This is a genomic window from Pantoea sp. Nvir (assembly GCF_009829915.1).
GTDB lineage: Bacteria > Pseudomonadota > Gammaproteobacteria > Enterobacterales > Enterobacteriaceae > Pantoea.
The window spans coordinates 1-57671 of sequence record NZ_SZZW01000001.1; the positions used below are offsets into that span (position 1 = coordinate 1).

44 protein-coding genes, 1 tRNA gene and 2 pseudogenes (1 of these 47 running past the window's edge) are annotated in these 57671 nt (G+C 41.1%); 24 read left to right on the top strand and 23 right to left on the bottom strand.

The genetic code is table 11. The features are described 5' to 3' along the window. Window positions 1–1977 (top strand): aconitate hydratase AcnA (gene acnA / locus FD729_RS00005; protein ID WP_159931265.1); only part of this gene is annotated, 1977 nt, incomplete at its 5' end. Between the two features lie 131 nt (window positions 1978–2108). On the opposite strand, the gene ribA is transcribed toward acnA, so the two are convergent. Beyond that, complete coding sequence (gene ribA / locus FD729_RS00010; RefSeq protein ID WP_159931266.1) at window positions 2109–2705, bottom strand: GTP cyclohydrolase II; 597 nt, start codon at window positions 2703–2705, stop codon at window positions 2109–2111. A gap of 228 nt (window positions 2706–2933) precedes the next feature. Between ribA and pgpB the strand changes: the two genes are divergently transcribed. The 4 genes and pseudogenes from pgpB (at window position 2934) to pyrF (ending at window position 6089) form a co-directional block, all read left to right on the top strand. Continuing rightward, window positions 2934–3698 carry a phosphatidylglycerophosphatase B gene (pgpB, locus tag FD729_RS00015; RefSeq protein WP_159931267.1) on the top strand — a complete coding sequence of 255 codons (765 nt, stop codon included), beginning with the start codon at window positions 2934–2936 and terminating at the stop codon, window positions 3696–3698. Window positions 3699–3827: 129 nt separating this feature from the next. Next, window positions 3828–4141 (top strand): annotated as a pseudogene (locus FD729_RS00020) (LapA family protein). Next, a complete protein-coding gene (gene lapB, locus FD729_RS00025) occupies window positions 4134–5303 on the top strand; it encodes a lipopolysaccharide assembly protein LapB (RefSeq protein ID WP_159931268.1) in 1170 nt (389 codons plus the stop codon). The pseudogene FD729_RS00020 and the gene lapB overlap by 8 nt, the downstream one beginning before the upstream one ends. 75 nt (window positions 5304–5378) lie before the next feature. Then, on the top strand, window positions 5379–6089 hold the full coding sequence (gene pyrF / locus FD729_RS00030; protein WP_159931269.1) for an orotidine-5'-phosphate decarboxylase: 711 nt from the start codon (window positions 5379–5381) through the stop codon (window positions 6087–6089). Between the two features lie 546 nt (window positions 6090–6635). Here the strand turns inward: pyrF and fabI are convergent. Continuing rightward, window positions 6636–7424, bottom strand: a complete 789-nt coding sequence (gene fabI / locus FD729_RS00035) for an enoyl-ACP reductase FabI (RefSeq protein WP_159931270.1) — start codon at window positions 7422–7424, stop codon at window positions 6636–6638. Between the two features lie 2158 nt (window positions 7425–9582). On the opposite strand from fabI, the gene pntA reads away from it, so the two are divergent. The 10 genes and pseudogenes from pntA (at window position 9583) to nth (ending at window position 21702) form a co-directional block, all read left to right on the top strand. Next, window positions 9583–11124 (top strand): Re/Si-specific NAD(P)(+) transhydrogenase subunit alpha, encoded by a 1542-nt coding sequence (gene pntA / locus FD729_RS00040; RefSeq protein WP_159931271.1) that lies wholly within the window; start codon window positions 9583–9585, stop codon window positions 11122–11124. Between the two features lie 3 nt (window positions 11125–11127). After that, complete coding sequence (gene pntB, locus FD729_RS00045; RefSeq protein ID WP_159931272.1) at window positions 11128–12513, top strand: Re/Si-specific NAD(P)(+) transhydrogenase subunit beta; 1386 nt, start codon at window positions 11128–11130, stop codon at window positions 12511–12513. Window positions 12514–13187: 674 nt separating this feature from the next. Further along, the gene (locus FD729_RS00050; protein ID WP_159931273.1) at window positions 13188–14732 is read left to right on the top strand and encodes a UbiD family decarboxylase; all 1545 of its coding nucleotides are present in this window, start codon (window positions 13188–13190) and stop codon (window positions 14730–14732) included. A 1086-nt stretch (window positions 14733–15818) separates the two neighbouring features. Further along, window positions 15819–16400 (top strand): electron transport complex subunit RsxA, encoded by a 582-nt coding sequence (gene rsxA / locus FD729_RS00055; RefSeq protein ID WP_159931274.1) that lies wholly within the window; start codon window positions 15819–15821, stop codon window positions 16398–16400. Next, on the top strand, window positions 16400–16963 hold the full coding sequence (rsxB, locus tag FD729_RS00060) for an electron transport complex subunit RsxB (RefSeq protein WP_370461846.1): 564 nt from the start codon (window positions 16400–16402) through the stop codon (window positions 16961–16963). Before rsxA ends, rsxB begins: the two co-directional genes overlap by 1 nt. Before the next feature lie 15 nt (window positions 16964–16978). Beyond that, a pseudogene (gene rsxC / locus FD729_RS00065) lies at window positions 16979–18559 on the top strand (electron transport complex subunit RsxC); the annotation flags it as partial. A gap of 127 nt (window positions 18560–18686) precedes the next feature. After that, window positions 18687–19736 carry an electron transport complex subunit RsxD gene (gene rsxD / locus FD729_RS00070; protein ID WP_159931276.1) on the top strand — a complete coding sequence of 350 codons (1050 nt, stop codon included), beginning with the start codon at window positions 18687–18689 and terminating at the stop codon, window positions 19734–19736. A gap of 7 nt (window positions 19737–19743) precedes the next feature. Continuing rightward, on the top strand, window positions 19744–20376 hold the full coding sequence (rsxG, locus tag FD729_RS00075; protein ID WP_159931277.1) for an electron transport complex subunit RsxG: 633 nt from the start codon (window positions 19744–19746) through the stop codon (window positions 20374–20376). Beyond that, the gene (locus tag FD729_RS00080; RefSeq protein WP_159931278.1) at window positions 20369–21070 is read left to right on the top strand and encodes an electron transport complex subunit E; all 702 of its coding nucleotides are present in this window, start codon (window positions 20369–20371) and stop codon (window positions 21068–21070) included. The genes rsxG and FD729_RS00080 overlap by 8 nt, the downstream gene beginning before the upstream one ends. Then, complete coding sequence (nth, locus tag FD729_RS00085) at window positions 21067–21702, top strand: endonuclease III (RefSeq protein ID WP_159931279.1); 636 nt, start codon at window positions 21067–21069, stop codon at window positions 21700–21702. The genes FD729_RS00080 and nth overlap by 4 nt, the downstream gene beginning before the upstream one ends. A 571-nt stretch (window positions 21703–22273) precedes the next feature. Here the strand turns inward: nth and tyrS are convergent. Both tyrS and pdxH read right to left on the bottom strand, forming a co-directional pair. Further along, window positions 22274–23551, bottom strand: coding sequence for a tyrosine--tRNA ligase (gene tyrS, locus FD729_RS00090; RefSeq protein WP_159931280.1), 1278 nt, complete (start codon window positions 23549–23551; stop codon window positions 22274–22276). Window positions 23552–23686: 135 nt separating this feature from the next. Further along, the gene (gene pdxH / locus FD729_RS00095; protein WP_159931281.1) at window positions 23687–24340 is read right to left on the bottom strand and encodes a pyridoxamine 5'-phosphate oxidase; all 654 of its coding nucleotides are present in this window, start codon (window positions 24338–24340) and stop codon (window positions 23687–23689) included. Between the two features lie 298 nt (window positions 24341–24638). Here pdxH and FD729_RS00100 point away from each other — a divergent pair, with 298 nt between their 5' ends. After that, entirely contained in the window at window positions 24639–25106 is a 468-nt protein-coding gene (locus tag FD729_RS00100; protein WP_159931282.1) for a glycine zipper 2TM domain-containing protein, read from the top strand. A gap of 1076 nt (window positions 25107–26182) precedes the next feature. After that, entirely contained in the window at window positions 26183–26848 is a 666-nt protein-coding gene (gene rnt / locus FD729_RS00105) for a ribonuclease T (RefSeq protein WP_159931283.1), read from the top strand. A 27-nt stretch (window positions 26849–26875) separates the two neighbouring features. Here rnt and FD729_RS00110 read toward each other — a convergent pair whose 3' ends face one another. After that, on the bottom strand, window positions 26876–27208 hold the full coding sequence (locus FD729_RS00110) for a Grx4 family monothiol glutaredoxin (RefSeq protein ID WP_159931284.1): 333 nt from the start codon (window positions 27206–27208) through the stop codon (window positions 26876–26878). A gap of 721 nt (window positions 27209–27929) precedes the next feature. Between FD729_RS00110 and cfa the strand changes: the two genes are divergently transcribed. Then, window positions 27930–29078, top strand: coding sequence for a cyclopropane fatty acyl phospholipid synthase (gene cfa / locus FD729_RS00115; RefSeq protein ID WP_159931285.1), 1149 nt, complete (start codon window positions 27930–27932; stop codon window positions 29076–29078). 35 nt (window positions 29079–29113) lie between these two features. Here the strand turns inward: cfa and FD729_RS00120 are convergent, their stop codons facing one another. Beyond that, complete coding sequence (locus FD729_RS00120; protein WP_159931594.1) at window positions 29114–29761, bottom strand: riboflavin synthase subunit alpha; 648 nt, start codon at window positions 29759–29761, stop codon at window positions 29114–29116. 193 nt (window positions 29762–29954) lie between these two features. Between FD729_RS00120 and FD729_RS00125 the strand changes: the two genes are divergently transcribed. From FD729_RS00125 to FD729_RS00135, 3 genes are all read left to right on the top strand, one after another. After that, window positions 29955–31331, top strand: a complete 1377-nt coding sequence (locus FD729_RS00125) for an MATE family efflux transporter (RefSeq protein ID WP_159931286.1) — start codon at window positions 29955–29957, stop codon at window positions 31329–31331. A gap of 138 nt (window positions 31332–31469) precedes the next feature. After that, window positions 31470–31546 (top strand) — tRNA-Val (locus FD729_RS00130). A gap of 978 nt (window positions 31547–32524) precedes the next feature. After that, complete coding sequence (locus FD729_RS00135; RefSeq protein ID WP_159931287.1) at window positions 32525–32761, top strand: major outer membrane lipoprotein; 237 nt, start codon at window positions 32525–32527, stop codon at window positions 32759–32761. A 533-nt stretch (window positions 32762–33294) separates the two neighbouring features. Here FD729_RS00135 and sufE read toward each other — a convergent pair. The 7 genes from sufE to FD729_RS00170 form a co-directional block, all read right to left on the bottom strand. Further along, on the bottom strand, window positions 33295–33711 hold the full coding sequence (sufE, locus tag FD729_RS00140; RefSeq protein WP_159931288.1) for a cysteine desulfuration protein SufE: 417 nt from the start codon (window positions 33709–33711) through the stop codon (window positions 33295–33297). Window positions 33712–33740: 29 nt separating this feature from the next. Next, on the bottom strand, window positions 33741–34964 hold the full coding sequence (gene sufS, locus FD729_RS00145; RefSeq protein ID WP_159931595.1) for a cysteine desulfurase SufS: 1224 nt from the start codon (window positions 34962–34964) through the stop codon (window positions 33741–33743). After that, on the bottom strand, window positions 34964–36241 hold the full coding sequence (gene sufD, locus FD729_RS00150) for a Fe-S cluster assembly protein SufD (RefSeq protein ID WP_159931289.1): 1278 nt from the start codon (window positions 36239–36241) through the stop codon (window positions 34964–34966). Before sufD ends, sufS begins: the two co-directional genes overlap by 1 nt. Next, window positions 36216–36962: a Fe-S cluster assembly ATPase SufC gene (gene sufC, locus FD729_RS00155; RefSeq protein WP_159931290.1), complete on the bottom strand. Its 747-nt coding sequence runs from the start codon at window positions 36960–36962 to the stop codon at window positions 36216–36218. The genes sufD and sufC overlap by 26 nt, the downstream gene beginning before the upstream one ends. A gap of 43 nt (window positions 36963–37005) precedes the next feature. Continuing rightward, window positions 37006–38490, bottom strand: coding sequence for a Fe-S cluster assembly protein SufB (sufB, locus tag FD729_RS00160; protein WP_159931291.1), 1485 nt, complete (start codon window positions 38488–38490; stop codon window positions 37006–37008). Window positions 38491–38497: 7 nt separating this feature from the next. After that, the gene (gene sufA, locus FD729_RS00165) at window positions 38498–38872 is read right to left on the bottom strand and encodes a Fe-S cluster assembly scaffold SufA (protein WP_159931596.1); all 375 of its coding nucleotides are present in this window, start codon (window positions 38870–38872) and stop codon (window positions 38498–38500) included. Between the two features lie 581 nt (window positions 38873–39453). Next, window positions 39454–42516, bottom strand: coding sequence for an FAD-binding and (Fe-S)-binding domain-containing protein (locus FD729_RS00170; RefSeq protein WP_159931292.1), 3063 nt, complete (start codon window positions 42514–42516; stop codon window positions 39454–39456). A 203-nt stretch (window positions 42517–42719) separates the two neighbouring features. Here FD729_RS00170 and ydiK point away from each other — a divergent pair, with 203 nt between their 5' ends. Next, entirely contained in the window at window positions 42720–43787 is a 1068-nt protein-coding gene (ydiK, locus tag FD729_RS00175; protein ID WP_159931293.1) for an AI-2E family transporter YdiK, read from the top strand. Window positions 43788–44381: 594 nt separating this feature from the next. Here the strand turns inward: ydiK and ihfA are convergent. From ihfA to thrS, 7 genes are all read right to left on the bottom strand, one after another. Continuing rightward, on the bottom strand, window positions 44382–44684 hold the full coding sequence (gene ihfA, locus FD729_RS00180; protein ID WP_159931294.1) for an integration host factor subunit alpha: 303 nt from the start codon (window positions 44682–44684) through the stop codon (window positions 44382–44384). A 4-nt stretch (window positions 44685–44688) separates the two neighbouring features. Further along, window positions 44689–47079: a phenylalanine--tRNA ligase subunit beta gene (gene pheT / locus FD729_RS00185; protein WP_159931295.1), complete on the bottom strand. Its 2391-nt coding sequence runs from the start codon at window positions 47077–47079 to the stop codon at window positions 44689–44691. A gap of 14 nt (window positions 47080–47093) precedes the next feature. Continuing rightward, the gene (gene pheS, locus FD729_RS00190) at window positions 47094–48077 is read right to left on the bottom strand and encodes a phenylalanine--tRNA ligase subunit alpha (protein WP_159931296.1); all 984 of its coding nucleotides are present in this window, start codon (window positions 48075–48077) and stop codon (window positions 47094–47096) included. 330 nt (window positions 48078–48407) lie between these two features. Next, on the bottom strand, window positions 48408–48764 hold the full coding sequence (gene rplT / locus FD729_RS00195; RefSeq protein WP_159931297.1) for a 50S ribosomal protein L20: 357 nt from the start codon (window positions 48762–48764) through the stop codon (window positions 48408–48410). A 112-nt stretch (window positions 48765–48876) separates the two neighbouring features. Next, a complete protein-coding gene (gene rpmI / locus FD729_RS00200) occupies window positions 48877–49074 on the bottom strand; it encodes a 50S ribosomal protein L35 (RefSeq protein ID WP_159931298.1) in 198 nt (65 codons plus the stop codon). Window positions 49075–49164: 90 nt separating this feature from the next. Then, a complete protein-coding gene (gene infC, locus FD729_RS00205) occupies window positions 49165–49704 on the bottom strand; it encodes a translation initiation factor IF-3 (RefSeq protein ID WP_159931597.1) in 540 nt (179 codons plus the stop codon). Between the two features lie 4 nt (window positions 49705–49708). Then, the gene (thrS, locus tag FD729_RS00210; RefSeq protein WP_159931299.1) at window positions 49709–51637 is read right to left on the bottom strand and encodes a threonine--tRNA ligase; all 1929 of its coding nucleotides are present in this window, start codon (window positions 51635–51637) and stop codon (window positions 49709–49711) included. 1016 nt (window positions 51638–52653) lie between these two features. Here thrS and FD729_RS00215 point away from each other — a divergent pair. Both FD729_RS00215 and nadE read left to right on the top strand, forming a co-directional pair. Further along, window positions 52654–53226, top strand: a complete 573-nt coding sequence (locus tag FD729_RS00215; protein ID WP_159931300.1) for a metal-dependent hydrolase — start codon at window positions 52654–52656, stop codon at window positions 53224–53226. A gap of 291 nt (window positions 53227–53517) precedes the next feature. Beyond that, window positions 53518–54336: an ammonia-dependent NAD(+) synthetase gene (gene nadE, locus FD729_RS00220; RefSeq protein ID WP_159931301.1), complete on the top strand. Its 819-nt coding sequence runs from the start codon at window positions 53518–53520 to the stop codon at window positions 54334–54336. Between the two features lie 464 nt (window positions 54337–54800). On the opposite strand, the gene astE is transcribed toward nadE, so the two are convergent. The 3 genes in view from astE to astD are tightly spaced (at most 45 nt apart) and all read right to left on the bottom strand, a layout consistent with a single transcriptional unit that may run on beyond the window. Next, window positions 54801–55805, bottom strand: coding sequence for a succinylglutamate desuccinylase (astE, locus tag FD729_RS00225; protein WP_159931302.1), 1005 nt, complete (start codon window positions 55803–55805; stop codon window positions 54801–54803). 45 nt (window positions 55806–55850) lie between these two features. After that, the gene (gene astB, locus FD729_RS00230; RefSeq protein WP_159931303.1) at window positions 55851–57179 is read right to left on the bottom strand and encodes an N-succinylarginine dihydrolase; all 1329 of its coding nucleotides are present in this window, start codon (window positions 57177–57179) and stop codon (window positions 55851–55853) included. Further along, a protein-coding gene (astD, locus tag FD729_RS00235; protein ID WP_159931304.1) for a succinylglutamate-semialdehyde dehydrogenase crosses the window boundary here: on the bottom strand, window positions 57176–57671 show its final stretch. Its footprint extends 974 nt past the window's final position; only the last 496 of its 1470 coding nucleotides appear in the window; its start codon lies beyond the right edge, outside the window; its stop codon occupies window positions 57176–57178. Before astD ends, astB begins: the two co-directional genes overlap by 4 nt.

Here is a 57671-nt window from a genome sequence, read left to right on the forward strand (position 1 = left end):
ATCCCTGATGTCGTAGGCTTTAAGTTGACTGGTAAGCTTCGGCCTGGTATCACTGCAACTGACCTAGTTCTAACGATTACACAGATACTGCGTAACCATGGTGTAGTCGGGAAATTTGTTGAGTTTTATGGTGATGGTCTGCCAGAGTTGCCACTTGCAGATCGCGCTACCATCGCCAATATGGCACCTGAATATGGCGCAACCTGTGGATTCTTTCCAATTGATGAGGTGACACTCAGGTACCTGATGCTAACAGGCCGCGATATCGCACAAGTAGCGTTGGTCGAAGCTTACTCTAAAATGCAGGGGTTATGGCATACTATAGGTGATGAGCCTATCTTCACCAGTTCGCTAGAATTAGATATGCAGAATGTGGAGTCGAGTATCGCTGGTCCCAAGCGTCCTCAGGATCGTATTTCTCTTAGTGATGTACCTACTCAGTTTAATCTGAACAACGATTTAGAGACAAATCATACTCAACAGTTGCATAAAACAGTGACCTATACTAACAGCAAAACCGGTCTGAGCTATGAGCTTGAAGACGGAACTGTAGTCATTAGCGCAATTACTTCCTGTACTAATACTTCCAATCCCAGTGTACTAATGGCAGCAGGCTTGCTGGCGAAAAAAGCGGTAGAGCGCGGACTAAAGCGTCAGCCGTGGGTTAAGGCTTCATTAGCACCTGGTTCAAAAGTCGTATCTAATTATCTGGCCATGGCGCAGTTGACACCCTATCTTGATAAGCTGGGTTTTAACCTAGTTGGATATGGGTGTACTACCTGTATAGGTAATTCTGGACCTTTGACCGATGAGATCGAAGCGGTACTAAGAGAGAGTGATATTACCCTTAGTGCTGTACTTTCCGGCAACCGCAACTTTGAAGGTCGTATCCATCCACTAGTGAAAACTAACTGGCTTGCATCGCCTCCGCTTGTGATCGCTTATGCACTAGCTGGAAATATGAAGGTTGACCTCCAAACCGATCCTCTAGGCAAAGATGATCAGGGCAATGACGTCTTCCTAAAAGATATCTGGCCATTACCAGAAGAGATTGCTACCGCCGTACAGAAAGTGACTAGTGATATGTTCCATAAAGAATATGCCAAGGTGTTTTATGGTACACAGGAGTGGCAACAGATTAAAGTAAGTGCAGCAGCCACCTATAAATGGAAAGAAGACTCTACCTATATTCGTCCATCGCCTTTCTTTAAAGATATGAAGCGTGAATATAAACCTGTTGAGGAAATTAAAGGGGCGCGCGTATTGGCGATCTTAGGGGATTCCGTGACTACAGACCATATTTCACCGGCAGGAAGTATTAATGTGGACAGTCCGGCGGGAAAATATTTACATGCACATGGCGTGGAATATGCTAATTTCAACTCATACGGATCAAGACGTGGCAACCATGAAGTGATGGTGCGCGGCACATTCGCTAATGTTCGTATTCGCAACGAGATGGTGCCTGGTATTGAAGGTGGCTATACTCGCCATATACCTAGCGGTAAACAGCTCACTATCTATGACGCATCTGTGAAATATAAAGAAGATGGTACACCACTGGCGGTGATTGCGGGGAAAGAATATGGTTCCGGTTCAAGTCGTGACTGGGCGGCAAAAGGACCGCGTCTACAGGGTGTTCGAGTAGTAATTGCCGAATCTTTTGAGCGTATTCATCGTTCCAACTTAATTGGTATGGGTATTCTACCGCTGGAGTTTGCGCCATACGTAACGCGTAAAACGTTACAGTTAACTGGTGAAGAGTTATTCGATATTGTAGATCTATCGAAGTTACGGCCGTACTGCGTAGTGAATGTAACTATAACGCGCACTAATGGTTTTCAGGAAGTCATAAAAACACGCTGTCGTATCGATACAAGTAATGAGCTAACCTATTACCGTAATGACGGTATCCTGCATTATGTAATTCGCAATATGCTGAGCACTGGAAAATCTGAGAAGCAGTTGATAAGTTAAAAAACAGTAAACATAAGCCCTATGGCTCATCGTACCGCTTCGGTAATGGAGCGGTACGTGTAAGAAACATTACATAATTTTATGCACACAGATCATCCCCAATATTATCATAACCTAATTAAAAATTAGGCCTATTCAGATTTAGGGAGGAGATGACCCATTTTTTCAGCTTTAGTATCAAGATAGTACGCATTTTTTGGATTGCGTCCAACGACTAACGGAACGCGCTCAACAATATTGATGCTCGCTGCGCTGAGCATTGCTACCTTACGTGGATTGTTAGTCAGTAAACGTATCTCATTCACACCTAGTAGCTTGAACATATCTGCACATAGGGTAAAGTCGCGTTCGTCTGCCGCAAAACCAAGATGATGATTCGCTTCGACGGTATCATAGCCTTTATCCTGTAGTGCATATGCACGAATCTTATTTATTAACCCAATATTACGACCTTCCTGACGATGGTAAAGCAGCACACCACGACCTTCGTCAGCAATCGCATTCAGAGCTGCCTCTAACTGAAAACCACAATCGCAACGCAAACTAAACAGCGCGTCTCCGGTAAGGCATTCTGAGTGGACACGTGCCAATACAGGCGTTGTATCATTGATATTGCCGTAGACCAGCGCAACGTGATCGTGACCATTTGCTAGTTCCTCAAAACCTATCATGAGAAAATCGCCCCAAGGTGTGGGCATTTTAGCTTCTACCACCCATTTAAGCTGCATGTAATTCTCCAGAACCTTCAGAAGATGCGCTATCCTAAAAAATAACGCGCAGACCGGTATAGCCCGATAAAGTTAATAATATTGTGCCACAACGTGAAGTTAGGCTGGTAATTTGTCAGAAAGATTTATTGATAAAGCACAATTATCCGATACACAACAGATTATATTGTTATTTTGTAAGATAAAAGTTAATGAACGGCGGACGATCACTAAGCTGAAGGAGAAAGGATGCAAGAAATTCTATGTCGTATTACAGCATGCACGCTACTGCTTTTATTAATTCCCACAACAGTATGGCTATCCGGCTGGCAGTGGCAACCTGACGCAAGTAAGGTACTACTACATTATCTATTTTGGATGACAGAAACGGTCACCCGGCCTTGGGGAACCATGACCAATCTGCTACTCAGCTTCTGGGTATTATGGTGTCTAAATTTTCGGCTGAAGCCAGCAGTGTTATTATTTTTAATCATGAACACTACTATTCTTACTGGTCAGTACGCTAACTCTTACATTAAAGATCAAGTACAGGAGGCGCGTCCTTATATCGTCTGGCTGGAGCATAATCATGGACTGGATAACCGCGAATTTTATCACTTAACTCATAAAGAACGTAGCCAATATGTAGATCAGTTGCTAGCTAGTGCCCAAATTCAACCTTTCTGGCTAAGGCAGCACTGGATATTTGAAACTGGTTTTGCTTTTCCATCAGGTCATACATTATTCGCTACCAGCTGGATACTACTGATGGTTGGTTTGCTCTGGCCGCGCCGCCATTATATAACTATAGGTATTGTCGGCTTTTGGACTATTGCAGTCATGATTAGCCGTCTGCTCCTTGGCATGCACTGGCCAGGTGATTTAGCAATGGCATTATTACTTTCTTGGCTACTAGTAATGATTGCCATTTGGTTAGTACATCACTTTTGCGGACCAGTGACTTTACAGGTGCAAGATCGAAAGAAAGTAATGCAAAGGAAAAGCAGATTGTAATTTAGCAGAATATTCTCATATTATCGACTTTTCACTCGTAAAAAATATGTGTCTAACGTTGCAGAGGAAAGCATTCTAACCGATTTTTTGGCATACTTTCACTGGATAACTTCACAACAGTGATATACTGTGGAATATTTGCTGATTTTTTTAGTAGTATCGATTATTTTCATCATTTATATCATATTAGGCGCGCATAATGATCAAATAATCACCTTTAACTATCTGCTGGCACAAATTGAATGTCGTCTTTCAACGTTGTTTGGTACCGGGTTTATGCTAGGTTGGGTAATTTCAGTTTTTTCTTGGTACGCTTTCTTGTTTTTTTAGCCTATGCAAAGTACAAAATTAAACGCATGCAATTACAATTAGATAACAGCGACCAGCTAAAGACCTCATTGACCTCTACTTGTCATAGGTCTGGAATAATAATTTATGCTTGAATCGCTGTTTCTATTATTACCTATTGCAGCATCGTATGGCTGGTATATGGGGCGACGTAGCGCACGACAGGATAAAGCACAAGAAGCGAGTCGTCTGTCACGTGATTACGTTACAGGAGTTAATTTTTTATTGTCGAATCAGCAGGATAAAGCAGTAGATTTATTTCTTAATATGCTGAAAGAAGATAGTGGTACGGTCGAGGCACATTTGACGTTGGGTAATCTTTTTCGTTCACGAGGTGAGGTAGATCGTGCAATCCGTATCCACCAGTCTTTAATGGAGAGTACCTCACTTAACTACGATCAACGTCTTCTGGCAATCCAGCAACTGGGCCGTGATTATATGGTAGCCGGTCTGTACGATCGTGCTGAAGATATGTTTAAAAAGCTAACAGATGAAACAGATTTCCGTGTCAGTGCGTTACAACAGTTGCTACTCATTCATCAAGCGACTAGCGACTGGCAACAGGCGATCGCGGTTGCTGAACGTTTGGTTAAGCTTGGTAAGGATAAACAAAAAGGTGAAATTGCACATTTTTACTGCGAGCTAGCGCTGCAAGCAATGAGCAGCGATGATCTTGATTGCGCCATAAGCCTGCTAAAGAAAGGTGAAGCTGCAGATCATCAAAGCGCCCGCATCTCGATTATGATGGGACGTATTTTAGCAGAGAAGGGTGAATATGCAAAAGCTATTGAGTATCTGAAACGCGTGCTGGACCAAGATAAAGAGTTAGTAAGCGAAACATTACCGATGTTGGAAACATGCTATCAAAACCTCAACCAATCGGAAGCTTGGGCAGCATTCCTTCAGCGTAGTATAGAAGAGAATACTGGTGCAGCAGCAGAGCTTTATATGTCTGATATTTTAGAACGGCAAGAAGGGCCGGAGGCTGCTCAGATCTATATTAACCGACAGTTGCAACGACATCCAACCATGCGTGTCTTCCATCGACTCATGGACTTCCATTTACAAGAAGCTGAAGATGGACGTGCTAAAGAAAGCCTTATGGTTCTACGTGATATGGTAGGAGAGCAAATTCGTACCAAGCCTCGATATCGCTGCCAAAAATGCGGTTTTACTGCACATGCACTTTATTGGCATTGCCCTTCCTGTCGTATTTGGTCTTCTGTAAAACCTATCCGTGGACTTGACGGACAATAACCTACATTATACTTATGTGCTCTGTTCACTAGTTATATTATATTTTAAAATTCTTACTATCAAATAAAATAAACCATGACCACCTCACCAATTCTTGTCGCACTGGATTATCATACTCTTAAAAGCGCATTACATTTTGTCGACCAAATTGATCCGCGAAGTTGCAGGCTAAAAATTGGAAAACAAATGTTTACACTATTTGGACCTTCAATAGTGAAAATTTTGCAAAGACGCGGATTCGAGATCTTTCTTGATCTTAAATTTCACGATATTCCTAATACCACAGCCTATGCTGTGGCAGCAGCTGCCGATCTTGGCGTGTGGATGGTTAACGTTCATGCTAGCGGTGGTGCGCGAATGATGGATGCAGCGCGCGATGTACTGGTACCCTATAGAAAAGACGCACCATTACTAATCGCAGTAACTGTTTTAACCAGTATGACCACAGAAGACCTACGTGGCATAGGTATTACATCATCACTTACTGAGTATGCAGTATATTTAGCTACATTAACGTATGAGCGTGGTCTTGACGGTGTGGTCTGTTCAGCGCATGAAGCCACTTATTTTAAGTCAGTTATTGGCTCTGACTTCACTCTGGTAACACCAGGAATACGTCCAGTGGGAAGCAACGCGGAAGATCAACGACGGATTATGACTCCATCTCAGGCCCAAAGTATGGGCGTAGACTATATGGTAATCGGTCGACCTATTACAGAATCAGAAGATCCAGCCTCTACACTTACATCCATCTTAAATAACTTAAAATTTCACCATAAATCATAGATATTCATCTGAATGACTCAACCTACATAAGACTAATCATACAGCCAAAAAGAGTATCTTATAATTATTTAAAACAAATTAGATGCGTATAGGAAAGGTAAAAGAAAACTGATTCTACCCTATAGCTTTTCTAAGGAGAAAAGTTTCCATAATTATTTTCAAATTTAATAGAAGTATTTCGTGCTGGCTATCAAAAACATAAAAATCCTTTTATAGATTACAAACAATGGCATTTTACTATTTGTACTAGCTTAAGGTCGACAGTCAACCGATAATAATTTATTTTTTAAACAAATAGAAGAACGACATTAGCAGGTAGTACTGTGCTACCTATCAAGCTCAGAGCTAATAGGGAACCAATCTTTTTTAATAAGCAAGAAAAAATTAAGTTTTCTTTAGCGTATCACTGGACTAGTTATTTTAAATAGTTAGCTATCAAAGGATCAACATAACAAGATCTCTTAGATGAAAAGCAAGTAGGCTCTTTCTTTAATAAAAAGAAATATGTAAAGAAAAAAGAGTACAAGATTAACTTTCCTTTAAAAACTATTTAAATTCCAGCTCATTCATCGCAGCAATGTTGAAGCCGCCGTCAACGTGAATCACTTCACCCGTGATGCCACTAGCTAAATCAGAACAGAGAAATGCTACTGAGTTTCCGACATCGTCAATGGTGACTGTGCGGCGAATTGGGGTAACAGCTTCGCTGTGTGCTAGCATCCTGCGGAAATTTTTAATTCCAGAAGCTGCTAAAGTGCGAATTGGGCCAGCAGAAATAGCGTTCACACGCACGCCTTCCGGCCCCATGGAGTTCGCCATATAGCGCACATTCGCTTCTAAAGATGCTTTCGCCAGACCCATGACATTATAATTAGGGATAGCTCGTTCTGCACCTAAGTAGGAGATTGTCAGCAAGGCAGAGCTTGGGTTCAACATCTTGCGACATTCTTTCGCCATCGCTACAAAGCTGTAAGAACTAATGTCGTGCGCAATCTTAAAGCCTTCACGGGTAACAGTATTAACATAGTCTCCATCTAGCTGGTCGCACGGAGCAAAACCAATAGAATGAATAAAACCGTCAAATTTTGGCCAGTTTTTTGCCAGTTCAGTAAATAGTGACTTGATGCTCTCGTCTTTAGCTACATCACATGGTATAACAATGTCTGCACCCAGTTCATAAGCTAATCCTATTACACGATCTTTTAATTTATCGTGCTGATAAGTAAAAGCTAGCTGTGCGCTCTGTTTATGCATTGCCTTCGCAATTCCGTAGGCAATGGAAAGTTTACTAGCGATACCAGTAATAAGAATTCGCTTACCAGAAAGAAAACCCATAGCTCTGTATCCTTATAGTCATTGTATTATTGGAGGTGCATTAATTAAAAAATAATAGGTGACCATTGTTAACGGTGTTCAAATTCTAATACGTCTCAGTTACATTATATAACCTGACTTATCTTCCACCATTTATAATAAATTATAAAGTTAATTTATTATTGAAATTTGGGTATAATACAATGGTTTTAACGCAGTAAGATCTTCAAGTAATCGCATCGCATCTTATGCGGAGCAATACTTTTTCTTATTTAATCAATCTGAAAGCATGTTTACAGTGTTTTGCGTTAATGTAGCAACCAATGTTTTTGGTTTTACGTCATAGAGAAAGATAGACATTTAGGGGTCTTTATAATTCTATTACCGTATTACATTCTACAGATCTATTGTTAGAGAATTGTTTATCAATTACGTAAACAAGAAAATAATTAATAAATATTATGATTATGCTTATGATGCTAATCATTAGCATTTTCATGTTCTTCAAAATAGCTATAATATGGAATCGAGAAACCTTATTCTCATTTTTTCAACATTGAAAACTATGCATACTGATTATTTTAGATGTTTGTAGTTGCTACTACATTAGTAGTACTTTTGTTTGTTTAAAAAGAGTTAAAAATGCGATCATAAAAACCCGTCCATCCTGAAAATAGATGAATGTTCTACATCTTTATCACTGTTATGAGCTAATGGGATAATTAATGAGAACAATATTTCTATACCTATGATTATGTGTGTTTCTTTTTGTAACTCTGATTGTCTATCGTCAGACGAGATTTTCGTCTCTTGTAATAACTAACGTATAATAGAATTCAAAAGCATATAAAAGAAAGCTGTGGTGTAACCCGGATTAAGTAAATATTTATCAGAGTATAGGAGTATTTTAAACTTTAATATTTCATTGCTTTTACTATAGATAATTTGTGCCAAATAATTGGCATATTATCGTCCTTGGCTGTGTGTTTTTACCATCTGCAACTACTATATTAGGACATTATGCTTGATATAAGCCCGACTAGTTTTGAAAATGTACTAGGCAATGGTTAGTACGAAAACTAGATTCACTATAAAATTTAATATAACATAAATAAGCAAGGTATGTACACATGAAGGAGATACAGTACATTATGGTTAAATGTAACATCTTTTAGAAAGTCGCTCTACATTGATATGTAACCACACTTCTGTAGGAAGTTGAGAGGTGTAGTTCGAACAGATCAACAGTGCCTATTACGCTAGGCAGAATAGGATTGATGTCACCGTGAATGTAAACGAAAATAATATATTTAATCGAATAAATAAAAAATGTTTTCGTTAAAATTACGCGAGTTACCCAGCTTTATAACCTCTAAACAATTTTGCTGAATTTCTTGCGTGAGCGACTACCTGAGCTTATCTAAGCTAAAAGATATTATTACATCAGTGATTATTAATCCACAGAGATTTTCTCGCCATTTTTATCATATCACTGTAATGAAATTTTCTTTCGCACTTATGTAGTCAAGAAATAAATTATATACTTATAGTGAAGGACAAGACTAGCTACAAGCGAATTTTAAGCAGTTAAATACTCCCAATGTAATGAAAATAGTGCTTAATTTCACCTTTGATATCCGTATCCTACAGGCAATAGACTAACTTTATTATGACATAATTTAAAGCGCATTATCAGAATAATTTACTGTTTTTCAGAGAAAAAACAATCTATTGAAGCTTTTCTGCAACAATCAGCTATATGTTAACGGACAAAATAATGAATCAAACATGCTAATTTATTTTTAACCGAGTATTTAATTTTAATTAATTTTTTTAAAAAAAATATTTTTATATCCATAATCATCTAATTAATAAGATACATATCAATTGTATTACTAGTTACTTCATTATCTCAATATATCTAGAAAAAAATTTTCTATTGAATCGTAGTCCACACTTTGCAGTCGTACAGAATATCTTTTTTTATTTTTAGATGAAACAATCATGTTATACGTCTCACCATAGGATCCTAGTCTAGACCACTATGCATATTTTTAGTAGGGTATATGTACTTAGTTCTGCATGCATTACGTTCATAAGTGACTGAAATGTTGTTTCAGGAACTGCGTTGTTATGCAGTTGATATATCATAATCATCTAAACGAAGAAAGGGAAGATTATGTTAATTGGAATACCTAAAGAACGGTTGCTTAACGAGGCACGCGTGGCAGCAACTCCTAAAACTGTCGAGCAGCTTATCAAGTTAGGTTTTAGCGTTATTATCGAACATGAAGCAGGAAAACGAGCCAGTTTTGATAATGAAAGCTTTGCTGCCATAGGCGCCAGCATTAGTGATACTCATCAGGTCTGGCAATCGGATATCATAATGAAGGTTAATCCACCCGATGAAGAAGAAATCGCGTTAATACGTGCAGGTAGCACTTTGGTGAGCTTTATCTGGCCTGCGCAAAATATAGTCCTGCTGGAAAAACTAGCAGTACGTAAAGTTACCGTAATAGCGATTGATGCCGTACCGCGCATTTCACGCGCCCAGTCATTGGACGCACTCAGCTCAATGGCCAATATTGCAGGTTATCGTGCTATTATTGAAGCCGCCCATGAATTTGGGCGTTTCTTTACCGGACAGATTACTGCTGCAGGTAAAGTCCCACCAGCTAAAGTAATGGTGATAGGCGCAGGCGTTGCTGGACTGGCAGCAATTGGTACCGCGAGCAGCCTTGGAGCGATTGTGCGTGCATTCGATACACGTCCAGAAGTGAAAGAACAGGTACAAAGTATAGGTGCAGAATTTCTTGAGCTCAATTTAGAAAAAAAAGAGGCAGGTAATAGACATGACGGATACGGGAGTGTAATGCCTGACGCTTTTATTAACGCGGAAATGGCGATGTTTGCCGAGCAGGCAAAAGAAGTAGACATTATTGTCACCACGGCTCTAATCCCTGGCAAAGCTGCACCAAAACTAATCACCGCCGAGATGGTAGAAAAAATGAAGCCAGGGAGCGTTATTGTTGATTTAGCAGCACAAACGGGTGGCAACTGCGAGCTTACCGTGGCCGATCATATTACCGTCACTGATAAAGGTGTAAAGATTATTGGTTATACTGATCTACCCAGTCGTTTACCGACACAGTCATCACAACTTTACAGTACCAATCTAGTTAACCTAATAAAGCTACTGTGCAAAAAAAAGAACGGCGAAATTAGTATCGATTTTGACGATGTAGTAGTACGTAGCATGACAGTGATACTCAACGGTAACGTGACTTGGCCTCCGCCGATGATTCAGGTCTCTGCCATACCTCAAGCTACTTCTGCTACAACACAGCCTGTCGTGAAAGAGGTTTCCAGACTATTAACACCATCACAGCGCAATTATTTGCTATTGGCACTTACTATCGTGTTAGTAGCCTGTCTTGCTAATATTGCACCAGTTAACTTTCTTTCTCATTTTACCGTTTTTGCGCTCTCTTGCGTAGTAGGCTACTACGTAGTGTGGAACGTCCGCCATGCGTTGCATACTCCGCTAATGTCAGTGACTAATGCAATTTCTGGCATTATCGTCGTTGGTGCAGTAATGCAGATAGGGCACGGTGGCTGGATGACCTTTATCTCATTTATTGCTGTGCTCATTGCCAGCATCAATATTTTTGGTGGCTTTACCGTCACTCAGCGCATGCTAAAAATGTTTCGTAAGGGGTAACTGATGTCTAGCGGATTAGTGACGGCAGCGTACATTGTTGCTGCAATTATCTTTGTTTTTAGCCTTGCTTGTCTCTCGAAGCATGAAACCTCAAAACAGGGCAATTTATTCGGTATTAGCGGAATGGCAATAGCATTGCTTGCTACTATTTTTGGACCTGATAGCGGTAATATCGCTTGGATTTTGTTGGCAATGGTAATCGGTGGTACAATGGGCGTCATTTTAGCAAAAAAAGTTGCAATGACCGAGATGCCAGAATTGGTGGCGCTTCTACACAGTTTCGTCGGTCTAGCTGCAGTGCTAGTAAGCTTTAATAGCTATATGGATCACTCAGTTGGACTCTCTAAGGTGATGGAAGACATTCATCTTACAGAGCTTTTTCTAGGCATTTTTATCGGCGCAGTGACCTTTACAGGTTCTATAGTGGCATTCGGAAAACTGCGTGGGAAAATTTCTTCACTTCCTCTGAAGTTACCACATCGCCATAAGATTAATGCACTAGCGCTAGTAGCTTCTTTTTTAATGCTAGTATGGTTTATATGCACCGATAGCACGGGAATTCAGATTTTTACCTTATTACTGATGACAGTGATTGCTTTAGCGTTCGGTTGGCATCTAGTCGCCTCTATCGGAGGCGCCGATATGCCTGTTGTGGTGTCCATGCTTAACTCTTATTCAGGCTGGGCAGCAGCCGCGGCAGGCTTTATGTTAAACAATGATCTGCTTATCATCACTGGCGCATTAGTAGGTTCGTCAGGTGCCATTTTATCTTACATCATGTGTAAGGCCATGAATCGTTCTTTTATTAGCGTGATTGCTGGTGGTTTCGGCACTGACAGCATTACAGGTAACGCAATAAAGACTGGGCAGTATCATGAAATTAGCGTGGAAGAAACAGCTGAATTATTAAAAAACTCCTCTTCGGTTATTATAACTCCAGGATACGGTATGGCGGTGGCGCAGGCGCAATACCCGGTAGCGGAGATCACCGAAAAATTACGCGGTCAGGGAATTAAGGTGCGCTTTGGTATCCACCCAGTCGCAGGTCGCCTACCTGGACATATGAATGTATTACTGGCGGAGGCTAAGGTGCCTTATGATATAGTATTAGAGATGGATGAAATCAATAATGATTTTGCCAATACTGATACAGTTCTAGTTATTGGTGCCAACGATACTGTTAACCCAGCTGCAGAGGATGAGCCGAGTAGTCCTATTGCAGGAATGCCAGTGCTAGAAGTGTGGCAAGCACAAAACGTAATCGTGTTTAAACGCTCAATGAATACCGGCTATGCTGGAGTACAAAATCCGCTATTCTTCAAGGAGAATACGTATATGTTATTTGGCGATGCAAAAGTAAGCGTTGAAAAAATACTCAAATCGCTGTAAAGAATAAAAACAGGACAGTCAGACATAACCCTTCATCTTTTTAAATAGTGGTTACTCTTCGTACATTTATTTTTTTTGTTCTTCTAATTAAAAATTAATCGCGTCAAAGACATACGCTTGTCGCTACAGAATGTTAAAAACTTAGTACTCGAGGTGCAACGAATTTTGATTGATCTTAAAGGTGCTCTTCATAACTAGCCACTCACTCTCTACTTATTTCTCAAAAGCTATTGTATAAGAAATACGTATGACTAAATATAGATTGGATATCGTTGTACTGTTGCGCGCCCTCTTCTAATAACTTTTCTTAGCTTATGTGTTAACACAGAGTGTTCCAGCACATAATTTATAATCTCATGCTATGATATCGTTCGCGCAACTAGTGAATAATTGCGACAATTTGATAAAAAAATCTGCCCTGTCTAGGGCTACATATTGATTTCTTGAAGGTAATGATGATTACTCTTCTTAAGATTGCCTTTAGTTATCGTAATAGGACGACGGGAGGGCAACTAAATATATAATTATAATATAGCGCAGAATTTTAATTTCCAGATTTTCTATCTGATATCAGATAGTAATGTAGCCCTGATATTTTGCCATTTCTCCTAGAAGGAGAAGCTATTGTATCTAAAACTTTTCTTTAAATTGCTTAGTATGGAGAAATCAATCTCATGTCGCAGAAAAACCTTGCTAATTACCGCGTATTAAAGCCTGGTGAACCTCATCCGCAGGGCTGGAATATACCCCCGGTTAACGATTTGCGATCTGCGATAAATTTACTAAAAACATTATCGGGTCACTATATTGAAACTGACCGCGAAGTCGATCCTAATACTGAACTGGCAGGAGTTTATCGCTATATCGGCGCAGGCGGTACTGTAATGCGCCCAACGCGTATTGGTCCGGCGATGATGTTTAACAACATCAAAGGATTTCCTGAATCCCGAGTGCTAGTGGGATTAATGGCGAGTCGTGAACGCGTGAGTGCCCTACTAGGAGCACCGGTGCATGAATTAGGCATTCAAATGGCGGATGCACGTAAAAACGTGATGCCGCCAGTAATCATAGATAAGACTCAGGTACCCTGCCAGGAGGTGGTCTATCGCGCAGAAGATGTAGGTTTTGATTTACGCAAAATTCTACCCATGTTAACCAATACCAACGAAGATGCCGGTCCTTACTTCTGTCTTGGACTAGTCCTTGGCAGCGATCCTGATGATTACGATAACGTGGACGTCACCATTCATCGTCTCTGTGTGCAGAGCAAGGACGCACTTTCTATCTTTTTCGCACCTGGACGTCACATAGATATTTTCCGTAAGAAAGCTGAAGCGGGAGGCGAGCCGCTGGCAGTATCAATAAATATTGGATTAGATCCTGCTATCTATATCGGCGCAGAGTTTGAAGCGCCAACCACGCCTTTTGGCTTTAATGAGCTGTGTGTGGCGGGCGGCTTACGCGGTAAGCCTGTCGAACTAGTAGAATGCCTCAGTATTAAACAGCGTGCCATTGCACACGCCGAAATTGTAATAGAAGGAGAGATTTTACCGAACATTCGCGTGGCAGAAGATCAGAATAGCCACACCGGTAAGGCAATGCCGGAATTTCCTGGCTATATGGGCGAGGCAAACCCTTTGCTGCCGGTTATCAAGGTTAAAGTGATCACTACGCGAAAAAATCCTATCCTACAAACTTTAGTTGGGCCAGGCGAAGAACATGTTATCCTAGCAGGACTTCCTACCGAAGCTAGTATTTATATGAAATGTGAAGAAGCGCTACCTGGACTGGTAAAAAACGTCTACGCTCACCGTGCCGGCGGCGGTAAGTTTCTAGCGATATTACAAGTGGAGAAGCGTAACGTAGGCGATGATGGTATGACGAGGCAGGCAGCGCTAATTGCGTTAGCAGTATATCGTGAGCTAAAAAATATTATCCTAGTGGATGATGATGTGGATCTATTTGATACTGATGATGTACTCTGGGCGATGCAGACGCGCTATATCTCCGATCTAGATACTCTGTTCGTACCGGGCGTTGCCGGTCATGTGCTTGACCCGTCGCAGCAGCCTTTATACGATCCGCGCTTAACTGCTAAAGGAACTACTGGTAAAACTATCTTTGATTGCACAGTACCTTTCCATCTAAAAAGAACTTTTATCCGCGCGCAGTTTAAAGAAGTTGATCCCAGTCTATGGATGCCGTCGCTATTTAGCTAGAATATTAATAATTTATAATAAAAAAGCCGATAACATACGTTCATCAGCCTGTTCATCATTTAGTCTTCTGGTATTTATTTTACTAGCGTTTTTGCGATGTTATACATTAACACTTTAATATCTTCTATTGTCAAAGGTCGGGGTAAGTAACGTTAGCTTGAGCAGGTTACGCCATGATGTTTAGTCACACCGACTTTAGAGTTTCCAGATTCTAGCAGTGAATCGCCAATAAGTTAGTTACTTAGGGAGGGAGGTATCAGCAAAACTGTAATATCCAAGTTTTGAATGAAAACGGCACAACCCTCTTACTAAAAGAGGGCAGTGTTGTTTGCAAAAAATCTGTTGGGATTTTTACTCCCGCTAGGATGTCGCGCTATATACAAAGCATATCCACCGATGAAGGGATGATATTATAGTATAGTAAAGTGATTCGCATAAGAAGTAACCTTAAGCTCGTTTGTTTGTTTCAGGTATAGAAAAAGTAAGTTGGTATGCCAGTAGATAGGTTAGCCGCAAGCAACACAGCTAATGTGTAATTAAGTACTTAGTCGTGCAATATAACGGACGTTACTACACATAGGTAAATTTAACGCGCTCTGATAAGCAGCAGGTTGTAGCTCATTACTGAAGCGCATTAGTTAGATATATTTATGGAATGATTTAGATTGTTCTTTAAGAGTCTCCATGTCGTTCTCACTCAGTCATCCTCATAATTCGCATTTGTGCACTTTAAAAGAGTGGGGGAGGATATCCCACGCAATTTATTTTATACAAACCTTTATTAAAGTTTCTAACGATGGTAAGTAATACTTTATCTCCTACCTTATTATTTTTTCAACTCTGCATTTAATAGGTTGCGGTGTTAGTACTTTTCAGTGAACCCCCCTACTACAATATCAAGATATCAGCTATGCCGTTGATAGAGTAAGTAAGGATATTTATACTTGGTACGCACTCATAATGTGATATACATCACAATATTATTGTTCTGCGCCTGGACCATTCAGATCTTTTCTTCTAAGATGGACCCCGGCTGCACGGACTAAAATAAATTAGTCCGTAATATAATAAATAAATAGCGAAAAAATGACTTATTATGTGCTTCTGCTTATAAGCACCGTGCTAGTTAATAACTTTATTTTAGTGAAATTTCTCGGCCTTTGCCCCTTTATGGGTGTTTCCAAAAAATTGGAAACAACAATTAGTATGGGACTTGCTACTACCTTCGTTATTACATTAGCTACGATTTGCGCATGGCTGATGAATCACTTAATTTTAATTCCACTCGACCTAGTCTATCTGCGTCCCATGTCCTATATCTTGGTAATATCTATGGTTGTACAGCTCACAGAGATAGTCGTACGCAAAACCCACTCCTCTCTTTATCGCATGCTCGGCATCTTTCTGCCCTTGATAACAACGAACTGTGCTGTGCTTGGTGTACCTCTATTAAGTGCTAACCTCCACCATACCTTCCTACAGGAGGTCATCTATGGTTTCAGCGCCTCACTTGGTTTTTTGTTTGTAACAGTACTCTTCGCCGGGATACGTGAGCGTCTAGTACTAGCCAACGTTCCTGCACCTTTTAAGGGTTCCTCTATTGCACTAGTGACCGCTGGCTTAATGGCGCTTGCGTTCATGGGTTTTACAGGTTTATCAACATCCTGATGACTACAATCTGTAGTGCTATTATTTTTTTAAGCACTCTAAGCTTAGTATGTGGCGCATTGCTAGGTTACGCTTCGCGTCGTTTTAAAGTAAAAGAAGATCCTATAGTTGAACAAATTAATGGAATTCTGCCACAAAGTCAGTGTGGCCAGTGTGGTTATATTGGTTGCCTTCCCTATGCAGATGCGGTCGGTAACAACGGCGAAGCAATCAATAAATGTACACCAGGAGGTGAGCAGACCATGCTGAAGATGGCGTCACTGCTGAATGTAGAGCCTCAGCCTATCGACGGAAATGAGAAACTGACACAAGAAAGAGTGTACACCATTGCCTATATTGACGAGGAGAATTGCATCGGCTGCACCAAGTGCATACAAACCTGTCCAGTTGATGCCATTGTGGGCGCATCGCGAAGCATGCATACCATACTGAGTGACTTGTGCACTGGATGTGCTCTCTGCGTCATGTCATGTCCTACCAACTGTATTAAGATGTGTCCAGTGGCAACAACTACCCCACCGCCAATTAGAAATGGGATTTCTAAATCATGTCTCTGCGGGTAATACCGGTAACCATTTATGATTAATCTGTTAAACATGTTTCATAAAAAAGAAAAACTCTGGGATTTTCATGGAGGTATTCATCCGCCGGGGATGAAAATTCAATCTAACGGCACGCCTCTTAGACAGCTACCTCTGCCCGATCGGTTTATCATTCCATTAAACCAGTATATTTGCGATAAAAGTGAAGTATGCGTTAAACCAGGCGATCGTGTGCTACGCGGGGAGCCTCTAACCTTTTTTAATAACCATGTATTGCCTATCCATGCACCAACCTCTGGTACTATTACCACCATCACTCAAAATACGATCGCACACCCTTCTAGATTCTCAGAACTTTGTATTTCTATGTTACCAGACGGAGAAGATCGTTGGATACCACTTGATCCAATTGCAGATTATTACCAGAGAGAGAAAGTGTATATTGTACAGCGCATTCATAATGCTGGCATTGTAGGTCTAGGTGGTGCAGGCTTTCCAACCGCCACCAAGCTGCGCACCGGGCTGCATAATATAAAAACTCTGATTATCAATGCTGCCGAATGCGAGCCTTACATCACTGCCGACGATCGTCTAATGCAGGACTGTGCTATCGAAATCATTGAGGGCATTCGTATTCTCGCGTGGGTATTGCAGGCCAAGCGTGTGCTGATTGGTATTGAAGATAATAAGCCGGAAGCTATCCTTGCACTAAAAGAGGCTCTAGGCAATGAGCGCGATTTGCAACTCCGCGTTATTCCAACGAAGTATCCATCAGGCGGTGCAAAACAGCTGACTAAAATTCTAACTGGATTGGAAGTGCCACACAACGGACATTCTAGTGAGATTGGAGTTTTAATGCAAAACGTCAGCACAGCTTGGGCAGTAAAAAGGGCGATTATCAACGGCGAACCGCTGACCGAGCGTGTAGTCACCTTAACAGGTGAGGAAATTGCACACCCATGTAACGTTTGGAGCCGTATAGGTACTCCCGTTAGCCATCTTTTGCACCAAGTTGGTTTTAACCCTAACACGTGTCAGACAGTTATTATGGGTGGCCCATTCATGGGTATACCTTTGTTGTCGTTAGACGTTCCAATAGTTAAAATCACTAACTGTATATTTGCTCCTTCCTCCGGTGAGATGGGGCACAACCGAAAGGAACGCCCGTGCATTCGCTGTGCAGCTTGTGCCGAAGCCTGCCCAGCTAATTTGCTACCACAGCAACTTTACTGGTATAGCCAAGGTGGCGATCACGATAAAGCGCGCACGCACCATATCGATGATTGTATTGAGTGCGGCGTTTGTACCTATATCTGTCCAAGCAATATTCCTCTAGTACAATATTACCGTCAGGAAAAATCCAAGATACGAGTCATCGATCTTGAAAAGCAACGAATCTCCCAAACGAAAGCACGTTTTGAAGCACGTCAAGCTCGTCTGGAAAGAAAAAAACTATCGACAGCAAAATTTATAGCTCCAGACTTCGCCAAAACGAAAGCGGAGATTCATGTACTAAACTGTCAGATCGAAAATTCTCGTAAAAATAATGCAGCAAAAGTAGCTACTGCTATTGCTCGTGCGAAAGCGAAAAAAGCTACTGTAACGCAAAAAATAGAAAGGGAAGTTATAAAATTAAATATAAATATTAAAAATAATGACGTATGTCCGTCAGATGATACTAGTCAAGTACCCGACACAGCCTCTAGGACTAAAATATAGTTACCGTTGATATTTGGGAAATAAAATGTCTCTGCATATCGCAAGTTCTTCTTATATCCACAACCGCCGCAGTACTGGCAAGATTATGCTGCTAGTAGTGTTAGCAACCATGCCCGGCTTTTTTATACAGTGTTATTTTTTTGGTTACGGCAGCTTTGTACAGGTGCTTCTAGCCGTGCTAACAGCATGTCTGGCGGAAGCAGCGATTCTAAAACTGCGTAAGATTTCAGTAATGTCGCAGATAACAGATAACTCCGCTTTATTGACTGCTGTACTTATCGGCGTCAGTTTACCTCCAATAACGCCATGGTGGATAGTAGTGATTGGAACTATTTTCGCCATTGTAATAGCTAAACAACTGTACGGTGGACTAGGACAAAATCTATTTAACCCAGCCATGGTTGGTTACGTAGTACTTCTAATCTCCTTCCCATTAAAAATGACCAGTTGGCCAACTCCTAATGAATTACAAGTGATGAAAGCAAGTCTACTAGATTCATTAAGCATGATTTTTACTGGCCATACACTGTTGGGGGATACGATACAACAGCTACAACTTGGCGTAGACGGTATCAGTCAGGCTACGCCACTAGATAACTTTAAGACTGAATTGCATGCAGGACATAGCGCAGATCAAATATTAGCCCAACCAATCTATACCGACGTATTATCAAGTCAGTGGGTAAATATCGGATATTTAGCCGGTGGCCTCTTTCTACTGTGGAAAAATGTAATTCGTTGGCATATCCCCGCAGCGATACTGCTAGCTTTGATATTGTGTTCCACGTTTGGTTGGATAATTTCTCCAAAGAATCTTTACACGCCGTTTATTCATCTCTTCTCTGGGGCTACTATGCTTGGTGCTTTTTTCATAGCTACTGATCCGGTCACAGCCTCTACTACTAACGGCGGTCGTCTTATCTATGGTGCACTAATTGGTATACTACTGTGGATAATACGCAGTTTTGGCAGCTATCCTGATGGCGTTGCTTTTGCCGTGCTTCTGGCTAATATCTGTGTGCCACTGATCGATTACTACACACAGCCGCGCGTTTACGGCCATCGGCAGAAGTGATTATTGGATGCTTGAGACTATTTATAAAAATGCGGTTACCTTGGCGATCTTTTCTATCTTCACTACCGGCTTAACCGCAGTAGTTAATGATATCACTAAGCCAATTATTGCGCGCAATATTGCACTTAAACAGAAACATTTGCTGAATCAGGTGATGAATCTGGATCTGTATGATAATCAGACTCAACTTGAGTGTTATTTTGTTACTGATCCCGCTTTAGGTAATACTACACCACATCATCTCTATTTAGCAAGAAAAGGAGATCAGATATCTGCTACCGCACTTGAGACCACTGTGCCAGATGGTTATGCTGGTGTCATTCAAATGTTAGTGGGCGCCGATTTTCATGGCAAGGTGCTCGGTGTACGTGTGATTGAACATCACGAAACTCCTGGCCTCGGTGATAAAATTGATCTGAGTATTTCCAATTGGATTAATAGTTTTAACGGTAAGGTGATACAAAGTGCCGATGATAAATCCTTTGCAGTGAAGAAAGATGGAGGTGACTTTGACCAATTTACTGGCGCTACTATTACACCGCGCGCAGTGATCAACGCCACTAAACGTACTGCTTTATTAATTGAAACCCTGAGAGATAAGCTTTCATTACTGCCAGAATGTGGAGACACACATGAGTGAGGTTACAAATTTACTAATTAGCGGTTTGTGGAAAAACAATGTTGCGCTGGTGCAATTATTAGGGCTCTGTCCACTTCTGGCTGTTACCTCGACGGCAACTAACGCACTGAGTCTAGGATTAGCTACTACTCTAGTGTTAACAACTACCAATAGCGTGATTTCTGCTGTACGCCGTTGGATACCGTCAGAGATTCGAATACCTATCTACATAATGATTATTTCTGCGGTGGTTAGTTGTGTACAGATGCTCATTAACGCTTACTTCTACATCCTCTATGATTCACTTGGTATCTTTATTCCTCTGATCGTCACTAACTGTGTTGTGGTAGGTCGTGCCGAAGTCGTAGCTTCTAAAAACAATGTTTTGCTTTCAGCGACTGATGGATTTGCCATAGGTATGGGAGCGACCTGTGCAATGGTCATGCTTGGCTTAATGCGTGAGCTAATCGGAAGTGGGGAGGTATTCAACGGCGTAGATAAGCTGCTTGGCCCCTGGGCCAAAGCGCTACATATAAAATGTATGTATTTAGATTCACCAATGCTTCTAGCGATGCTACCGCCAGGCGCTTTTATCGGGTTAGGTATGATGCTAGCCGCGAAACACCTAATTAATCATGCCGCCACGTCGTGGCACTGTAAACGCGGTGGTAGTAAAGAAAAGCATATACATACACATGTGGAAAAAGCAATATGAACCAGACGAAGCGTATAAAAATCCTTAGTCGGCTTCGGGAGCAGAATCCTTATCCAACTACCGAACTTAATTTTACTTCTCCATTTGAGTTGTTAATTGCAGTACTATTGTCAGCACAAGCAACCGACTTGAGGGTTAATCAGGCTACGGCAAAGCTCTATCTTGTTGCCAACACGCCTGCCGCAATGCTAGCAATCGGCTTTGAAGGCATAAAGGAATATATTAAAACTATCGGACTATTTAACATTAAAGCAAAAAATGTGATCAAAACATGCCATATCTTATTAGAACAGCACAATGGTACAGTACCGAAAGATCGTATCGCGCTAGAGGCCTTGCCCGGTGTCGGACGTAAGACTGCCAATGTGGTACTAAATACTGCCTTTGGCTATCCGACAATTGCCGTCGATACTCATACTTTCCGTGTTAGTAACCGCACTGGTTTTGCGCTAGGCAAAAACGTAGAAGCAGTCGAAGAGACACTGCTAAAGGTAGTACCGCAGGCATTCAAGGTTAACTGTCATCACTGGCTAGTCCTCCATGGTCGTTATACCTGCTTAGCTCGTAAGCCGCGCTGTGGTACCTGCCTCATTCAAGATCTATGCGAGTACCTAGATAAAACGAAAAAATGAATAAGTTTTATACTCTTGTTGTTTTTAAGTGATTAACAGCGCCAAATATTTCAGTAAAGTTTATATATTTTTATTGAAATCTAGTTAACAGGAATATAATTTCCCAAAATTTATTTGAAATGATAGATCATTTTCTTATATATATATTGTAGCTTATAGGACATTGCACGTTACAGTGATGGAGTTGTTACAATATTTTTCGTAAAAATACTTTAAATTTCTTTATTTTTGCATATGTCAAATTTCTCAAAATTATCATCATCTAAAATAAATAACATATAATATTTATTAGACACATTAAGGGACATTAATTCTGGATTTCATATCTTTAAAAAGATAAAGGCGCTAATAATACTCTTTATTGTGTTACAGCAGATTAGTATCCCCACCGTTGTTTATTACCAATACTGATCCCTAATCACCTCTAAACCATATTCAAATAGAGAGGGATCCGTAGTTAGAACTTAAAATCCATAAAAATTTTCTGTAAATCTAATAAATGTGTTCTTGCATTATTAAATTATAATAATAATATTTCTCTCTAAGAGATGAAATACTTTTCATTAAATGTTTATAGCCAAACTATCAGGCAGTAATTTTTTTTACCGCGTCGTAGCAACGCATAGCGCCCAAACAGCTTATCAGTGTCTCTAAAGTGGTATTCTGAATTTGACTGTTTTTTGCCATTAAGGATAATTGCATTAGAGCATATCATCGTGCGTGCCTGACTGCGCGACGGCGCTAGTTTAGAGTTGACTAGCGCTTGCTGAAGATCATCTTCTGGACTCAGCTGGATAGCTGGCATACCGGTGCTCCGTGCTAGCTGCTCGAAATCTGCTTTAGTTATTTCATTTAGCTCATCTGAAAACAAACTTTTAGTTATACGTTTTGCTGCTGTTAGGCCCTCTTCACCGTGCACTAATCGAGTTATTTTCTCAGCAAGTATATACTGTGCACGCGGTGTTTTACCACTATGATTATCCTCTTCTTCTAATGCATTGATCTCTTCAAGACTCAAAAAGGTGAAGAATCTTAGGAAGCGGTAGACATCGGCATCTGAAGTGTTAATCCAGAACTGATAAAAATTGTATGGGCTGGTTTTCTTCGCATCTAGCCATACGGTACCGCCCTCAGTTTTACCGAATTTAGTACCATCATATTTGGTGATTAAAGGCATCGTCAAGCCAAAGACCTGTTTTTTTAAAAGTCTCCTTGTTAAATCAATACCAGATACAATATTGCCCCACTGATCAGAACCACCAATTTGCAGTGAAACATCGTAAATCCTATTAAGTTCTGCAAAATCATATCCTTGTAATAAGTTATAAGAGAACTCGGTAAAAGATATACCTTGGGAATCACGTTTAATACGTTGTTTAACTGCTTCTTTGTTAATCATCTGATTCACAGAGAAGTGTTTTCCAATATCGCGTAGGAAAGTTAGTACATTCATGCTACTGAACCAGTCGTAGTTGTTGGCTATGATTGCACTGTTATCGCCACAGTTAAAATCGAGGAAAGGTGCCACTTGCTTACGAATTTTTTCGACCCACTCAGAAACAGTTTTGCTGGTATTGAGTTTACGTTCTACTGCTTTAAAGCTAGGATCGCCAATCAGTCCCGTCGCTCCACCCACCAACACAATTGGTTTGTGTCCGGAATTCTGAAAACGTTTCAGGCAGAGCAAAGGTATCAGATGGCCTAAATGTAGGCTATCTGCGGTGGGGTCAAAACCACAATAGAGAGAAATCGGCCCTTGTGCTAGTTTCTCTTCTAACCTTTCCTTGTCTGTTATTTGGGTAATTAAACCACGTTTGTGCAATTGTTGTATCAGGTTACTCCTGGTCATCACTGACTCCAAATTAATCAGACTGCAATTGTTCTGGTATACAACTTTATGCTGTGTTACGGAAAAGAAAATAGTGCCATAACATAAAGTACCAGACTCTTCTATACCACTCTAAAAGACAATATAAACAAATTCTTATGGAGATAAACGATCTATTGTCCAGCAGTTGACGGCTCTTTGGTAGATAAAGCGGTCATGTAGACGATGTTTGCCTCCTTGCCAAAATTCCATGGTATAGAATTTAACTCGGTACCCTCCCCAAAAACTCGGCAGAGGAACCTTCTCCTGAAATTTTTTCTTTAATTCAATAAACTTACTTTCCAATACGTCGCGAGACGCAATACTGCACGACTGGTGTGATACCCAAGCACTAATCTGACTGTCGCGCGGGCGGGTGTAAAAATATTTTAATACTTCAATCGGCGTTAGTTTTTCTGCCTCTCCTAATATCATTACTTGGCGTTCTAGAAAATTCCAATGAAAATGCAGTGAAATGCGCGCATTATTAACTAGCTGCTGAGCTTTACGGCTGCATAAATTGGTATAGAATACCAGGCCTTCATTGTCATAGTGCTTAAGCAAAACAATGCGCTGGTAAGGCTGACCATGTGCATCCACTGTTGCTACAGTCATGGCTGTGGGATCGGGTAACTGAGCTGCACATGCTTGTCGTAACCAAGTTTGAAATAGGGCCAGTGGATGATTTGGCAGATCCTTACGCCGTAGCCCGCTACGTGTGTATTCCCGCCGCAGATTAGCAATTGCTTGTAGCGACTGATTATCACTCATTTTGTTTACTCACTTTATTACGTTAACTATCAAAGTACAGCTAGCAGTCATTAACAATGATTTAATCTTTACACTGACAGATGTACCATTTTCTTTAAAAGAAAATAGATTATTTATATCTATGTAGCATTCTAGATGCTGAAACTATTCTTCTTATATTTTCAATATTGTCAATGGATTACTTTCTATAACTGAGATAAATTACTTCACTATTTCAACCTTAATTTAAGTTGTGTCCTATACTATTTAAAGGATTTCGCACTTCGTGTGGTGCTTTCTTTAAAAAAAGGAGTTGAAAATGATTCAAAGTTTCGTTGCGGCCACAGTAGTTGGCATTACTTTAGTGGGTTGTGCTAATACTAGTAATTTATCAGGTGATGCTTATAGTGCTAGTGCAGCCAAGCAGATTCAAAGTGTCTCTTATGGCACGCTGATATCGGTGCGCCCAGTAAATATTCATGGCAATGATGACAATAATCTCATCGGTACTATCGGTGGTGCTGTACTAGGGGGTTTCCTTGGTAACACTATCGGTAGCGGAACCGGACGTAGCCTTGCTACTGCAGGGGGTGCAATTGCTGGCGGTCTAGCGGGCCAGGGTGTTCAGGGCGCTATCAATAAAACTAAAGGCGTTGAGCTGGAAATCCGCAAAGATGACGGTACTACTATTATGGTAGTGCAGCAACAAGCGGCGAACCGCTATTCCGTCGGCCAGCGTGTGGCGTTGGCGCTTAATGGTACCCAGCTAACTGTTTCTCCACGCTAAACTAACCTCTAAAAAAACGAAATGGTGGCATTGGTGCTTTATTCTCAGGAAGCATAATAATGACATTAGAGAATATTGTTTCTAGACTGATAATTAAAATTATTAGTTTAGTGGGTTAAATGATGACTGATTATGTAAAGAATATCATCACGTATAGTGAAGGTCATATTTCCAAGTATATTCGACATAAGCTCTGCTGATCATTGTTTCAGTTTAAGAAATTTTGTGCGATACTATTTGGCATTCAAGCAGAATGCTTAAGCAATCTTTTTTACACACTGATCTATTGTAACCATTGCCTTTGTCATATAAATCTGCGACTATGTCTGTGGTAGCGGATGAACTCTGTGTAAAGTATAACTCCCATCCTCATCCAATGAGAATGCTTAAGACATCCATGAACTAACGCATGCTGGGTGCGTATGAATCTTCGAAAAATCTGTTCAATGGAGTGAACCTCTTTCATGTTTTTATCATTGGGTTATTAACTATCCAGAAAAATTTTACACTATTCCGCAAATTTATAAGACAAGTTACAAACTATACAAAATGGTGACAAATAGCTAAATATTTCTATATTTCTTGCGAGTGAACTGAATAACTAATTTGTGTTCAGTACCTAGCTGTTATAGCTTTGCCATTTAGTATCGTTCTATGTAACGTATGAGTGGTGGTGAAGATTAGAATGCAATATAAGGGTATTTGTGCGTTCAATTTACACCATAATGATGTATTGACATACTATGTTACATAGGAAATACAAAACAAAAATCAATTCTGGCTTCGTGTGTGAGCTACACAGAAAAAAGCAAAGACACTGTATTGTGGAGACGTAGGAGATGTTGCTGCATTGTATCATTACTTGTAATGTGGAAGTAAGTCTTCCAAGTTAAAGATGGAGAGAAACCACTATTATCATCTTGGTTAAAAATTCGCATACAAATCACTGATTGAAAACAAGTATACCAGACACAGCCTAGATAATAAAGGTGGTAGGCTGAGGTCTTCCGTTCTGCTGCATCCTCCTCTTTTTTTTGCCATAATACGCGTTGCTTACTTCTTGCTACGAGATGCTAATGTCTGAAATTAACTCCCTAAACGCACTAAACCAACGTTTCCGAGGTTTTTATCCTGTGGTGATTGATATTGAGACCGCAGGCTTTAACGCGCAGACCGATGCTCTGCTAGAGATTGCTGCCACCACGTTGAAAATGGATAAGGAAGGCTGGCTGCACCGTGATCAGACGCTGCATTTCCACGTTGAGCCTTTTGAAGGTGCACTCCTTCATCCTGAGGCGCTAGCATTTACCGGTATTGATCCTAGTGATCCGCTACGCGGCGCGGTCAGCGAGTATGAAGCACTGCATGCTATTTTCAAAATGACTCGTAAAGGCATTAAAGATCAATGTTGCAATCGCGCTATTATGGTAGCACATAACGCGACTTTTGATTTGAATTTTATGATGGCGGCCGCTGGACGTGTTGGACTGAAGCGTAATCCTTTTCATCTATTCGCTACCTTTGATACAGCGGCGCTGAGCGGATTAGTGCTGGGGCAAACAGTGCTCGCAAAAGCCTGTAAAGCAGTTGGTATGAGTTTTGACAGCACGCAGGCGCATTCAGCACTCTACGATACCGAACAGACGGCAACGCTTTTCTGTGAATTAGTAAATAGATGGAAAAGACTAGGAGGGTGGCCGCTGCCGATCGTGGACACAGGCGACGAGACTACGTCGGGTTAAGCCATTAAAAGAAACTTCTGTTTTATTCTACATTTGTGTTTTTTTTTTCGCAGTCTGGGTAATTAACAACTGCAATTCGCCGTTCTTGAACATATCAACGATGATATCACAGCCGCCAATCAATTCACCGTCAACCCATAACTGCGGAAATGTTGGCCAATTGGCATACTTCGGCAACTCTGCGCGAATATCTGGGTTCTGCAGAATATCTACGTAAGTAAAACTCTCACTACAGGCAGACAACACCTGTACCACTTGCGCAGAAAAACCGCAACTTGGCTGCTGAGGGGATCCTTTCATGTATAGCAAGATTGGATTTTCTGCGATTTGGCGCTGAATTTTTTCTACTACAGTATTCATAATGTGCCTTCCTTAATATAAGTTTATTTATCGTAGAGGTCGCAATCCTATTGCTGAAACGATAATTTTTCATTAGCCCAGTGAAATTATTATTTTTTTACTTTATTTCATAAATAAAAATTTTTATAAATAAAATAAAAATATAAGTTGTTATTAACTGATAAGAATGATGATTCTATCATCATGCTTACGGATACTTATTACTTAAGTTAATTACAACTATGGAACAGATTAATAGAAAAATAAATTAGAACATCCTTTCTAAGATACCTTTTACCACATAAAAAAGAGGAGGAACATTTAACAAGATTATTTTCTGCAATCTTTTAGACGACTAAAGTACGAATATAATTATTAAAAATAAACAACCTGAATAGCCTGAAGGCTATTCAAACAAGCGCATTGTCGAATGATAGAAACGACGGGTTTAAATCTGTGAGCATCCCCTCTTTTCATTCCATGAACTATAGATGAATTCAGTGATGCATGAATTTTGGCATTTATTAGACTCTGTAAATAAACTTTTTATTACCCAAATTAGGTTGTATTTACGTTATCCGCACGATAACTTCATATACTATCAGACCTCTATGTACAGAGTCAATTTTTTAGAAAAATTTAGATGTCATGTACAGATAGCAAGTCGTGACTTTTCTCATAATTTTAAAGAAATTGACTATGCTTTTCCTCAGGTTTAAAGAAGGCGGGTGATGAGGAAGCTATGAATTCATTATCTACAGAAGAAGTAAGACAGGATAATAATTATTATTATCGCATTATTCACAAGATGCTAGAAAAAGCAGATATTGAAATTAACGGCAGTCGTCCATGGGATATAAAAATTAAACATCCTGATTTTTTTAAACGTGTAATCCAGGTAGGCTCACTTGGCCTTGGCGAAGCTTATATGGATGGATGGTGGGAATGCGAACGGTTAGATATATTTTTTCATCGTGTACTAAAGCACAAACTAAACGAACAATTGCCGCATTACTTCAAAGATACACTGCGTGCAGCAGCGGCGCGTCTTACCAACTTGCAGTCAAAGAAACGCTCGTGGATAGTAGGTAAAGAACATTACGATATTGGTAATGATGTATTCTCACTAATGCTCGATCCCTATATGCAGTACTCATGTGCTTACTGGATAAAAGCTGACACACTAGAACAGGCTCAGGAAGCAAAACTCGATATGATTTGTCGTAAACTACAGCTTGAACCTAACATGAAGCTACTAGATATCGGCTGCGGATGGGGCGGTCTAGCCGCCTACGCTGCACGTAACTACGGCGCTATTGTGTATGGTGTAACAGTCTCGTCAAAGCAACAAAAGCTAGCGCAGCAACTTTGCAAAGGACTTGATATCACCATTGTGTTACAGGATTATAGAGATCTCCACCAGCAGTTTGACCGTATTGTTTCAGTCGGCATGTTCGAGCACGTTGGTCCCAAAAACTATGCAACTTATTTTGATATAGTGCGTCGTAATTTAAAATCTGATGGTCTTTTTCTGCTACATACTATCGGAGCACTCCGCACTAATATGAATATCGACCCTTGGATCGATAAATACATATTCCCCAACGGTTGTCTGCCGTCAGTCCGACATATTGCGAATGCCAGTGAATCATATTTTATTCTTGAAGACTGGCATAATTTTGGAGCCGATTATGATACTACACTGATGGCTTGGTATGCCCGTTTTACTAAAGCATGGCCACAATTGTCAAAGAAATATGACGAACGCTTTAAACTCATGTTTAGTTATTATCTTAATTCTTGCGCTGGTGCATTTCGTGCTCGTAATATTCATCTATGGCAGGTAGTATTTAGCCGAGGTGTAAAAGGCGGCGTACTCGTTGTACGCTAAATCATAAAATAAATGAAGACACTTTAGAACTCTTTCTAAAGTGCTTTTTCATTGTCGTAAAGTGCAGGAGATATTGCAGAGACTCTACGCTGTGCTAACGTACATTCGAAGATGGCTTGTACATATGCATCAATTTCAATATTAACGCGTTGTCCTAATTCTTTGGGACCGAGAGTAGTTCGCTCTAAAGTCTCTGGAATTAAATAAACACAAAATTTGCTTTTTTTTACATCCCCCACGGTCAGACTTATCCCATCAATACCGATAAAACCCTTATGTAAAATATATTTCATCTGCGACTGATCGTGAATTTTAAACCAGACTTCACGGTTATTCTCTAGCTGGATAATTTTGCAAATTTCTGCAGTAGTCACAATATGACCAGACATTAAATGGCCACCGATCTCATCACTAAATTTTGCTGCACGTTCAACATTCACTAAATCTCCCTTATGGAGATCACCTAAATTAGTAACACGCAAGGTTTCTTGAATTAAATCGAAACCAACATAATTACCCTCAATAGTAGTGACTGTTAAACAACAGCCATTATGGGCGACCGACGCTCCCAATGCCAGACCAGACAGTAACATTTCTGGAAACTCTACAACATAGGTACGAAATGACTCTTTTTCTTCAACGGACACAATCTTTGCCATGCCCTGTACAATGCCAGTAAACATAGTGTAAGTCTCTCTGAAATTATTCATAGCTTATATCACAGAGTAACGCGTAAAATTATTACTATTATCACGTTAACTTTACAAGAAAAATATAAAGCACAGTATGACAAAATTTGGTGAATCTCGTTAAGCCGGTTACACTAGTCTCATATTTTACTACATGGTTTTATAATTTAATTACATAGGTGTAAACGTGCAGAATTATTTAATAGAAGCGCGTCAATTACTTGCCCTTGCAATTCCAGTGATTCTTTCTCAGGTAGCACAAACTGCAATGGGATTTGTAGATACTATTATGGCCGGTGGAGTCAGTACCACCGATATGGCAGCTGTCGCAATCGGTACTTCTATTTGGCTTCCGGCAATTTTGTTTGGCCATGGTCTTTTACTTGCATTAACGCCTACCGTTGCGCAACTCAACGGCTCAGGGCGCTACGAATGCATTGTTGAACAGGTTAGACAAGCTTACTGGCTAGCGTTTTTAGTCTCTATTTTCATTATGGTGGTGTTATGGAATTCAGGATACCTTATTCACATTATGCACAATATTGATGAAAAACTCGCCCTGAATGCAGAAAATTATCTTAAAGCTTTGCTTTGGGGAACTCCTGGCTATCTTTTTTTTCAAGTAATACGTAATCAGTGGGAAGGGTTAGCGAATACTAAACCAGGGATGGTAATAGGCTTTATCGGCCTACTATTCAATATTTTGTTAAACTGGATATTCGTCTACGGCCATTGTGGTATGCCTGCGCTTGGCAGCGTAGGTTGCGGAATGGCGACCAGTTTAGTCTACTGGGTAATGTTTATAGTAATGCGGGTTTGGATGCATCATATGGATAATATGTGCACAATCCGCATTACTAAACGCTGGTCAGCTCCATCACGTGTAATACTGCAGCAACTTATATCGCTAGGGTTACCGGTAGCATTAGCACTTTTTTTTGAAGTGACTCTATTTGCTGTAGTCGCACTGATAGTATCGCCATCTGGCATTGTGGATGTCGCGGGGCATCAGATCGCACTGAATTTTAGTTCACTGATTTTCGTACTACCACTGTCATTAGGAGTTGCAACGACTATTCGTGTTGGGTTTCGTCTCGGACAGGGATCAGCGGAGCAAGCACGTGTAGCAGCTTGGACTGCACAAGGCGTTGGTATCTGTATGGCAGCTATCACTGCGCTATTTACTGTAATTTTTCGTTACCAAATTGCACTACTGTATAATGACAACTCAGAAGTAGTAACGCTAGCAGCACAATTAATGCTGCTAGCAGCATTCTACCAATTCTCAGACTCAATTCAGGTAATAGGCAGCGGTATTCTGCGTGGTTATAAAGATACACGCTCAATCTTCTTTATCACTTTGATTGCATATTGGCTATTAGGGCTTCCAATTGGCTATGCCCTCGCAATGACGGATTGGATCGTACCACACCGTGGTCCAGCTGGATTCTGGTGCGGTTTTATCATTGGTCTTACTGCGGCGGCAATCATGATTCTGTGGCGTATCCGTCACCTTCAACAGCTCCCTATACAAGTTATATTAGCGCGCTGCGCTCGTTTTTAGGAGTCATAGACTAAAAAAGTCTATGACTTCTATACATAGTATATATAATTTTTAGGCAATCAAAAAAAAGTTCTATCTGCTTGCTAATATTACAGCCTGTGGTTAGTATTCATCAGGGCTATAACCTTAACAATTTTTGCGTTCTTAGCTCAGTTGGTTAGAGCACCACCTTGACATGGTGGGGGTCAATGGTTCAAATCCATTAGAACGCACCAAACTTTCACTATCTTTTTTGAAGCATACTGCTACTTGTTAGTATGTATGTCACTATTCCACATAGTTTTAAATCAATTTAATTATAATACGATATTAAAATTCAACACCCTTTCCAACTTGGAAAGCTTCAACACAGACTGTACATTAGTTACAATTTTATAAAATACTGTATTTTTAGTATTTAGACTTAACAATGTAAAAAGTTTCTTGCACACTTAGGTTGTGTTATTTATTTTTATTTTTTAATAAAAAAATTTACTTTCAATTTTAAAGCATCAAGTAGTATATCCAAAATAAAAAAACTAAGAAGGTCTGAATAACTTTCACGAAATTTTCGATTTGTCAAACAGTATTATGTTTGCACATGATGCCTTGAGTACAGAACTTCTATATACTAGATAACATTTAAAAAAAGATATTGACTGATAGTTTACGTAAAAGTAGCACACACTGTGACTAAGATGCTCGTAACTCAATGATTAAAAATCTTTGCTCTAAGGATGAAATAGCGACTTGTCAACCATGAACTATGCTGATTCTTGAGATGACAAATAAAGTAGTTTATACGATGAATATGCACACAAATATTCGCTTCTTTTGAAGAAAATATTCTGATGACCACCACTTATAAAACTGTATCTCGTTTTAAGTAAAAGTTTTAAAAAAACATCTGATGATGAATATCATCATCGCTAAATAAGTAAAAATACCTATACAAAGAAATAAAATTTTTTAGTAAAAGTTTTTAGTGCATTATTAATACTCGATAATATCAATACAATCTTTGTTCATGTGGTTTGATTATAAAAAGTTTTTTAATCTACTGCTAATTAAAATGAGTAGTTGTTTTTAACGAAAAATTAACTATTCAAAATTATCAACATTAAAGTTGAACCGATTAAGTATCTATTTAAAACTATTTGTGTAATACTTAATAATGCTACATGTAAATTAATTCAATTTAGAGGATATAAATAATGAATCATACTAAAATGGCACTAAGTGTGGTACTCTTAAGTTCAACTCTCTTGCTTGGTTGCTCAAGTGATATTAAAACTCAACAACTGTCTTCAGAAGTTCAAACTTTGTATAAAAAAGTTGACCAACTGGGAAACGACATGAAATCAATGAGTTCTAATGTACAAACTGCTAAAGGCGATGCGGCTCGTGCTAACCAACGTTTAGACAATCAAGCTCATTCTTACCATAAATAAGCTCTCTTAAACCAGAATGGCGTCCCATTCATTATATGGCGCCATTCTAGTTTGAATTTCTCTCCTGGACCTATGTTCTTATATATCTCACTAATTTGGCATGCTTAGATGCCCATCCTTAATCACGCTCTGTTAGGGAGCTGAAATTTATCAACAGTTACTGTAGTTCTTTTATATCTACCGTGCTAGGCAATAACATTTTCTCTTTAGTACCCCCTCCTGTAAAAACTAATACAAGACCAGAGCTAATGTGGATGCTGCAATCAGCGACAGTTTTATACTAATTACGTCAATTCATTATAGCAACCTAAGATCACTTTAGTTTTATAGCGTATGTCGTAGGAATTAAAGTAAGTAGCATGATCCTTCTGAGAATAAGAAAGAACATCTTTTATTTTTAATAAAGAAAAGTAATGAATTATTTTCATCCAAAAAAATATTATAAAAGAGGATGGATCTTGCATAAAACATAGGCATATCATGACTAGCGCTTATTATAATTTTTCAGGAATGATTATATCTTTTAGTTTTATTTAAAAGAGACTTTGAACGTTATGGCGAATTGAGTGAATCATTGCTTCAAGACCATGTGATCGAGAAGGCGTTAAATGTTGGGTTAGTGAAAGCATATCGAACCAGTAGTGTACATCTAGCTCGACAATCTGCGCTGCCGTAAGATTATGATAGAGAATAAAAACTATGGCAATTAAACCTTTGACTATTGCTGCATCACTATCACCTTCAAAAAAGATAGTACCATCGTTTTGCAACGTCATTTTAATCCATACATCACTTTGGCAACCAAAAATAATGTTTTCTGTCTGACGTATATTTTTAGATGATACTGAAAGCATTTCCCCTAACTCTATGATATAAAGATATTTTTCTTCCCAATTAGCGCAACGGTTAAAGTTGCATACCAATTTTTCTTTCTCTGGTAAATTTCCCATACTTTTACTCCAGTTGTCTATTTAACCACCTAACCACCCAGTAGACAATGAATACGAGTCAACCCTGCCGCTAAACGATCAATTTCTTCTTTGCTATTATAAAAAGCAAAGGAAGCACGGCACATTGCCGGCACAGCGTAATGATGCATTAATGGCATAGCACAGTGATGACCAGTACGAATGGCTATACCGTATTGATCAAGGAAACTACCTACATCGTAAGCATGGTACTTACCTAAGTTAAACGAAATTACGCCTACACGATCCTGGGGACCATAAATTGTTATATCCGGCACTGAAGAGAGCTTCTCAAGCGCGTAATTCATTAGCACTTGCTCATACTGCTGAATCACATCAAAACTAATTTCTTCCACGTATCTTAGTGCTGCGCCAAAACCAATGATCCCACCGGTATTGGGGGTACCAGCTTCAAAACGCCAGGGGGATTTATTCCAAGTAGTACCGTTTGGCAACATGACATGTTCGATCATAGAACCTCCGCCTTCCCATGGCGGCATATCATCAAGTAGCACTTTGCGCCCGTAAAGAATACCCACGCTATTAGGCCCATAAATCTTGTGGCTAGAAAAAACATAGAAATCACAGTCAATCTCACGTACGTCAACTCTGCTATGCATTACTGCCTGAGCACCATCTACTAACGTCACTAACCCAGCGGCTTTCGCCTGTGCCACCAGTGCCTGAACTGGATTAACAGTACCAAGCACGTTAGAAACATGCGTTACCGCGAAAAGACGCGTACGGTTGTCGATTAACCGATCTAACTTAGCGATGGCTAACTCTCCATTATCGTTCAGTGGCAGCACGCGAAGTTCCGCGCCAATTCGCTGTACTAACATTTGCCATGGCACAATATTGGCGTGATGTTCCATTTCGGTAATGATCAGGTTATCACCAGCTTTTAGTTGACTTCCACCCCAACTATTTGCCACTAAGTTAATACCTTCTGTCGTGCTTTTAACAAATACGATCTCTTCAGAAGAAGATGCATTAAGAAAACGTGCCGCCTGCAAGCGGACATTTTCTAAATCATTCGTAGCCTGTACGCTCATGCTATGAATACCGCGATGCACGGATGCATAACTATATTGGTAAAAATGATTTTCAGCGTTAATCACTGCTAGCGGACGCTGAGAACTAGCGGCACTATCAAGGTAAGCCAAAGGATGACCATTGACGTTACGTTTTAGTATCGGGAAGTCAGCCCTGATACGGTTAAGATTAAAGTTCATCATAAAGCATCTCTAGGGCAACACGCCGAGATACGTTGTAATACTGCCTGCCGCAGTACCTCATCATCCAGTGCTTCATTAAGATCAGCTGCGAATGCATGGATGATCATGTGCTGTGCATCTTCTTCTGTAATACCGCGAGAACGTAAGTAGAATATCTGCTCCTTGTCAATGCAGCTAACCGTAGCACCGTGACTACACTTCACATCGTCGGAGTAAATTTCCAGCAACGGTTTGGTATCTACTTCCCCCAGGTATCCTAACAATAGGTTATTATTCATCATCTGCGCGTCGGTTTTTAGCGCGTGCTCCGCTACTTTAATGTGGCCATTAAACACTGCGCGACCTTTATCACGCGTAATAGTTTTATGCAGCTGCCGGCTCAAACAGTACCCCTTGTTGTGTTCTAGGTAACTGCGGGTATCAGCTACTTCTGCATTCATCGGCAATACTAAGCTATTCAGAAACAAATAAGTATTTTCTCCGTTGAGCTGCACACTGGTATTATGACGCAAAAGCCCTGAGCCAAGTAGGAAACTTGTACTGTTCACACTCGCATTGCTTCCCACAATAATGTCGTTATGGGCAAAGTGATAGCCGCTGCTTTCTTCGAAAGCTAACTTAATATGCTTCAGCTGGGCGTTACTACCAACAACGAAGCCAAAGCGCGCTCCGGTGAAATGTGGCTTTCCATTCAGCGTCACGTAGTGCTCAATCACATGCGCTTGTGCACCCTTTTCTATCTCAAAATGGTGGCGATAATGCACATTATTGAGCGCTTTGGATTGGCCGGTAGTTACATGCAGTAAATAGAGGGGCCGAGACGCTAATTTACCATGTGATAGTCGAATCGCAGTTACCTCATCCGCTAGACTTTCAGTTAGGTGCAGAAAAAATTCAGGCTGAATTGCACCTGGTAGAGAATACTTATCAAAGTCTCGACTATGACGAACAACAAAAAGGTCAGTATCAGTCGCGCTTAATGACGATTGATACTGACCGTTGACAAATACTAAACGGATTGCATCTATTGGTAGTGCCAGTACATCGACCTGTGCCTGACTCAGCATTTTCTTTGGCGGGAATACAAACTGATGTGTTAACAAATCGTCAAGCGCTGTATATTTCCAATTCTCATCCTTACGTGTCGGTAATCCGACACGTATTACCTGCTTCCAGTGCTGGTGAGCATGTTGTGAACGCATTTTACTGTGCGATTTAAAAAGATGATACCACTGCTGCAGGGGATTATTACTCTTCATCGGTAAGCCAGCCATAGCCTTGTTCCTCTAGCTGTTTCACCAGAGTAAATTCGCCAGATTCTACGATACTACCTTTGTATAAAACGTGCACGCAGTCTGGCTCGATATAGTCTAAAATACGCTGGTAGTGAGTGACTATAACAAAGGCACGATTTCCGTCGCGTAGGCTGTTAACACCTTTTGCTACGATTTTAAGCGCATCGATATCAAGTCCGGAGTCTGTTTCATCAAGGATACAAAGTTCCGGCTCCAGCGCTATCATTTGCAAAATATCATTGCGTTTCTTCTCTCCACCGGAGAAGCCGACGTTTACAGAACGGGTAAGTAGATCCTGCGGCATTTTAAGTAAATGGATTTTATCTTTGATAAAATCCAGGAAACCGAAACGATCCATTTCCTCCTGCCCACGATATTTACGTACCGCATTTACTGACATCTGTAGAAAGAACTGGTTGCTCACACCTGGAATTTCTACGGGATACTGGAACGCTATAAAAATGCCTTCACCCGCTCGTTCTTCAGGGGTGAGTTCCATTAAGTTTTTACCCTTGAAAATCATAGATCCACAGATAATTTTGTACTCTTCGCGGCCCGCTAGCGTTGCAGAAAGCGTACTTTTACCTGAGCCGTTAGGCCCCATAATAGCATGTACTTCACCCGGTTTTACTTCGAGGTTAAGACCACGTAGAATTTTTTTATCTTCTACACTAACCTGTAAATTTTTAATGCTTAACATACTAAATTCCTTTACATTACTTCCAGTAATGCATGTAACAGCATCAGCCTACACTGTGCTCAAGGCTGATAGCTAACAATTTTTGAGCTTCCACGGCAAATTCCAGTGGAAGCTCAGATAAAACTTCTTTACAGAAGCCGTTCACGATCATGAAGATTGCGTCTTCTTCACTAATACCGCGCTGAAGGCAATAAAACCGCTGATCTTCACTAATGCGTGAAGTAGAGGCCTCGTGCTCCAGCTGGGCGCTGTTGTTGCGTATTTCAACATACGGGAAAGTATGTGCCCCGCAATCTGGACCAATTAGCATCGAATCACATTGTGTAAAGTTACGCGCGTTAGTTGCAGTCGGCATGATTTTTACTAACCCACGATAAGTATTTTGGCTCTTACCGGCTGAAATTCCTTTAGAGATGATGGTTGATTTTGTGTTCTTACCAATATGAATCATTTTAGTGCCAGTATCTGCTTGCTGACGCCCACTAGTGAGTGCTACAGAGTAGAACTTACCGATAGAGTGATCACCACGTAGTATACAGCTTGGGTATTTCCAAGTAATAGCGGAACCAATTTCGGATTGTGTCCACGACATTTTGCTGTTTTTGCCTTCGCAGCAGGCACGCTTGGTTACAAAATTTAGAATACCGCCTTTGCTACCTGAGAACCAGTTCTGTACGGTGGAGTATTTTACTTCTGCGTTTTTATGGATAATTACTTCGACTACCGCTGCATGTAACTGATAGCTGTCTCGTACTGGTGCAGAACAGCCTTCGATGTAACTGACATAACTGTCTTCGTCCGCAATCAGGATAGTGCGTTCAAATTGGCCAGTTTTAGCCGCATTAATACGAAAATAGGTCGATAGCTCCATCGGACAATGCACCCCTTTTGGGATATATACAAAGGTGCCATCAGAGGCGACTGCAGAGTTTAATGCAGCGAAGAAATTATCGTTAGCAGGGACTACTGTGCCTAGGTACTGCTGTACAACCTTAGGATATTTTTGAATTGATTCACTGAATGAACAAAAAATAATACCCTGCTCCGCCAATTTACTTTGGTAGGTTGTAGCAACAGATACAGAATCAAAAATGGCGTCTACTGCTACTTCTTGACCTTCACGTACCGGTACACCAAGCTTATCAAACGCTTTTTCAACTTCCTCTGTGAGGTAATTATTGGTCTCTTCAACAATGGACGACCCCACATTACCAAGCTCTGAACCACAACTATCGTCACAGTTACTGCAAGATGGCGCCGAATAATAGCTGTAATCTTGATAATCCAGTTTATCGTAATGAGCTTGCAACCAGTGAGGTTCTTCCATGCTAAGCCACGCGCGAAATGCTTTCAGACGAAACTCCAACATCCACTCTGGCTCGTTACGTTTGGCCGATATTGCGCGTACTACATCTTCATTGATACCTCGTGATATTTCATCAGTTTCTAACTGGGTAAAGAAGCCCTCTTTGTAATTGAGCTTACCTTCCCACATTTTTACATCATTAGATTCTCTGTATCTTGACATATTTAACTTACTCAACGCCAAAGCTTTCACCGCATCCACAGGCATGCTGAGCTTTAGGGTTATTAAATTTAAAGATTTGGTTTAGTCCTTCGCAGACATAATCTACTTCTGTGCCATCAATAAACGGCATTGCCTTAAGTGGTACATAGAGCCTTGCACCTTTATGTATAAACTGCAAATCGTCATCAGCAGGATCTTTCACCAAATCCATAACATAACTAAAACCGGCACAACCTGATTGCCTTACACTCAGGTGTAAAGCATTGACATTAGGGTCTTGCGCCAACAAATAAAGAATTTGTTTTGCAGCAGATTCAGTCACTGTTAACCCTTTCCAAATAAAATCACTGGGTAAAAATGTTGTTGTATCTATAGAGGCCATATTTTTATATCTCGTAAGTTCGGACATGTTCAATCTATCCTTATATGATTAGAATCATAAATTATGATTTCAACCTATTATTTTATATGAACAATCATCATTATACTTTTAAAGTTATTTCTAAGTATCTAATAACATTTCTTTATAGAATGTATGCCACGATATTGCATAGGCAAGCTCTAATACATCTCATGAAAATTACATAATGAAATTTAGAGCTAATTCTTAATGATTGTTATTGCATTTAACAATCAAATCTTGTCATTATCATTGATAGAGTAAGTACATTATAAGATGTGTATGTTGCATGATTGTAATCATCCAACTACTTAAATACACTAATGATTAGTCGTATAATTCATTTTCGTGACATTGTTCATTATCAGTTGTGGTTCTAACAACATAAGTGGAAATCCGCTATAGTAATGGCGACAAGCATAGGGGTTGCTGATGCTATCCAATCACTAGGGAAGTTTTTTACGTATCATTAAGAGGGTGATGGTTAGAGGGAGATTGGACATGTTGTAGAGCAGCTTTGTTAGTTACACTGAATGAATTTTCCTACCAGATTACGTGCTATTTTATAGCATCTTAAGCAACACCTGTAGAGGATGGAGAATGCTGTTACCTTCCACTCTCTTCACCTGGTTGCGGCAGGAAAAACCAGTGGCTAAACAGCGTTGGCTTGGTAGATTCTGTAACCGTGGGTGCCACGATAGCCCATATATTCCCATAGAATTTTCAAAATTTTTACTTTCATGACCGTAGGTTCCCGCCATGCCGCAACAACCGACGTTTATATTTTCTAATTTTGCACCAAAACGTGAGAAAATCTCCTGCCATTGATTCGGCGTATTCGGTAATGTCGTTACTTCAGTGCAATGCGCAAAAAGATACCAACTTTCGATATTGCTTTTATTATTAGCGATGTCTAATGTGCTAAGTATATCGTACAGCCACTCATGTACTAGCTGTATATGAAAATCACCGCGTCTCTTCTTGCACAGCATTTGCTTATACTCATCGCGATAACAGAGTACCGTTGCCGGATCAACTCCAACCATTGGTATACCAAGTTTTGCTGCGCGATTTAAAAAATCAGCAGTTTTCCCTGCAGTACTTGCGAAGCGTTGCAGAAATCCTTTGACATGCTGTGCCTTACCATTAGGCATGAAGGGTAGAAGTACAGGATGCAAGCCTAATTTATCAATTAAGCGAATAAAATCTGCAATAAGGCGCGCCTCATAGAAACTAGTAAAAGGATCCTGCACGACTAGCACATAGTTAGCTAGCTGTTTAATATTTAGTACTTCCAACTTTTCCAGAGTCATATTCACTGCCGAATGGCCGCGTAACACCTGCTGCAGTGAAGGCGAAGAGAAAGATGGTAAATCTACCATGCCGATATGATTCTTACTAAACTTACGTATCCATGGCCGTCTTAGAAAGAAATTAAATATCTTTGGGGCTTTTGCAATTATCGGTATGTAACTCTCTACATTTGCCACTATATAATCGCTAACCGGACGTAAGTAACGCGTGTGGTAAAGTTGTAAAAAACGTGAGCGAAAGTTAGGTACATCGATTTTAATTGGGCACTGTGTTGAGCAAGCTTTACAGGCTAGGCAACTGACCATTGACTTATACACCTCGTGAGAAAAATCATATTCTCCTTTGCTAGCGTGCCAACTGTTGCGTACGCGGCCGATAAAAGTCCATAACGACCGTGTTCTTTCCTGGAGCTGTTTTTCTAGCTGTTGTAGATTGACGTTCTGCTCCGCCAGTAGCCGTAGCCACTCACGTGTTAGGCTTGCGCGCCCTTTTGGCGATTGTATGCGATTGCAAGTGATCTTCATTGAAGGACACATGGGGCTGTGCGCATCAAAATTAAAGCAGAGGCCATTACCGTTGCAGTCTATGGCCCCGCGCCAGTCGTTGCGCACAGCAAACGGAATTCGACGGTCATAAGTACCACGTGTTACTCCATCAACCTGCATCATCGTCTCGTTTCTACCAACGGGCGTACAAATTTTACCTGGATTCATTCGGTTTTCTGGGTCGAAAGCGGCCTTGATATGGCGTAATTCATTAAAAAGAGTTTCTCCGAAAAAAACAGGACTATACTGTGCACGAAAACCTTTTCCGTGTTCGCCCCAAAGTAAACCGCCGTAGCGTATGGTTAGTGCGACTACCTCGTCGGAGAGAATTTTTATAAGCCGCTCATGCTGCGGATCACACATATCGAGTGCTGGTCGCACATGTAGTACTCCGGCATCAATATGGCCGAAAATGCCATAACTTAGGCGATAAGTATCTAACAACTTACGAAACGCTACAATATAGTCGGCAAGGTTTTCTGGAGGTACTACAGTATCTTCTACAAAAGGAATCGGTTTCGCTCGGCCTTCAGCATTCCCTAGTAAGCCCACCGCCTTTTTACGCATATTATAAATGAGCTCGATGCCCTCAAGATCTTGGCAAATTTGGTAGCCAATTACTCCTTCCTGACGTTGAACTATTAGTGCATCTAACTTAGCGCAGAGCAAGGAAATTTGCTGCTCTATAAGTTCTTCATCATCCCCTGCGAACTCAACAATATTCAGACCTAAAATAACTTTGTCAGGTACATCAGTTATCAGGTTACGTACTGAATGCCAGACGATATCTTTACGCGCTAGATTCAGTACTGTAGAATCTAGCGTTTCAACAGATAGCGCATTAGCTTCCACTATAAAAGGTGCATTACGCAGCGCCAAGTCGAAAGAGTCATATTTTATGTTAACTAGGCGGCGGACTTTCGGAAGAGGAGTAATATCAAGTAGCGCCTCGGTAATAAAAGCAAGGGTACCCTCTGCACCACAGAGAATACGAGTGAGATCAAAGGTTTGCATGTCTTCGCTAAAGACATGAAGTAGATCATAGCCGGTAAGGAAACGATTAAGCTTCGGGAATTTTTCTAGAATCAACGCACGTTGCTCACGGCATCGAGTCAATATTTTTTGGTAGAGGCGCCCTTCTAGAGTGTCTTCCCGTGCCAGCTTTTCTGCCATAACGGTAGCCATTGGCTGAGTATTGAGAACTTCTCCACCGAGCACTACCGCACGTAGTCCCAGCACATGGTCAGAGGTTTTACCGTGAACCAGCGAGCCTTGTCCTGATGCATCAGTATTAATCATGCCGCCCAGAGTAGCACGGTTGCTAGTAGAAAGTTCTGGGGAGAAGAAAAATCCGTAAGGCTTGAGCCAAACGTTTAGCTGATCTTTAATCACGCCTGCCTCGACACGCACCCATCTTTCTTCAGGGTTGAATTCCAATATACGGTTCATATAGCGAGACATATCTACTATGATGCCCTGATTCAGGGGCTGTCCGTTAGTTCCAGTACCACCACCGCGTGGCGTAAAGATCAGATGATTGAAACTTTCTTCGCATGCTACGCGCGCAATAAGTACTACATCCTCGGTTGAACGAGGAAAAAGAACAGCAGCTGGCAACAGTTGATAGATGCTATTATCGGTGGACATAATCAAGCGGTCAGCATAGCTAGTGGCAGTATCACCGGTGAATCCCTGTGCTTTCAGAGCTTCGAGGAATGTTGCCACTAGTTGAACGATATTCGGTACATGAGAAATCTGTGGGATCATTATTGAGAAACCAAAAGGTTGTAAACTTTTGCACTGTCTGTTTTATCCAAGCAATTCACTTTAACACATTTCGCTGTTTTTTCCAGAAAAGGAAAATCGTTCTTCTTCTTTCCCTTCTACTCTATTTAAAGCCAGAAAATATTTAATAATTAATGTGGCCTATATGCCCATAATGAAGGATTATGTGAGGTCGTTTATTCTTTATGAAAAACTTGCATTACATCACGGATTTACCACAAACACTCTTTATGTTGATGTTTATAACATTAATGATATTTGCTTGCGTCTGGATAGTGCAGCCTTTTATCCTAGGTTTTGCTTGGGCTAGCATAGTAGTCATCGCCACCTGGCCACTACTGCTGCATGGGCAGCGGCTATTCTGGAATCGGCGTTCGTTGGCTGTCTTGGTTATGACATTACTCTTGCTTCTGCTGTTTATTATTCCCATTGCATTGCTAGTTAACAGTTTGATTGACAACAGTGCCCCCGTAATCGCTTGGATGACACAGGAGCATATGGAGATGCCAGCACTACTGTGGCTTAATGATGTTCCCATGATAGGTAATAAGCTGCTTTCAAGCTACCAAAAACTGGTGACGGGCGGTGGTTCAGCTATCATAGCGAAGCTTCAGCCCTATGTTGGACGTACCACTAGCTTTTTTGTCGCTCAAGCAGGTCATTTTGGACGACTTATGATCCATCTTGGTATAATGCTTCTGTTTAGCGCTGTGCTATTTTGGCGCGGCGAACAAGCAGCTCGTGGAATTCGCCACTTTGCTTTTCGGATGGCAGGCAGGCGAGGTGACGCTACAGTGCTATTAGCAGGACAGACGATTCGCGCCGTGGCACTTGGTGTGGTGGTAACGGCACTAGTACAAGGAGTACTGGGTGGCATCGGTTTGGCACTCTCCGGCATCCCTTACGCAACTCTGTTAAGCGTGCTGATGATTTTCTGCTGCTTAGTACAGATTGGACCACTTATAGTACTGATACCAGCTATTATTTGGCTTTATTGGAGCGGTGATACGACTTGGGGTACTGTGCTACTAATTTGGAGCTGCGTGGTAGGTACTCTTGACAATGTACTAAGGCCAATGTTAATTCGAACGGGCACAGACCTGCCAATGATTTTAATTTTTTCTGGCGTCATCGGAGGTCTGTTAGCTTTTGGTTTGATAGGATTGTTTATTGGTCCTGTGGTGTTAGTGGTGTCTTACCGTCTGATTTCTATCTGGGTGCATGAGGTGCAAGCTCCTGTCTCAGACCCCTGAATACAATTAAAATATTTACTAAACCAAATGGAAATGAAATTATTATTCGAATCTAATCAACTAATTAAATATAATCATACATGTTTGCTTAAAACTAGCTAGATACTATGAGAATAGCATTGAAAATACTATGATGATATCACAATATTATTCTTAATGAAGTTTACGCGGATAGCTAAACGATATTTCATCCTTTTATTAGGATCTGTCTAAGGGTTGTATCTTTTTTATTTCTTGAGAAATAAATCTATTTTGGCGAATATTACTCCATTTCTCCACCTCTAATTTTCTAGTTTCCCACAACGATTATTGGAATTCATTTTTGGAAAGCTATGGCAGCAGGCAAGTGTATTAAATTTATATAAACGTAGGCATCTAAAACATTTTTGGTACGCGCCAATATTAACAATGTTATATATTATGCTGGTTACCAATATTCAAGATAACGTGGCGACCAGCGACTTACAAGTTAGTAAGTAAAGGAGGTATATATATCTCACAGAGATATAAAAAAGGGAAAACCAAATAAAGACAATAAACAACTATATAGGAAGAGGCCGCCCGGTACGGCCCTTCTAAAAAGGCTACAATGGATCAGTTTTCATCTTTAGGAGGAGCATTTTCAACACGGTTTTTTAGCTTCTGACCTGGGCGGAATGTCACAACACGACGCGCGGTAATTGGAATATCTTCCCCCGTCTTCGGATTTCTTCCTGGACGCTGATTTTTATCACGTAGGTCAAAATTACCAAACCCAGACAATTTAACTTGTTCACCATTTTCTAGAGCTCGGCGAACTTCTTCAAAAAAAAGCTCCACTAATGCTTTTGCGTCGCGTTTGCTCAGCCCTAGCTTCTCAACCAGGTACTCTGACATTTCAGCTTTTGTAAGTGCCATAGGTTTAATCCCTCAAAGTTGCCTGGAATCGCTCTTTTAATGCCGCAACACATTTACCAACGGTTGCGGAAATCTCTTCTTCTTCGAGTGTCCGCCTGGTATCTTGCAACATTAGGCTAATAGCGAGGCTCTTGAAACCCTCTTCAACACCTTTACCATAGTACACATCAAATAATTTTACTTCAACTAATTGATTAAAAATAGCTTTTTTACACTCAGTGATAATGGATGCTGCGGGAATATTTCGCGCCACTACAACGGCAATATCACGACGGTTCATCGGAAAGCGTGAAATCTCACGCGCATTGGGCAGGACACAGTCTGCTATTTTATTCCAAACTAATTCAAAGAGTAAGGTGCGACTGTGCAAATTTAATTTGCATTCCAGATCCGGATGAACCATTCCTATAAATCCGATTCGTTCTTCATGCAAATAAACAGCCGCACTCTGCCCCGGATGTAGGGCTGGGTTAGCTTCGGCACGGAAACTGATTGCATCTAATTTACCCGTTAAATCGAGTAGCGATTCTAAATCACCTTTTAAATCATAGAAATCAACTTTCTGATTCACCAGGTCCCAGTGTTCTTTATGGCGGTTACCGCTTAGAACTCCTGCCAACATAAGATCCTGACAGACACCTAAATCAGCTTTACTATCAGGCACAAATCGTAGACCACTTTCAAAAAGGCGTACATGGCTTTGCTGACGATTTTGGTTATAGACTACGCTGCTAAGCAAGCCAGGCCAAAGGGATAGACGCATCACCGACATATCGCTAGAGATTGGTCTTAGCAGAATCAGCGCTTTTTCTCCCGGATGTAATAACTGTTGAATCTTCGGATCGACAAAGTTATAAGTAATAGCTTCTTGATAACCTTTGTCCACTAGTAAGTTTTTCACACGCTTGAGTGATAGATCAGTCTCACGATGCTGGGTCATCATTAAGTCTACGTGTACTGGAACTTCCGGAAGATTGTTATAACCGTATACACGTACAACTTCTTCGATTAAATCTTCTTCAATTTCCATATCGAAACGCCAACTTGGGGCCACTACTTTCCATCCTTCCTGATTTAACGTAACCTCGCAACCGAGCCGCGTTAGGATGTTAGTCACCTGATCGTCGGCAATAATGTGCCCAATCAAGCGATCCAGGTTCCTACGGCGTAACATAATAACCGCACGTGGCGGTAAGGATGCCTCATGTGTTTGATCAATCACCGGTCCAGCATGACCGCCGCAAATCTCCAGCAATAGCTGTGTAGCACGTTCAATTGCTTTATACTGTAGTTCTGGATCAACACCACGCTCATAGCGTTGTGCTACATCGGTGTTTAGACCGTAACGACGTGCACGACCGGTAATAGCCAATGGATCGTAGTAAGCGCATTCAAATAAGATGTTCTGCGTCTCTTCATTTATACTCGACTGCTGATTACTGAATATACCGCCTATATTAAGTGCTTTTTGGTGATCAGCGATCACCAGTACGTCGTTGTTGAGTATCACATTATTTCCGTTAAATAACATAAGTTGTTCACCTAATTTCGCCATGCGCACCACAATACCGCCCTTGATACTATCAAGGTCAAAAACATACATAGGCTGGCCAAGCTCAACTAGTACGTAATTAGTGATATCTACCACAGGTGCGATAGAACGGATGCCACTACGACGCAGCTTTTCTCGCATCCATAGAGGGGTGATAGCTTTAACGTTGATACCTCTCACTACTCTACCCAAATAGCGTGGGCAACTATCAGTAGCGTCAACAATAATTGATACAGTGTCTCTAATGGTGGCAACTACTGGTTCCATAAAAGGCACAGTCAACGAAAGTCTATTGAGCACAGCAATATCGCGCGCAATACCTATAATGCTTAGGCAGTCGGCACGGTTAGGTGTAACACTGATCTCAATAGTGTTATCATTTAGATTTAAGTAGTCGCGAATATCTATACCAATTGGCGTATCAGAAGGCAGTTCGATAATACCGTTGTAACCATCGTCGGGAATGCCTAGCTCTGAGAAGGAGCAAAGCATACCTTCTGAGGATTCACCGTATAGCTTCAGCTCTTTAACTTTGACATCACCCGGCAGTACGCTGCCAATGGTGGCAACAGCCACTTTCAGGCCCTGACAACAATTTGGGGCACTACAGATGATATTGAGTAGGTGTTCACTGCCGATGTTTACTTTTGTAACGTATAGTTTAGCAGCGTTTGGGTGCTTGCTACATTTCACTATTTCACCTACAACTACACCGTAAAACTTACCGGCAACAGGCTCTACACTATTCACTTCTAAACCAGCCATGGTAATTTGTTCATAAAGTGCAGCACTTTCTAAGGTTGGGTTTACCCATTCACGTAACCAGAGTTCACTGAATTTCATTGGATAACCTGACCTTATTTAAATTGTTTAAGAAACCGTAAATCATTTTCGAAGAAAGAGCGTAAGTCATTCACCCCGTATCGCAACATGGCAAACCGCTCCATACCCATACCAAAGGCAAAACCAGAGTAAAGTTCGGGATCGATGCTAACATTACGCAGCACATTTGGATGCACCATACCACAACCTAAAATCTCCAGCCATTTACCATTTTGATCCATCACGTCTACTTCTGCTGAAGGTTCTGTAAACGGGAAGTAGGAAGGACGGAAGCGAATTTGCAAATCTTCTTCAAAGAATTTTCGTAGAAAATCGTACATAGTCCCTTTCAGGTTGGTGAAGCTGATATTTTTATCGACGATCAGCCCTTCCATCTGGTGGAACATTGGGGTATGTGTCCGATCGCAATCGTTACGATAAACACGCCCTGGTGCAATGATACGAATTGGTGGCTGCTGGTTTTTCATGGTACGGATCTGTACGCCTGAGGTCTGAGTGCGCAGCAAGCTCGTTGCGTTAAACCAGAAAGTATCGTGATCGGTACGCGCCGGATGATGAATCGGAATATTGAGTGCATCGAAGTTATGGTAGTCATCTTCAATTTCTGGGCCAGTTACCACCGAAAAACCAAGGGTGCTAAAAAAGGTTTCAATACGATCGATAGTACGTGTGACCGGATGCAACCCACCATTTTCAGTGCGCTTTCCCGGTAGGGAAACATCAATGATCTCCGTGGCTAAACGCGAGTTCAGCTCAGCAAGCTTTAGCGCCTCTTTACGTACATGAATACGTTCTTGTACCTCCGTCTTCGCTTTGTTGATTATTGCGCCTACTACTGGCCGTTGTTCTACTGGTAGTGTACGCAACTTGGCTATCAGCTGAGTGAGATGTCCTTTTTTACCAGCATATTCAATGCGTACCGCGTCAAGGGTGGCGATATCTGCAGCCTCGTCAATAGCGACCTTTGCGCGCGTTACCAGTTCTGTGAGTTGGAACATGGTTTCCTCTTCTTCCAGTCAAGCGGTCAGTACTCGTTGATATGTTACGGATGTGTTACATACGATATTCTTTGCCAGAAACACAAAACCTCCATAGGGGAGGCTTTCAACGCGATTTTTTGTTTCTTTCTTCTTATGCGCAAAAGCCTAAAAAGCCATTGAACTTTAAGTAGTCAAGTGAAAAAAGAAATGAAAAATAACAGCATTCATTTTTGTGCTACCTTGCTGTAGTTAAGAAGACGCTATTGAAAATCCAAGCGGAGAACATGTCAATATTTCTCTTAAGTTACAAGAGATAAAGAAGGGAGCGTGCTCCCTTCTTTATCTCTATTATGCTAAAGCAGATTTTGCTTTTTTAACTAAAATACTAAACGCCACCTTGTCGAATATAGCGATATCAGCAAGGATCTTGCGGTCAACATCAATGTCTGCTTTTTTCAGACCATTGATGAAACAGCTGTAAGAGACATTGTTCTGACGCGCTGCAGCATTGATACGCGCAATCCACAGTTGACGGAACTGACGTTTACACTGACGACGATCACGGTAAGCATACTGCCCAGATTTGATAACAGCTTGGAAGGCAACGCGGTATACACGTGAACGTGCACCATAGTAGCCTTTAGCTTGTTCTAAGATTTTCTTGTGACGTGCACGAGCACCTACACTACGTTTTACGCGAGCCATGTGAGCTCCTGTATCAATATTCTATAATGGCCCTTATCTCCTATTGCCTACCAACCCCAGTGGCTGTTACGCAACGCGTTCCGATTCTGAGCAAATTTATAAAAAAGTTGACTTATGCATAAGGCAGACAGTCAACAACCAAATGTATATCGCCTTTAGATACCAATCCTTTGGTACGCAGGTGACGCTTACGCTTTGTTGATTTTTTAGTAAGAATATGACGCAGGTTTGCGTGCTTATGCTTGAATCCGCCAGAAGCGGTCTTTTTAAAGCGCTTAGCCACGCTACGTACAGTTTTAATCTTTGGCATTTTAAAAAATCCACTGCGCATTGTTAATAAAAAGAATCGGCAAGCTAATAAAAGATCGCCTAGCGTAGTCATTTCTACTTAAAACTCTTACTATCTCTTTTTGGGGGCGAGTACCATAATCATTTGGCGTCCCTCTATCTTTGAGGGGAAGGATTCAACTACCGCCAGTTCATCTAGGTCTTCTTTCACACGCTTAAGCACCTCCATACCAATTTGCTGGTGCGCCATCTCACGACCACGGAAACGTAAGGTGATTTTAGCTTTATCGCCTTCTTCCAGAAAACGAATCAAGCTGCGAAGTTTTACCTGATAATCGCCTTCATCGGTCCCAGGACGGAATTTAATCTCCTTAATATGGACAACTTTCTGCTTTTTTTTCTGTTCTTTAAAAGATTTACTTTTTTCATAGAGGAACTTGCCGTAATCCATAATACGGCAGACCGGTGGATCCGCGTTTGGACTAATCTCTACTAAATCAACACCCACTTCTTCAGCTTTTTCTAGAGCCCTGCGCAGGCTGACAATACCCACCTGTTCGCCATCCACACCAGTTAAGCGTACCTCAGAGGCACGGATTTCACCGTTGATACGATTCGGACGCGTCGGTTGTACTCGTTTTCCGACTTTGATAGTTTTATCCCTCCAGTTGATTAAGATCGCGGCTGCAAATTTCTTGTCGCAGCTTCTCACAAAACACATTTACATCCATCGTCCCAAGATCTTTGCCACGGCGGGTGCGCACAGTAACCTTTCTTTCTTTCACCTCTTTATCACCGCAGATTAGCATGTAAGGAATACGACGTAATGTATGCTCGCGGATTTTAAATCCTATCTTCTCATTTCTCAAGTCTGCTTTTACACGAAATCCAGCATTCTGCAATTTACTGATCAATATGTCGACATATGCTGTTTGTTCATAGTTGATATTCATCACCACTGCCTGAATCGGTGCCAGCCACGTAGGAAAGAAACCTGCGAATTCTTCGATTAAAATGCCAATAAAGCGCTCCATAGAACCGAGAATCGCGCGATGAATCATCACTGGCGTTTGACGCTCGTTATTTGCGTCCATATAAATTGCTTCTAAACGTCCCGGAAGAGAAAAATCTAGCTGCACTGTTCCACACTGCCATGCGCGCTCAAGAGAATCATACAAAGTAAATTCAATTTTCGGGCCGTAAAACGCGCCTTCGCTCAGCTGTAATTCAAACGGAATTGCATTTTTATTTAGCGTAGCACCTAAATCTTCCTCAGCGCGATCCCACATTTTATCTGTGCCAATACGCTTCTCTGGACGTGTAGAAAGCTTTACAGTTATTCTCTCAAATCCGAATGTGCTATAAACATCATAGACCATACGGATACAATTGTTCACTTCGTCACGTACTTGGTCCTGGGTACAGAAAATATGTGCATCATCTTGGGTAAAACCGCGTACACGCATCAGCCCGTGAAGAGAGCCTGAAGGCTCGTTACGATGGCAGCTACCGAACTCTGCCATACGGATCGGTAGATCACGGTAAGACTTTAGACCCTGATTGAAAATATGTAAGTGACCAGGACAGTTCATAGGCTTGATACAGTATTCACGATTTTCTGAAGAGGTAGTGAACATGGCCTCTTTATAGTTTTCCCAATGCCCAGTTTTTTCCCATAACACGCGGTCCATCATAAATGGTCCTTTTACTTCTTGATACTGGTATTCTTTCAATTTACTACGCACAAATACTTCCAGTTCACGGAAAATGACCCATCCATCATTGTGCCAGAATACCATACCAGGCGCCTCTTCCTGCATATGGTAGAGGTCAAGCTGTTTACCGATTTTACGGTGATCACGCTTAACCACCTCTTCTAGATGTTGTAAATAGGCATCAAGCTGTTTTTTATCAGCCCAAGCAGTACCGTAAATACGCTGTAGCATTTTGTTATGGCTATCACCCCGCCAATAGGCACCAGAAATTTTTTGCAGCTTAAAGTGACGGCAAAAGCGAATATTGGGTACATGCGGACCGCGGCACATGTCGATGTACTCTTTATGATAATAAAGGCTAGGAAAATCGTCGTGGCTAATATTCTCATCTAGAATAGTTACTTTGTAATTTTCTCCACGCTCGGAGAATAACTTGCGCGCCTGCTGCCAACTAACAACCTTTTTCACCACGTCGTAGTTAGTTTTGGCTAAATGATGCATTCTTGTTTCCAGTGCAACAATATCTTTCTGTGTCATAGTATGATCGAGATCAACGTCATAATAGAAGCCGTTGTCGATAACAGGACCTATGGCCATTTTAGTGTTGGGCCATAACTGTTTAATAGCGTGTCCTAATAGATGTGCACAGGAGTGTCGAATAATATCTAGACCCTCCTTATCTTTTGCAGTAATAATAACAAAAGATGAATCATCGGTAATGAGATCAACTGTATCAAATAATTGGTTGTTAACACGTCCGGCAATACAGGATTGTTCCAGACCTGGAACAATATCCCGTACGATCTCCATCACACTTACGGGGCGATCATAGGAGTACTGGCTTCCGTCAGGAAGAGTAATTACAGGCATTTCATATCCTTAATTGCAGTGATAAACTACATGTAAGCTTACATACACCCTTATTAAGTAAGAGTAATTGCTAATGGCCCAATGTAATGTTAAAACAACCCCCAGAAATGTGGTGCACAGGTTAATAATATAATCTTTGAACCTTTGGAAAAATCCGTACCTAAAGGAACATTCTCAACTGCAGCCTAGGCTAGGTTTGTACTACATGTAAATTAGCACAATACTAGTTTTTGTATTAGTTCTTTAATAGCGTCATTACTTGGATTATAAATTAGTTACTTTATATCAATTTGAAAGCAAAGTAATCGTTGATGCCAAGTTGCAGTGCAATGTGGGAGTTTATGATAGTATTTTCCTAAATTTGCTGCGCACCGATCAGTCCTAAATAAATTTTACTGTATAGATGAGTTGATCACTGATAGCTAAGTGTTTTATTAGCGCTAATTAAAGTTCGTTACTGGGTGAAAGTTAGCATAACTCTAATAATTATTGTTGCGCCAATAGTAAATCCTACCCCGAACAGAGTTCTAACTGTGTGCAATTTTTCGCAAGCGTAGGTAAATGCAGTGAGCAAGATAGGAACAGCCGCACCACATCCTCTATAAACAAGCATTATACTCTGCAATCTCTAATTGTGTCGAGTAAATTATTATATAATAAATTGATATAGTTTCTATTGCCGCCAGAATTAACTGTAGGACAGATGGGTACCAATGTAGGTAAAGTAAATGTTTATTTTATCACTTCTGAACTATTCTTTGCGATAAGGAGCTTAATTTTAGACAACATGAGCAGTAAGACAAGACACCATCACTATCAATATTAAAAGTGTTTACTTGTCGCTTATCATGATACTCTAAGCCACTGCTCTCAGTAGAAAGACACTAGATATCAATTATAAAACCACAGCCTCTTATTGATCTAATAAATCACAGTTCATGACAGCATCACAACTTCTTATTTACTAGAGAAATTTCTATACTAAATAGATCTACATCTTACGGCTAAGTTTACTTATGACGGGTGAAGGGCATATTATCTTTGCGATTGCCAGCGCAATTTTTGCCAAAAGGGCAGAATTAACTCTGGTCTTAGGGCAAGCCGATTGGTGGCATCTTATACCGGCTACGTTGCTTACTTGCTTGTTGCCCGATATTGACCATCCTAAATCATTGCTCGGTCGGAGGGTGAAATGGCTCTCGTATTCTGTGGCTCACACTTTCGGTCACCGAGGGTTTACGCATAGTTTGCTCGCGGTGGCTTTTGTTTTATGCTTGTTTCAGATCAATGTGAATAACAAAGGATGGTTGCTACTGCCTACCGACGTTCTGCAAAGCTTAACTCTAGGTTATACCAGTCATATAGCGGCGGATATACTGACACCTGCCGGTGTCCCTCTACTATGGCCATGCCGCTGGCGTTTTCGTTTGCCCGTTCTTAACGGCCAGAGAGGCCACCACATTGAACGTACCGTCTGCGTAGCTTTGGTTGTTTATGCACTTTGGTTTCCACCTAGTTGGCCATCTCATTTTTTAGATACACTACAACATAGAGTCTCAGAACTAATTGATATACAAAAAGCTTATTAAAATACTGCAAATTTCTCTTGCAACAGCCTATGCAATAAAAGTTTTCTCTTATTAGAAATGTTAACACTGTGAACTCACACGACTATATAATTTTTTATTTAACAGTTGGAAATCTACTGGTTTTGTCGTACTATTTGTCAAAATCTACTGAATACTGTGTTCTCAACAGCAATTACTGTTAGGGATAATTACATGGTAATTTAGCATCGATGCTACTATTGTTTAGTGCGCGTGTTAATTTTAGGTTATGGTTTACATGATGATAAGGCCACTTTCTTAAAGAGAATATTCATGTCACTTCAGCAAGAAATTATTGCAGCACTTGGCGTTGTCCCGGTCATTGATGCGCAGTGGGAAATCCGCCGTAGCATCGATTTTCTTAAAAAATACCTGAAATGCCATCCGTTATTAAAAACGCTGGTTCTAGGTATTAGCGGTGGGCAGGATTCAACCCTAGCAGGTAAGCTGTCGCAAATAGCTATCAGCGAACTGCGCAACGAGACAGGCGATAAAGTTTATTCTTTCATTGCTGTTCGATTACCTTATGGGGTGCAAAGAGATGAGCAAGATTGCCAAGATGCCCTGACTTTTATACAACCAGATCGTTCAGTGGTAGTAAATATTAAAGAGTCTGTGCTAACCAGCGAGCGTGCCCTAAAAAACGCAGGAATTAAACTTTCAGATTTTATGCGCGGTAACGAAAAAGCTCGTGAACGTATGAAAGCACAGTACAGTATCGCTGGCGTTACGCAAGGGGTTGTAGTGGGTACCAATCATGCAGCAGAAGCGGTTACCGGGTTTTTTACTAAATACGGAGACGGTGGCACTGATATTAATCCACTGTTCCGGCTTAATAAGCGTCAGGGGAAAATTTTGCTACAAGCTCTTGGATGCTCAAAGAATCTCTATCTCAAACCTCCGACAGCAGATCTAGAAGATGGTCATCCAGGTTTAGAGGATGAAGTAGTACTAGGCGTCACCTACGAAGTAATTGATGACTACTTAGAAGGTAAGAATATCTCATCAGAAACAGCGAAAATAATTGAAAATTTATATCTGAAAACCCAGCACAAACGCCACCCACCAATTACTGTATTCGACAATTTTTAGAAAAAATCCTTTTCCAATGTCTTATTGGAAGGGCAATATTCATGTTTTAACTGTCTTAAAAAAATCTAATACATGCTACAGAAGCTTTTTCAGCATGTACTTCCTCTAGTTCAATAAAGGGTGCATAAGGTATCTATACACTTCTATTACAGGTGTTATAAATAGATGAAAATAATCTATTATTTTCACCGGTAAGTATTTGTCTTTTTACTGAATACTATATTTGAAGAATACAGAGTCCGACTGTTCCTGTTTCTATTTACTATCAGTAGTTCATCTGCTGGCTGTTACATGGCTTGTATTCTTACATAAACGTAAACTTACTTCCCATAAGAAATTTACTAAAAATGAATTAGTAATACTGCTCTACGTTATTGATTAATTTTTCTATATAGGAAAAGACATACGGATATAAAATAAATGTACTAAGTGGATCATACCCTGATCAGGGTCGCTCATGACTACTATACAATTTTCGATAAGGCATCTGTCTGGGTATCCTCTTCTACTAGAATGAGCCCCGCACGCAGTCCTAGTGCGATGTTAGAATTAGGAAAGAGAACGTATTCACGTTCCTTCTGTACGACATAGCGCTTCTCACCATCCTCGGCCAACAGCGCTCCTTGCGGAAAAACGGTAAAATTACGGGTCTGCGCATTTATATGTAGTTGGAATTGGTTACTCAGGCGTGTTATTTGTTGCACTACGTGATAGCGGCGTGGCGAACCTGTAACAATAGGCAGCGGCATACCGCTTAGCAACGCTGTCAACGCCTGCTGTGCTACCGAAAACTGCGTTAGATCATTTTCACCAAACGGTAGAGCTTTACCCAACTCCAGAGTACAACTGACAAAATTGAAGTGTGCACAACTGTAGTGAGTGAAAGTACCGCCCGGTGCAGTATGGAATACTAATGCCTCCAGTCCTGCAGTAGTCAGCCAGTTCATAAAGTCTTCTGGCCATGGAAGCGAATTTAGGGGAAGCATTCCAAAGCAAGTATGCCAAGAATCTCGAATGGAGGTATGCAGATCGAGATGCCAGGGAGGTTGCTGCTTCTTATACAACGGTATTCTGAAGTTCTCAATAGCTCGTTCTAGAGACAGAACGCGAATCACCTCGTCGCAACTTTCGATATCTCGCCAGAGACCGCCAAACAAGCGATTAATATCATACTGTAAGTAGCGTTTTTTTGCACGTAAGGCGGACGGGTTGCCGAGTATTGCTAATACGCTTAGCTGTAGCTCTATGTCACCTCGCAGCAAGGCACAGATTAACGCATTTAACATTTCCACCGGAGCGGTTTCATTGCCATGAATCCCCGCCGATATAACTAATGCTTGTTGTGGTTCTTTTTTTGGTTCGAGCTGTAAGATGCCATGATCGTGCCACTGCCAGCGCAAAAAAGGTGTTTCGCCGCACAATATATCAGGCGCAGTGCCTGATAGAGTTTGCTGGAGAAAATCTTGCATCATCACTCCTCAGTGAGGTAAAAATAGCGTACTGATACTAGATTACTAAAGTTGGAATGGGTACAAACTTCCTAAATTCAAGAGTTGAGTCAATTCGTCCAGCGCTTCACGTCCTTCCTTCAACAGTTGCGGATCGGCGAGATCTGCCTGAGTCAGGTAATCACGGTAGTGTCGATCTACCCAATCATTCAGGATAGAGAACAGGCAGTCGTTCATCAACACTGCAGGATTAAGTGCATTCTGCTCCTGTGCTGTTAATACTACGCGTAATCTTAGGCAGGCTGGACCGCCACCGTTGTGCATGCTTTCACGAAGATTACATACCTTAAGATCGCGTATTGGACCACCCTGGTCGACTAGTTCACATAAATAGCGCCAGACTCCAGAATGCTGGTGGCACTCCTCAGGCAGCAACAGCAACATTGTGCCATCATGACGACTCAGTAGCTGGCTGTTGAACAAATAGGTGCTTACCGCATCAGCGACTGACACACGGTTCTCAGGGACTGCAATCGCGGTAAATTTTGGGATACGGTGCTCTAGGGTTGCCATTAACATAGAATCATTAATAAACGCATGTTGATGATAGAACAGTACCTCACGATTACTCACTGCAATCACGTCGTTATGGAATACACCCTGATCAATCACATAAGGATTTTGTTGTATGAATAAGGTGTAACTTTCGTCCAATTGGTGCAATCTAGAAACCGCCTGGCTTGCTTGTAGTGTTTGGCGGGCAGGATAGCGCGCTGGTACGGCGCTATCATCATAGTCGTCACGGCCATACACGAAGATCTGAAGATTACGTTCGTCATATTCTGCACCAAGACGGTTATGATTTGCCGCCCCTTCGTCTCCAAAGAGAGAAACATGAGGTAACGCATCATGCACGGCGAAATACTGTGGATCGCGGAAAATAGCACGTAGTAATCGAGCGGTCTGTGGCGCTTCCATAGCACGATGGAACTTATTATTTAAGTTAGAGACAGTAAAATGTACTCGTCCGTCAGCGCTGTCGGCAGAAGGGGACACCGTTGCAGCATTGGCAACCCACATTGCCGATGCTGAGCTGGCCGCGGACAGCAGCATAGGTGATGATTTTGATACCTGTTCCAATACTTTATCATCACTGCCGCTATAGCCCAGCTGGCGTAGCAATGGTAAATTCGGCCGCTCATGCGGAGGAACAATCCCTTGTACAAACCCCATTTCAGATAACGCTTTCATTTTTAGCAGACCTTGCTTGGCCGCCAGTCGCGGATTAGAAGGCTGATACTGATGGCGCGTCGAGGCTTCATTGCCAAATGACAATCCAGCATAGTGGTGTGTTAAGCCAACTAATCCATCAAAATTTGCTTCAATAGCTTTCACGATATCGCCTCATGTGATGAGAAATCAAGGCCCGGCGACAGAGTGATGGGCATAGTCAAATCCGGAGTCTCCAGAGACGCCATTGGCCAGGCGCAATAATCAGCGGCATACCAAGCACTGGCGCGATGGTTACCTGATGCACCGATGCCTCCAAAGGGCATGCTGCTTGCTGCGCCGGTCAGCGGCTTGTTCCAGTTGACTATGCCGGCACGTGCCTCTAGTAGCAAACGTTCAAACTGTGAGCGTGACGGTGAAATTAGGCCGCATGATAGACCGTAACGTGTATCATTGACAATCCTGATTGCCTCATCGAAGCTATCATAACGAATCACGTTGAGCAGCGGACCAAACACTTCCTCATCCTTAAGGCCACTAACATAGGTAACATCGATAATACCAGGTGTGAGTAAAGCATTACTACGTTCAGGCCAATGCATTGATAATAGTGCTGTCCCGCCTAGTGCCACACGCTGCTGCCAAGCCTGAAAAATC

Bases quoted from the DNA above. Each gene is read 5' to 3' on its own strand.
- rpmI (WP_159931298.1), bottom strand. From the start codon at position 49,074: ATGCCAAAGATTAAAACTGTACGTAGCGTGGCTAAGCGCTTTAAAAAG.
- sufD (WP_159931289.1), bottom strand. From the start codon at position 36,241: ATGGCTGGCTTACCGATGAAGAGTAATAATCCCCTGCAGCAGTGGTAT.
- ihfA (WP_159931294.1), bottom strand. From the start codon at position 44,684: ATGGCACTTACAAAAGCTGAAATGTCAGAGTACCTGGTTGAGAAGCTA.
- rplT (WP_159931297.1), bottom strand. From the start codon at position 48,764: ATGGCTCGCGTAAAACGTAGTGTAGGTGCTCGTGCACGTCACAAGAAA.
- ydiK (WP_159931293.1), top strand. From the start codon at position 42,720: ATGAAAAACTTGCATTACATCACGGATTTACCACAAACACTCTTTATG.
- pdxH (WP_159931281.1), bottom strand. From the start codon at position 24,340: ATGAGTGATAATCAGTCGCTACAAGCAATTGCTAATCTGCGGCGGGAA.
- pheS (WP_159931296.1), bottom strand. From the start codon at position 48,077: ATGTTCCAACTCACAGAACTGGTAACGCGCGCAAAGGTCGCTATTGAC.
- pyrF (WP_159931269.1), top strand. From the start codon at position 5,379: ATGACCACCTCACCAATTCTTGTCGCACTGGATTATCATACTCTTAAA.
- rsxB (WP_370461846.1), top strand. From the start codon at position 16,400: ATGACTACAATCTGTAGTGCTATTATTTTTTTAAGCACTCTAAGCTTA.
- FD729_RS00080 (WP_159931278.1), top strand. From the start codon at position 20,369: ATGAGTGAGGTTACAAATTTACTAATTAGCGGTTTGTGGAAAAACAAT.
- rsxA (WP_159931274.1), top strand. From the start codon at position 15,819: ATGACTTATTATGTGCTTCTGCTTATAAGCACCGTGCTAGTTAATAAC.
- ribA (WP_159931266.1), bottom strand. From the start codon at position 2,705: ATGCAGCTTAAATGGGTGGTAGAAGCTAAAATGCCCACACCTTGGGGC.
- FD729_RS00215 (WP_159931300.1), top strand. From the start codon at position 52,654: ATGACGGGTGAAGGGCATATTATCTTTGCGATTGCCAGCGCAATTTTT.
- FD729_RS00170 (WP_159931292.1), bottom strand. From the start codon at position 42,516: ATGATCCCACAGATTTCTCATGTACCGAATATCGTTCAACTAGTGGCA.
- FD729_RS00100 (WP_159931282.1), top strand. From the start codon at position 24,639: ATGATTCAAAGTTTCGTTGCGGCCACAGTAGTTGGCATTACTTTAGTG.
- rnt (WP_159931283.1), top strand. From the start codon at position 26,183: ATGTCTGAAATTAACTCCCTAAACGCACTAAACCAACGTTTCCGAGGT.
- rsxD (WP_159931276.1), top strand. From the start codon at position 18,687: ATGTCTCTGCATATCGCAAGTTCTTCTTATATCCACAACCGCCGCAGT.
- sufB (WP_159931291.1), bottom strand. From the start codon at position 38,490: ATGTCAAGATACAGAGAATCTAATGATGTAAAAATGTGGGAAGGTAAG.
- pntB (WP_159931272.1), top strand. From the start codon at position 11,128: ATGTCTAGCGGATTAGTGACGGCAGCGTACATTGTTGCTGCAATTATC.
- sufE (WP_159931288.1), bottom strand. From the start codon at position 33,711: ATGGGAAATTTACCAGAGAAAGAAAAATTGGTATGCAACTTTAACCGT.
- tyrS (WP_159931280.1), bottom strand. From the start codon at position 23,551: ATGACCAGGAGTAACCTGATACAACAATTGCACAAACGTGGTTTAATT.
- FD729_RS00135 (WP_159931287.1), top strand. From the start codon at position 32,525: ATGAATCATACTAAAATGGCACTAAGTGTGGTACTCTTAAGTTCAACT.
- astE (WP_159931302.1), bottom strand. From the start codon at position 55,805: ATGCAAGATTTTCTCCAGCAAACTCTATCAGGCACTGCGCCTGATATA.
- sufA (WP_159931596.1), bottom strand. From the start codon at position 38,872: ATGGCCTCTATAGATACAACAACATTTTTACCCAGTGATTTTATTTGG.
- lapB (WP_159931268.1), top strand. From the start codon at position 4,134: ATGCTTGAATCGCTGTTTCTATTATTACCTATTGCAGCATCGTATGGC.
- thrS (WP_159931299.1), bottom strand. From the start codon at position 51,637: ATGCCTGTAATTACTCTTCCTGACGGAAGCCAGTACTCCTATGATCGC.
- pgpB (WP_159931267.1), top strand. From the start codon at position 2,934: ATGCAAGAAATTCTATGTCGTATTACAGCATGCACGCTACTGCTTTTA.
- nth (WP_159931279.1), top strand. From the start codon at position 21,067: ATGAACCAGACGAAGCGTATAAAAATCCTTAGTCGGCTTCGGGAGCAG.
- sufS (WP_159931595.1), bottom strand. From the start codon at position 34,964: ATGAACTTTAATCTTAACCGTATCAGGGCTGACTTCCCGATACTAAAA.
- rsxG (WP_159931277.1), top strand. From the start codon at position 19,744: ATGCTTGAGACTATTTATAAAAATGCGGTTACCTTGGCGATCTTTTCT.
- sufC (WP_159931290.1), bottom strand. From the start codon at position 36,962: ATGTTAAGCATTAAAAATTTACAGGTTAGTGTAGAAGATAAAAAAATT.
- FD729_RS00120 (WP_159931594.1), bottom strand. From the start codon at position 29,761: ATGTTTACTGGCATTGTACAGGGCATGGCAAAGATTGTGTCCGTTGAA.
- pntA (WP_159931271.1), top strand. From the start codon at position 9,583: ATGTTAATTGGAATACCTAAAGAACGGTTGCTTAACGAGGCACGCGTG.
- nadE (WP_159931301.1), top strand. From the start codon at position 53,518: ATGTCACTTCAGCAAGAAATTATTGCAGCACTTGGCGTTGTCCCGGTC.
- FD729_RS00110 (WP_159931284.1), bottom strand. From the start codon at position 27,208: ATGAATACTGTAGTAGAAAAAATTCAGCGCCAAATCGCAGAAAATCCA.
- pheT (WP_159931295.1), bottom strand. From the start codon at position 47,079: ATGAAATTCAGTGAACTCTGGTTACGTGAATGGGTAAACCCAACCTTA.
- FD729_RS00050 (WP_159931273.1), top strand. From the start codon at position 13,188: ATGTCGCAGAAAAACCTTGCTAATTACCGCGTATTAAAGCCTGGTGAA.
- fabI (WP_159931270.1), bottom strand. From the start codon at position 7,424: ATGGGTTTTCTTTCTGGTAAGCGAATTCTTATTACTGGTATCGCTAGT.
- cfa (WP_159931285.1), top strand. From the start codon at position 27,930: ATGAATTCATTATCTACAGAAGAAGTAAGACAGGATAATAATTATTAT.